The organism is Bacteroides sp. AF39-16AC, from assembly GCF_003602735.1.
GTDB lineage: Bacteria > Bacteroidota > Bacteroidia > Bacteroidales > Bacteroidaceae > Bacteroides > Bacteroides uniformis.
Genome location: NZ_QTLN01000019.1, coordinates 1 through 57,671 on the forward strand (window position 1 = coordinate 1; position 57,671 = coordinate 57,671).

General features: G+C 46.9%; 45 protein-coding genes (1 of these 45 running past the window's edge). 22 read left to right on the plus strand and 23 right to left on the minus strand.

Features of this window, described 5'->3' with window-relative positions:
- Positions 1 to 42: 42 nt before the first annotated feature.
- From DW039_RS14755 to DW039_RS14825, 15 genes are all read left to right on the plus strand, one after another.
- Positions 43 to 921: a decaprenyl-phosphate phosphoribosyltransferase gene (locus DW039_RS14755; RefSeq protein WP_120382078.1), complete on the plus strand. Its 879-nt coding sequence runs from the start codon at positions 43 to 45 to the stop codon at positions 919 to 921.
- A gap of 1 nt (position 922) precedes the next feature.
- Positions 923 to 1,522, plus strand: a complete 600-nt coding sequence (locus DW039_RS14760) for an HAD-IB family hydrolase (RefSeq protein ID WP_035448372.1) — start codon at positions 923 to 925, stop codon at positions 1,520 to 1,522.
- A 23-nt stretch (positions 1,523 to 1,545) separates the two neighbouring features.
- The gene (locus DW039_RS14765) at positions 1,546 to 1,875 is read left to right on the plus strand and encodes a multidrug efflux SMR transporter (protein WP_230628266.1); all 330 of its coding nucleotides are present in this window, start codon (positions 1,546 to 1,548) and stop codon (positions 1,873 to 1,875) included.
- A gap of 4 nt (positions 1,876 to 1,879) precedes the next feature.
- On the plus strand, positions 1,880 to 2,845 hold the full coding sequence (locus tag DW039_RS14770; protein ID WP_120129080.1) for an NAD(P)-dependent oxidoreductase: 966 nt from the start codon (positions 1,880 to 1,882) through the stop codon (positions 2,843 to 2,845).
- Positions 2,846 to 2,855: 10 nt separating this feature from the next.
- Positions 2,856 to 4,553 carry a DUF6044 family protein gene (locus DW039_RS14775; RefSeq protein WP_120382079.1) on the plus strand — a complete coding sequence of 566 codons (1,698 nt, stop codon included), beginning with the start codon at positions 2,856 to 2,858 and terminating at the stop codon, positions 4,551 to 4,553.
- Between the two features lie 389 nt (positions 4,554 to 4,942).
- A complete protein-coding gene (locus DW039_RS14780; RefSeq protein ID WP_120382080.1) occupies positions 4,943 to 6,211 on the plus strand; it encodes a lipopolysaccharide biosynthesis protein in 1,269 nt (422 codons plus the stop codon).
- A 223-nt stretch (positions 6,212 to 6,434) separates the two neighbouring features.
- A complete protein-coding gene (locus DW039_RS14785; protein ID WP_133302541.1) occupies positions 6,435 to 7,550 on the plus strand; it encodes a polysialyltransferase family glycosyltransferase in 1,116 nt (371 codons plus the stop codon).
- An 80-nt stretch (positions 7,551 to 7,630) separates the two neighbouring features.
- Complete coding sequence (locus DW039_RS21510; protein ID WP_371682771.1) at positions 7,631 to 8,605, plus strand: EpsG family protein; 975 nt, start codon at positions 7,631 to 7,633, stop codon at positions 8,603 to 8,605.
- Between the two features lie 10 nt (positions 8,606 to 8,615).
- Positions 8,616 to 9,809, plus strand: a complete 1,194-nt coding sequence (locus DW039_RS14795; RefSeq protein WP_243635040.1) for a glycosyltransferase — start codon at positions 8,616 to 8,618, stop codon at positions 9,807 to 9,809.
- Positions 9,806 to 10,600, plus strand: a complete 795-nt coding sequence (locus tag DW039_RS14800; protein WP_120382084.1) for a glycosyltransferase family A protein — start codon at positions 9,806 to 9,808, stop codon at positions 10,598 to 10,600. The genes DW039_RS14795 and DW039_RS14800 overlap by 4 nt, the downstream gene beginning before the upstream one ends.
- Positions 10,601 to 10,604: 4 nt before the next feature.
- Positions 10,605 to 11,687, plus strand: coding sequence for a glycosyltransferase (locus DW039_RS14805; protein WP_159461927.1), 1,083 nt, complete (start codon positions 10,605 to 10,607; stop codon positions 11,685 to 11,687).
- 621 nt (positions 11,688 to 12,308) lie between these two features.
- Entirely contained in the window at positions 12,309 to 13,424 is a 1,116-nt protein-coding gene (locus DW039_RS14810) for a glycosyltransferase family 4 protein (RefSeq protein WP_120382085.1), read from the plus strand.
- A 20-nt stretch (positions 13,425 to 13,444) separates the two neighbouring features.
- Entirely contained in the window at positions 13,445 to 14,422 is a 978-nt protein-coding gene (locus DW039_RS14815; protein WP_120382086.1) for an NAD-dependent epimerase/dehydratase family protein, read from the plus strand.
- 107 nt (positions 14,423 to 14,529) lie between these two features.
- A complete protein-coding gene (locus DW039_RS14820) occupies positions 14,530 to 15,480 on the plus strand; it encodes a glycosyltransferase family 4 protein (RefSeq protein WP_120382087.1) in 951 nt (316 codons plus the stop codon).
- A 125-nt stretch (positions 15,481 to 15,605) separates the two neighbouring features.
- Positions 15,606 to 17,171 (plus strand): ATP-binding protein, encoded by a 1,566-nt coding sequence (locus DW039_RS14825; protein WP_044468338.1) that lies wholly within the window; start codon positions 15,606 to 15,608, stop codon positions 17,169 to 17,171.
- A gap of 78 nt (positions 17,172 to 17,249) precedes the next feature.
- Here the strand turns inward: DW039_RS14825 and DW039_RS14830 are convergent, their stop codons facing one another.
- From DW039_RS14830 to DW039_RS14855, 6 genes are all read right to left on the minus strand, one after another.
- Positions 17,250 to 18,038 (minus strand): N-acetylmuramoyl-L-alanine amidase-like domain-containing protein, encoded by a 789-nt coding sequence (locus tag DW039_RS14830; protein ID WP_005829430.1) that lies wholly within the window; start codon positions 18,036 to 18,038, stop codon positions 17,250 to 17,252.
- A 97-nt stretch (positions 18,039 to 18,135) separates the two neighbouring features.
- A complete protein-coding gene (locus tag DW039_RS14835; RefSeq protein WP_044468334.1) occupies positions 18,136 to 21,357 on the minus strand; it encodes a glycoside hydrolase family 2 TIM barrel-domain containing protein in 3,222 nt (1,073 codons plus the stop codon).
- Positions 21,358 to 21,365: 8 nt separating this feature from the next.
- Positions 21,366 to 22,253 (minus strand): alpha/beta hydrolase, encoded by an 888-nt coding sequence (locus DW039_RS14840; RefSeq protein ID WP_016273621.1) that lies wholly within the window; start codon positions 22,251 to 22,253, stop codon positions 21,366 to 21,368.
- An 18-nt stretch (positions 22,254 to 22,271) separates the two neighbouring features.
- On the minus strand, positions 22,272 to 24,263 hold the full coding sequence (locus DW039_RS14845) for an OPT family oligopeptide transporter (RefSeq protein WP_120382088.1): 1,992 nt from the start codon (positions 24,261 to 24,263) through the stop codon (positions 22,272 to 22,274).
- A gap of 182 nt (positions 24,264 to 24,445) precedes the next feature.
- Positions 24,446 to 24,841 (minus strand): DUF1573 domain-containing protein, encoded by a 396-nt coding sequence (locus tag DW039_RS14850; protein WP_005836647.1) that lies wholly within the window; start codon positions 24,839 to 24,841, stop codon positions 24,446 to 24,448.
- A gap of 91 nt (positions 24,842 to 24,932) precedes the next feature.
- Positions 24,933 to 25,640: a precorrin-2 C(20)-methyltransferase gene (locus DW039_RS14855; RefSeq protein ID WP_016273623.1), complete on the minus strand. Its 708-nt coding sequence runs from the start codon at positions 25,638 to 25,640 to the stop codon at positions 24,933 to 24,935.
- Between the two features lie 123 nt (positions 25,641 to 25,763).
- Between DW039_RS14855 and DW039_RS14860 the strand changes: the two genes are divergently transcribed.
- From DW039_RS14860 to DW039_RS14890, 7 genes are all read left to right on the plus strand, one after another.
- Positions 25,764 to 26,621: a helix-turn-helix domain-containing protein gene (locus tag DW039_RS14860; protein ID WP_005836651.1), complete on the plus strand. Its 858-nt coding sequence runs from the start codon at positions 25,764 to 25,766 to the stop codon at positions 26,619 to 26,621.
- Between the two features lie 90 nt (positions 26,622 to 26,711).
- A complete protein-coding gene (locus tag DW039_RS14865; protein WP_044468336.1) occupies positions 26,712 to 27,302 on the plus strand; it encodes a DUF417 family protein in 591 nt (196 codons plus the stop codon).
- Between the two features lie 4 nt (positions 27,303 to 27,306).
- On the plus strand, positions 27,307 to 28,662 hold the full coding sequence (locus DW039_RS14870; protein WP_120382089.1) for an FAD-dependent oxidoreductase: 1,356 nt from the start codon (positions 27,307 to 27,309) through the stop codon (positions 28,660 to 28,662).
- Between the two features lie 102 nt (positions 28,663 to 28,764).
- Positions 28,765 to 29,934 (plus strand): ABC transporter substrate-binding protein, encoded by a 1,170-nt coding sequence (locus DW039_RS14875; RefSeq protein WP_117588803.1) that lies wholly within the window; start codon positions 28,765 to 28,767, stop codon positions 29,932 to 29,934.
- Positions 29,934 to 30,971 carry an iron ABC transporter permease gene (locus tag DW039_RS14880; RefSeq protein WP_034529853.1) on the plus strand — a complete coding sequence of 346 codons (1,038 nt, stop codon included), beginning with the start codon at positions 29,934 to 29,936 and terminating at the stop codon, positions 30,969 to 30,971. Before DW039_RS14875 ends, DW039_RS14880 begins: the two co-directional genes overlap by 1 nt.
- On the plus strand, positions 30,964 to 31,983 hold the full coding sequence (locus tag DW039_RS14885) for an ABC transporter ATP-binding protein (protein ID WP_057281168.1): 1,020 nt from the start codon (positions 30,964 to 30,966) through the stop codon (positions 31,981 to 31,983). The genes DW039_RS14880 and DW039_RS14885 overlap by 8 nt, the downstream gene beginning before the upstream one ends.
- Positions 31,980 to 33,359 carry an MATE family efflux transporter gene (locus DW039_RS14890; RefSeq protein WP_005829402.1) on the plus strand — a complete coding sequence of 460 codons (1,380 nt, stop codon included), beginning with the start codon at positions 31,980 to 31,982 and terminating at the stop codon, positions 33,357 to 33,359. Before DW039_RS14885 ends, DW039_RS14890 begins: the two co-directional genes overlap by 4 nt.
- Positions 33,360 to 33,372: 13 nt before the next feature.
- Here the strand turns inward: DW039_RS14890 and DW039_RS14895 are convergent, their stop codons facing one another.
- The 17 genes from DW039_RS14895 to DW039_RS14975 form a co-directional block, all read right to left on the minus strand.
- On the minus strand, positions 33,373 to 34,458 hold the full coding sequence (locus DW039_RS14895) for a linear amide C-N hydrolase (RefSeq protein WP_044467239.1): 1,086 nt from the start codon (positions 34,456 to 34,458) through the stop codon (positions 33,373 to 33,375).
- A gap of 67 nt (positions 34,459 to 34,525) precedes the next feature.
- Positions 34,526 to 35,200: an outer membrane beta-barrel protein gene (locus tag DW039_RS14900; RefSeq protein ID WP_044467238.1), complete on the minus strand. Its 675-nt coding sequence runs from the start codon at positions 35,198 to 35,200 to the stop codon at positions 34,526 to 34,528.
- A complete protein-coding gene (cbiD, locus tag DW039_RS14905) occupies positions 35,197 to 37,092 on the minus strand; it encodes a cobalt-precorrin-5B (C(1))-methyltransferase CbiD (protein ID WP_120382090.1) in 1,896 nt (631 codons plus the stop codon). The genes DW039_RS14900 and cbiD overlap by 4 nt, the downstream gene beginning before the upstream one ends.
- 32 nt (positions 37,093 to 37,124) lie before the next feature.
- Positions 37,125 to 38,978 carry a precorrin-4 C(11)-methyltransferase gene (gene cobM, locus DW039_RS14910; RefSeq protein WP_055288415.1) on the minus strand — a complete coding sequence of 618 codons (1,854 nt, stop codon included), beginning with the start codon at positions 38,976 to 38,978 and terminating at the stop codon, positions 37,125 to 37,127.
- A gap of 11 nt (positions 38,979 to 38,989) precedes the next feature.
- Complete coding sequence (gene cbiE / locus DW039_RS14915) at positions 38,990 to 40,255, minus strand: precorrin-6y C5,15-methyltransferase (decarboxylating) subunit CbiE (protein ID WP_120129048.1); 1,266 nt, start codon at positions 40,253 to 40,255, stop codon at positions 38,990 to 38,992.
- 99 nt (positions 40,256 to 40,354) lie between these two features.
- Positions 40,355 to 41,764 (minus strand): precorrin-3B C(17)-methyltransferase, encoded by a 1,410-nt coding sequence (gene cobJ / locus DW039_RS14920; protein ID WP_120382097.1) that lies wholly within the window; start codon positions 41,762 to 41,764, stop codon positions 40,355 to 40,357.
- Between the two features lie 99 nt (positions 41,765 to 41,863).
- On the minus strand, positions 41,864 to 42,763 hold the full coding sequence (locus DW039_RS14925; protein WP_005829381.1) for an AraC family transcriptional regulator: 900 nt from the start codon (positions 42,761 to 42,763) through the stop codon (positions 41,864 to 41,866).
- A gap of 209 nt (positions 42,764 to 42,972) precedes the next feature.
- A complete protein-coding gene (locus tag DW039_RS14930) occupies positions 42,973 to 43,797 on the minus strand; it encodes a sirohydrochlorin cobaltochelatase (RefSeq protein ID WP_057087706.1) in 825 nt (274 codons plus the stop codon).
- 34 nt (positions 43,798 to 43,831) lie between these two features.
- Positions 43,832 to 45,901: a TonB-dependent siderophore receptor gene (locus tag DW039_RS14935; RefSeq protein WP_207810803.1), complete on the minus strand. Its 2,070-nt coding sequence runs from the start codon at positions 45,899 to 45,901 to the stop codon at positions 43,832 to 43,834.
- 115 nt (positions 45,902 to 46,016) lie between these two features.
- Positions 46,017 to 46,349, minus strand: a complete 333-nt coding sequence (locus DW039_RS14940; RefSeq protein ID WP_005836672.1) for a DUF2149 domain-containing protein — start codon at positions 46,347 to 46,349, stop codon at positions 46,017 to 46,019.
- 21 nt (positions 46,350 to 46,370) lie between these two features.
- The gene (locus DW039_RS14945) at positions 46,371 to 46,976 is read right to left on the minus strand and encodes a MotA/TolQ/ExbB proton channel family protein (protein ID WP_117959028.1); all 606 of its coding nucleotides are present in this window, start codon (positions 46,974 to 46,976) and stop codon (positions 46,371 to 46,373) included.
- A gap of 33 nt (positions 46,977 to 47,009) precedes the next feature.
- On the minus strand, positions 47,010 to 47,567 hold the full coding sequence (locus tag DW039_RS14950; protein WP_117990912.1) for a hypothetical protein: 558 nt from the start codon (positions 47,565 to 47,567) through the stop codon (positions 47,010 to 47,012).
- 16 nt (positions 47,568 to 47,583) lie between these two features.
- On the minus strand, positions 47,584 to 51,495 hold the full coding sequence (locus DW039_RS14955) for a cobaltochelatase subunit CobN (protein WP_120382092.1): 3,912 nt from the start codon (positions 51,493 to 51,495) through the stop codon (positions 47,584 to 47,586).
- 15 nt (positions 51,496 to 51,510) lie between these two features.
- Positions 51,511 to 53,025 (minus strand): PepSY domain-containing protein, encoded by a 1,515-nt coding sequence (locus DW039_RS14960; RefSeq protein WP_005836677.1) that lies wholly within the window; start codon positions 53,023 to 53,025, stop codon positions 51,511 to 51,513.
- A 69-nt stretch (positions 53,026 to 53,094) separates the two neighbouring features.
- Positions 53,095 to 54,042, minus strand: a complete 948-nt coding sequence (locus DW039_RS14965) for a sirohydrochlorin cobaltochelatase (protein WP_117681281.1) — start codon at positions 54,040 to 54,042, stop codon at positions 53,095 to 53,097.
- 17 nt (positions 54,043 to 54,059) lie between these two features.
- Positions 54,060 to 55,364: a hypothetical protein gene (locus DW039_RS14970; RefSeq protein ID WP_117599539.1), complete on the minus strand. Its 1,305-nt coding sequence runs from the start codon at positions 55,362 to 55,364 to the stop codon at positions 54,060 to 54,062.
- 21 nt (positions 55,365 to 55,385) lie between these two features.
- Positions 55,386 to 57,671: the 3' portion of a TonB-dependent receptor gene (locus DW039_RS14975; protein ID WP_120382093.1), read on the minus strand. It continues 75 nt past the right edge of the window; the window shows 2,286 of its 2,361 coding nt (coding positions 76-2,361); the start codon falls outside the window, past its right edge; the stop codon is at positions 55,386 to 55,388.

Below are 57,671 nucleotides of genomic sequence, written 5' to 3' on the forward strand. Positions count from 1 at the left end.
GCACTGAAAAGTGCCCTTTCGAAGGGGGATGCCCTAAATTGAGTGCTTACAATTATTCAACTTCTTCGCCCACATCAATGGCTGAAGAATCTATTCATTTTTTTGCCGCTCTTTTTCGACCGTCAATTGACGGATCTGGATAAACTATTGGCAGTGGTGGGAGCATTTGTAGCGTACAGTCTTGCCGCCAGTGCGATTTACTGTTTCAATGACATTTGGGACGTAGAGGCTGATAGGCAACATCCCAAGAAGTGTAAACGCCCTATTGCTTCAGGAAAAATATCAAAAGGGATGGGATATGGTATTAGTGCGATACTTGTCACAATGTCACTGCTTTTACTTGTTACTTATACAGGAAGGGAAAAATGGTATTTATTTGGCATAATATGTTTCTATCTACTTCTTAATATTGCCTACTGTGTGAAGTTGAAACAGATTACGATTATTGATGTATTTATCATTGCATTCGGATTTGTACTTCGCATTTTTGTGGGTGGTGTAGCTGTGGGTATTCACCTCTCTCATTGGATTATTTTGATGACGTTCTTATTGGCTCTCTTCTTGGCTTTTGCCAAACGTCGGGATGACGTGGTCATCTACCAAGAAACTGGAGTGTCGGCTCGAAAAAACGTCAACCGCTATAACCTTGAGTTTATGAATCAAACCATTGGTATTATTGCTAGCATTACGATGGTTTGTTACATCATGTACACGGTGAGTGAGGAGGTTGTGGAGCGCATGCATACGCAATACCTTTATGCCACTTCCGTCTTTGTATTGGCAGGCATCGTCCGCTATTTGCAAATCACTATTGTCGATGTAAAGAGTGGAAGTCCCACTAAGGTGCTGATGAAAGACCGCTTTGTACAACTCTGTATCATAGGTTGGATATTGACGTTTATTCTCATACTCTATTGCTAAGATGAAACAGATTGTTGCATTCGACTTCGATGGTACCATTACCAATCGAGATACACTGCTTGAGTTCATCAAGTTCGCAAAAGGCAAGACAGCTTTTTATCTTGGCTTTTTGCTTCATCTGCCTTGGTTGTTGGCTATGAAGTGTCACCTCTATCCCAATTGGAAGACCAAGCAGATGATTTTCTCCTATTTTTTTAAAGGAGTGAATTTGGATGAGTTCGATGCAGTCTGTTATAGATTCTTTATGGAGAGAGGTGAAAATTTGCTCTATCAGGATGCGGTTAAACAGATAAAACAGCACCTATATAGAGGCGATGAAATAGTCGTTATCAGTGCCAGCATTGATAATTGGGTAAAGCCATTTGCTGAGAGCTTAGGCATTAATCAAGTTTTGGGGACTCAGCTGGAGTTATCAGGAACCGGACACCTTACGGGTCGTTTCGCTACTGCCAATTGCTATGGCGAAGAGAAGGTGAAACGCTTGCTGCAGCTCTATCCTGACAGAACTCAATACCGACTGGTAGTTTATGGAGACAGTCGAGGAGATAAGGAACTCCTTGCTTTTTCGGATGAATCATATTACAAACAATTCAATAGATGAATATTCTTTTAATTCTTATTAGTGTGCTGCTAAATTGCGCTGCTCAGCTTTGTATCCGCAAGGGTATGCTGATTGTAGGTGAAGTCGGTATGAGTGGCATGGTGCAAAATTTTGGTGCCATGATATCCAACCTCTGGTTGTGGGGAGCCATGGTTTGTTATGCTGTGAGCATTTTGATGTGGATGGCTGTATTGAGCAAAGTAGAAGTAAGTTTTGCCTATCCGTTCCTAAGTATCGGTTATGTGGTGGCAGCTTTGGTGGGTTACTATTTCTTTGATGAATCACTGACGTTCACACGCATTGCTGGCATAATGGTGATTTGTGTTGGTGTTTATTTAATCTCTAGAAGTTGACAAGATGAAATATTTTATATTTGGAGGTAATGGCTTTGTGGGCCGTTACTTGGCGAATGCCTTGCTGGAGAGAAATGAAAAGGTGGTTGTATGTGACTTACACCCAACCCTTGATGAACGAGTTACAAAGGGTTGCGAGTATCGACAGACTGATATTCGTGATAAGCAACAATTGTCTACTATACCCATTTCTGTGGATGACATAATTATCAATCTTGCTGCTAATCAATACCATACCAAGGTGCCCCGTGATAGAAGAAACTACTTCTTTAGCGTAAATACTGTTGGCACAGAGAATATCCTTGAAGCGATTTACAACAAGGGATGTCGAAATTACCTGATGTTCACGACAGATATGACCTACGGAAAACCTCAATACTTGCCTGTTGACATTGAACATCCGCAAAATCCTTTCGGCCCATACGGTCAGAGCAAGAAAGCATGTGAAGAAATCTGCTTTGAATATCGGAAGAAGGGTATGAATATCACCATCTTCCGTCCCCGTATGATTAACGGCCCCGGCCGTTTGGGTATATTGGTGAAACTCTTCAAACTGATTGATATGAACTTGCCTGTTCCCACCATTGGTAACGGAAAGAATCACTATCAGATGATTTCTGTATTCGATTGTGTGAGTGCAATTCTCTGCGCCATTGATAAGGGTTTGCCTAATAAGGAGTACAATCTCGGTTCCAAAAACTCACCCGATATACGTACACTTTTAAAAGGTGTAATTGCATCAGCCCATTCACACTCAGTTGTGATTCCTACCCCGGGGAAATTAGTTAAGTTTATACTCAATATTTTTGATAGCATCGGCCTGACCATCATGTACAAAGAACAATTCATGATAGCAGATGAAGAGTATATTCTTGATATTAAGCAGACAGAAGACGATTTGGATTGGCATCCTCAATATAATGACGAGGATATGCTGAAGGAGGCCTATCAAATGTATAAAAAGCAATAAAATTTGGACCATGGAACTAAAGAATAAGAATGTGTTGTTTTTTACAAAGCTGATTGTGTTTGGTGCTTTATTTATGATGATACTTCCCTTTATTTTGTTTGGGGAGAACAATTACATCACTGTTCATGATAACTTAGACCAATTTCCACCCTTTTGGTCAATTGCTAAAAAGGTTGGACTTTTCTCTTTTGATGTATCTACCGGAGTCATGGATAACACACCGGCTGTCTATTTTGGCTGGGGAGGTTTTACCATCCAGAACTTTGCCTATTACCTCTTACCGGCTTATGTCGCCTACGTATTGATTTATTTAATTTCATTGCTCGTTGGCTTCTTTTCGATGTACAAGTTGCAGTGTATATTATTTGGAAAGGAACATCGTGAAATCCTATTATTCACTTCTCTGCTTTTTGCCATTTTACCGGTAATCCCTGCTTGGTCTATCTCAGTGGCATCCATACCGTTGGCTTGTATCGTGTTTTATAATATTTATAAGGGAGGAAGTAAATGGTGGTTGTTGGCGGCACTTTTCCTCCCCTTCTTGATGGAGCTTAATTGCAGTGCCTTGTTTGTCTGTGGCTTTTGGTTAGCGGGTGTAGTTATTGCTTCAATAAAAAGCAAGCGTTTTCACTCCACGCTATTTGTGGCATTCTTACTGTTATGCATTGGTGTGGTGATATTCAACTTCAAGCTGTTCTACATGCAGTTTGCCGTTGGTGAAGACCTGAATCGGAATCACTTTATTATAGAACCAATCAGCATTGCTATTGGTTTGTACCATTATTTTGTGGAGGGTTTTTATCATGCTTCTACCATTCAGAAATACGTGGTATTTCCAGTCTGTTTTGTTACGTGCTGTTATGTGGCTTGGCAGTGGATAAGAAACAAAAACGTTACTAAAGAACAATCAGTCTTTTTTATTTGTGGAACCATGGCGTTTATTTGTTCATTCGTAGCGGCAGCAGATGAAGCCTTTTGGTTTGATGACCTTAAAAATGTGATTTCCGCCCTAAATGGTTTTTCCTTTGTACGCTTATACGTCTTCAACCGCCTCTTTTGGTACGTAGCTCTCAGCGCGAGCCTTATGATGTGCTTGCGTAATCGGTATCTCAAACGGATTGTGCCTTTTATTCTGATTGTCCAGTTAGGTTATATAATGCTGTCGCGTACTACTTATAACGACTCCATTTATTCATTAGCAGCGAACACGATTCCTTCACTAAAGAAAGATCATCTCACTTGGAAGGAGTTTTATGACGAAGCTCTTTTTACGAAGATAAAGAAGGATATTAATTATAAAGGTGAACCGGTAGCTGCTGTAGGCTATCATGAAATGATATTGATGTACAATGGTTTTAATTGTATCGGTGGATATCTTTCCTGCTATCCCTATAAAGATATGTTGAAATACCGTCGTTTGATTGAGCCACAACTCAACGTGAACGAAGAAATCCGCCATTACTATGATATTTGGGGTGGTCGCCGCTACCTTTATTGTGAAGGTGTGGACTATCAGCCCACTCGGAAAAAGTGTGAACAATCGGTTGAGTTACTTATTAATGCCGATGTATTTCGCAATGAATTTGGCGGCAAGTATATACTTAGTCGTGCGAAACTTTCCAATGCGGCAGATTTGGGGTTTGACTTTGTAGGGAAGTGGGATAGTGTCGAAGGGGTTTATACAATGTATGTTTATGAAATGAAGTAATTTTGTGGATAGAAAATCAAGATGGGATATGGAAAATGAAATGATAGCAAGTAAACTGTCGAATTTTTGATTTAATGGCAATAATATCCCAACTTCGTAATAATAAGATCCTTCTTAAGGGTGGGCTGTTTTCTCTCTTCTCTTTCTTTAATCAGGGTGTGGGCTTCCTGCTTCTGATCATTTTGGCTAAATACATTGTTCCTGTTTCGACAAGACTCTTTTGGTAGAAAAGAACCGCTTTAGCGCGAACTAAAATTTCACCTACCTTATAGGCCACTAAAAGTAACTATTCGTGCATTCATCAAGATAATTCACATCACTATTTGGAATGTTTCGTAAATGCAAAGCTTGAAAGCATAGGAGAATAAGATAGATAAAGATTACTTTTGATGATTATTCAACGTATTCTAAATAATAAGAACTTCCGAAATGGTGCCTTATTTGCACTGTTTTCCTTCTTTAATACCGGTATCAACTTTGTCATTATGATGGTGATGGCACGGTTTATTAAACCGGATTCTTATGGACAGTTGAGTCTATTCACTACTATGGTTTCTTTGCTTTCCATTTTTATCTGCTTGAATACAAATGGTTTTATAGGAGTGAATTTCTTCTCTTCATCTAAGGAGAAGATTCAACGATTGTTGAATGTAGTAGTGTTGACAACATTACTTGCCTATATGGTAATGCTGACGGCGATGTGCTGTTTTACGTCGGCTTTAGAGGAGGTGTCGGGGCTAACGATTGTCTATCAGTTTTATGCCATTTCCTTCTGTGCATTGAATGTAATGAATGCATTGTTGCTTGATGTTTGGCGTCTGGAGGAAAAGGTGTGGAGATATGGCACGTTTTCGGTCTTGCTGGTAATATGTAATCTAATTTTGACGGTTTTGTTCGTGGGGTTCTTAAGGTGGGACTGGCAGGGCAGAATGTATGCGCAGGTGATTACTTGTGCTGGCTTTGCAGTGCTGGCTTTCTATATTTTGACCAAGAAGAATTATCTCCGGATGGTTTTTCCGAAAAAGGAGGATTTTGTAGGTGCATACCGTTTTGGTATTCCTCTGATTCCTCACACTACTTCCTTTTGGTTGCGGCAAGGGTTGGATAGGTATGTCATTAATGCCTTTACTACGCAGGCGATGGTGGGATTGTTTAGTTTTGCTGCTAATTTTGCCAATATCATACAGATTATAGGTAGTGCTTTCAATGCATCTTATTCGGTGAATATTTATAAAACGTTGGCTACAGCAAATATAGATAGTGTAAAACTGCTACGACGCAATTGCTGGTACTTGGTAGGTGTTTATTTTGTAATTACATTGCTGATTTTTTTGTTCGCGTCTCTATTGATACCCTTTGCCTTTCCCCAATATAATGATTGCATAATTTATTTGTTTCCGTTATGTGGCGGGGCTATGTTTCAATGCTTTTATTTGGTGTATGTCAATATATTATTCTTTTATAAAAAGACAAAAATATTGATGTATATCACATTTACATGTTCGCTGTTGCATTGTATTATGTCGCTTTTACTGACGAAATATGGAGTGATTTATACGGCATATATTTCATTGTTTAGTAATATGCTGATATTTATGGGGGTATATGGATATTCAAAGAGAATACTGAGGATTTGTTTTAAAGCCGATGGTGATTGATTTGTAATGTGAAGTTCCAGCCAAGATTGACTATAGTCGTTTGCTCAAAGCCCATTGAATGGGCATCAACGCCATAAGGCACTTCTTGGTTAAAAAGGAAAAAATGCCGAATTCTCTATAAGACCTATATTTCAAGCTTAGCAATATGCTACTTTGGGGTATATATATTTACAAAATATTTGTGCTTATGTATTATTGGTGTAATTGAAAGTTGATTATAAATATGAATATATTATTCTTTGTTCATACTCCATTTCAATTATTTGTGTCTCAGCAAATAATATATCAGGAAAAGTATGAAAATGTGACTTTTTTGTTAGGGACAATAGGTGAAAATCATGCTTTTTATGATGCCTTTCATTTAATGTTAAAGGGTACACACATCAAGCATGTAGTATACAAGATGAATGGGTTGGCACAATGGGCGTCTCTTTCTCGTAAAAGATTATTATTTGATATGTATGGAACTTATGTACGGGAAAGGAAAATACGCAATATTTTGAATAAAGAGAAAATTGACATGATTTATATGGGAGACATGAACAATCTTTCATGTAAATTTGGCGCTCTTTTATATGCTCGTTTAGGGTTTAAGATAGGTTTTTATGAAGAAGGAATATCTCATTATTATTGGGCACAATATTCTGATAAATATCCTTTTGTTAATTTACTATTGGCCAAACTGACAGATTATTTTTTCTATAAACCTATTTGGCATTTCTCTTTTGGAAAATATATGTTCAATAAGGCACAGTTGCCTTTTTGCGATTTACCCATGAATAAACGATATAGTATTCTTCCCAAATATAATGATTCTTTTGATATTCAGTTACATCTCCGTGCGGTTGAAAATAAAGAGTTGGAAGGATATATAATGGCTGATATATCGGGGTATGACAAAAGTTGTAATGTTACTCTTTTCTTGTCTGAGCCTCTTTTCAAAAATGGCATAGGTGATGAGGAAATTTGTTTGGATGTTATTGAAAACTATTTGAAGTTAGATGTTGAAACAGATTTGTTTTTATTGAAATATCATCCAAGAGAAAAAGAAGTCATGAAAAAGAAAATAGAGGAGCTATTCATTCGGTATGGAAAAGAATATAGGATTTTATCTTCTTCTGTAACATTACCGATTGAACTTTATCTTTTGTACCTATCACCTAAAAATATGGTTTTGTTTTTGACGAGTACTTTTTTGTATATAAAATATCTTTCTCCGCAAACACGTGTAAAGATGCTTGTTCATGACTATGTTTTGCAATGCTCTAAAAGGGGCTATGATGTATCTCCACTGAAACGGACAATGGAAGAACTTGGACTTCAAATCCTTGAAGCATGATAGCTTATTATTTGTATATTTTCCTTGTTTTATTGTTCTCAATATTTGATTTTGTAAAAAATGTGACTTTGAGAAAACAGATGTTTGTACTACTTCTGTTTTCCAGCTTTTTGTTTTTCGGAGGGAGATACGAATGTGATTTTGACTATGAGAATTATGTTCAGATGTATAATGATACTCCGAATTTGGGAACAGAAACATGGGAGCGTTTCTTCAAATATTATCTTGTGATGCAGGTGGAATTTGGCTTTCTACTTTCTTGTTCTGTTCTGAAGGCGTTGGGATGTCCTCCTCAGTCCATTTTTTTATTATGTTCATTTTTGACATTCTTCTTTGTTGGCAAATCCTTTTGGGAGTTGTCTAAATATCCATTTCTTTCTTTTTTTCTTTTTGCAACACAATTTTTTGGACAACCCTTTATGCAAATGCGCTTTGGGGTTGCAATTGCTTTTGTATTGTGGGCATGCTGTAATTGGTTTACTGGGAAAAAGACTTGTTTTTGGCTATATTGGTTATTAGGAGTTTCATTCCATTTTGTGGCATTGGCAGGGCTGATACCATGTGTTTTGTCATACATCAATTGGTCATATAAACGAATATATCTCTTGTTTTTGTTTGCTGTCATTTTACTCTTTTTACCATTACAAGGGATTTTAGGCTGGTGTGTCTCTTTTATAGGATTTGATAGGTATATTGGAATGTACTTTGATGTAGCTTCCGATAGGTATGTTACTATATTTTTATTAATCATCGTTTTATTGCCTTATATCATATATGCTAATAGGCTAAAAAAAGAAAATGCCTATAATATGTGTTTATGCATGGCTTTAGGAAGTATTTTGTTTGCTCCTTTAGCCAATGCTGTGTCGCTGTTTTCCAGATTATATATGCTGCTTTCTGTTTCATATTGTCTGATAATGCCATTATACTTTCGCATAATCAAAAGAGATTTGCCGAATTATTCTTTCTTGTATGTTTTTATCGCTTTATATGGTCTGCAGAAATTTATAATAAATCTCTCTTCGATGTATCCATATCAATTTAGAATTTGGTAAAATGAGTAGAATGAAAAAAAAGATTTTGTTTATTGTGGGAACACTTGACAGTGGTGGAGTCTCAAAAAGCATGATTAGTTTACTTAATACGATTGACAAAGAAGCTTATGACGTTTCTTTATTGATTACTAATCCTACAGGTTTATTTATGGAGTTACTATCTCATGTAGAATGCGTTAAGATCATTGAAGATGCGGAAATGAGTTACTTGTTCCAACATTTTAAAGGGATAGAGATACTGCTGAAAAAGGGACATTTCCTTTTGGCAATTGGAAATTTGATGCGCATGGCATTGACAAAAGTTGATAGAGGATTGGCTGGATGGCTATTGTCACGTCTGATGCCTGCCATTCAGAAGGAGTTTGATATAATTGTGGATTATGGTGGTCAGCACCAGTTATATTATATGGTAGACAAACTTCGTGGAAAGAAAAAAATCTCTTTTTTTCATAATGATTATGCCCAATGGCCTTATTATTATAGAGTAGATAGGCTATATTATAAAAAAGTAGATAATGTTTTTACGATATCAGATGTCTGTCTGAAATCTTTATTAGATTATTTCCCTTATTTGGAGGGGAAGGCCAGAGTGATGGAGAATATATCGCCATGTCATTTGATAGAAAGTATGGCTGATGAAAATATTTCAGATATGAATTTTTCTGGAAAATATATTTTTCTTACGTTAGGGCATATCTGTCCTGATAAGGGAACCGATTTCGCGATAAAAGCGATGGATATATTGAAAAGGAAAGGAATGGGTTTTAGATGGTATTTTATGGGTGATATTCGTCAAGATTCTGTTGTTTTTTATAGAAATATTCTTTCAGAAATAAAGAAATGTGAGTTAGAGGAAAATGTATGTTTTTTGGGAACCAGAATTAATCCATATCCATACTTAAAGAAAGCAGATTTATATATTCATCCGTCTCGCTTTGAAGGAAAATCCATAGCACTTGACGAAGCGAAAATTCTTTGTAAACCTATTGTCGTTACTTGTTTTTCTACTGTGTCGGATCAGTTTGAAGATAATTGGAATGCTTCTGTTTGTGAGATGGATGCAGAAAGCTTGGCTGCTGCCATTGAGGATTTGGCGATAAATGTGGAGAAGCGGCAAAAGTATATCTCTAACTTGAAAAAAGAGAAACGGGATAATTCAAATGCTATAAATGTTTTGTATGAAGCAATAAATTCTTCTTTATGATGATAACAATATTCACTCCAGTTTATAATAGGGCATATATCATAAGTGCTTTATATCAAAGTTTATGTAAACAAACATCTATGGCATTTGAATGGTTGGTTATCGATGATGGTAGTACTGATAATATAAAGACAGTTATCCAACAGTTTATCGATGAAGCTAAAATTGATATACGTTTCTTTTCACAACCTAATGGGGGAAAGCATCGGGCTATAAACAGAGGGGTGTCGTTGGCTCGTGGTAGTTTATTCTTTATTGTTGATAGTGATGATTATCTGGAGAATTTTGCAGTGGAGCGTATCATACTTTATGCTGCTTCCATAAATGAAGACTATATCGGTGGATTATGTTTTAGGAAGAAGTACTATAATACCGGCAAAATAGTAGGAACCCCATTTCCTAAGCAGACTATTTTGTCTGATTCACTAATGATGTCGTATAAGTATACTGCAACAGGAGATAAGGCTGAGGTTTTTAAGACAGAAGTATTGAGTAAATATCCTTTCCCCGAAATCGATGGTGAAAATTTTGTTCCGGAAGCATTGATTTGGAACAGATTGTCATTGAAGTACAAGTTGCTCTTTATTGATGAAGGTATATATTTATTTGAATACTTAGATGATGGGCTGACACATAATTTTAAAAAAAACCTTAAACGTAATCCTATTGGCTTTCAATTATACTATCGTGAATTATTAGGATATGATGTCGTGCCAATATTAGGCAAACTAAAAGCATTGCTAAGATTATTGCAATGCTATGTATATTCCATACAGAAATCAAAGTTGTAGTGTTATGAATGTATTATATGTAATTACAGGACTTGGTGTCGGAGGTGCGGAAGTTGTCACAATTAATTTGGCCAATACGTTTCATTCTTTGGGCAATAAAGTAGGTATAGTGTATTTGTCTGGGAGCAATCAACATAAAGAAAAAATCAATAGTGGCATAAAAGTCTGGGGGCTTGATATGACCAAAAGCTTTTGGGGATTTGTGAAAGCACAAATTCTCATGAGGAGGATTTTGAAAGAGTTCAGTCCTGATGTGGTTCATGCGCACATGTTTCATGCCAATGTCTTTATGAGGTGCTGTCGTATTCATTATGCTATAGCATATCTGATTACTACTGAGCATAATAAAAATATTGAAAGCCGGTTTCGGATGTGGTTGTATAGAGTTACTGATAGATTAACCAATCTGAATACAAATGTTTCGTTAGAAGCTACTGATTATTTTGTTAGACAAGGGGCGTTTAAACGAAAAAACAGTATTGTGATGTATAATGGAATTGATTTGAAAAAATACACATCTTTTGTAACGACAAAGGATTTAAGGAAACAAATGGATATGGAATCCGATTTTATATTCTTGAATGTGGGACGGCTTACCCATGCAAAAGATCAAAGTAATCTGATTCAGGCTTTTAAACGATTGGAGTCGGAACAGCCGAATGTAAAATTATTGATAGCTGGAGATGGTCCGTTGCGTGAACAACTAGAAACGGAAATAGAGAAATTGGGGCTTTTGGGTAAAGTGTTGCTGCTTGGTGTGAAAGAAAATATTGTAGAATATTATAATATCGCTGATTGTTTTGTACTATCTTCTGCGTGGGAGGGTTTTCCTATGGTTGTAATAGAGGCTATGGCCATGAGATTACCAATTGTCACAACCGAGTGTGGAAAAGAAGCTTTGAATGACGATCGTTATGTAGTACCTATACATAATTCGGAAATGTTGTTTTGCAAAATGAAAGAGATATATAAGCTCTCTGCTGAAGAACGTGAAATGTTAAGCCAGAAGAATTATCATGCGGTACTAAAGTATGATCTAAACAAGATTTGTTCTTCATGGAATAAAATTTATTTGAATAATAGTTAGTCCCTTATAGTAAATTGAGAGACGTTTCTGTAGATGAAGAATATACTTCACATTGTGAATACTTCCTTTGTTATCCCTTATCTTTTAGGTAAGTAGTTATCGTTTTTACTCATAGTGGATAAGGAATATATTATTTATAGTCCTTCAGAAGAACTGAAGACTCCTTCAAAAGGATATAATTTTGAGTATCAGATAGTAGATGTCTTAAGGAAAATTTCCATTTGGAAAGATTTGAAAGCTGTATGGGTAACGATAAAGTATATATAGAGCTATCCATACACCTGCGACTAAACAATTAATTAAGTTATAGGCTCATTAGTGTCCCGTTAAAATCGGGTGAAGTTAAAACTCTTCATAATAAAAAATCACTCTTGAAAATGAGAGAATTCGGATTTCTACAGAATACTCATAATGAATCTGTAATTTCAAATCCATTTTCTCGAAATTACATTGTTAACTTCTGTATATCTGCATAATATAGGATGTTCTAAAAAAATAACGGAACACTGTGCTGTAGGATATTGAAAACTATTCTTCAAAGGGATATTCTTATTTTATACTGTTGCTTTTGCATTTGTATTTTAAAATGTAAAAAGAATTCTGTGCTAAAAACAATCTTATATGTCAAAAAAAATATTATTTGTAGACAACTCAACACGTTGCTTCTGCATTTTTCGTCTATCGGTAGCAAAGGCATTTGTTACTCAAGGATATGAGGCCTATGTGATGTCTCCTGCACCATATGAAGAATATGTAGAAAGAATACAAGAAGTAGGAATTACTCATATTCCTTATGAGATGGGTGTTAAGTTTTCAGCATTAGGAGATTTGAAACTTTTGTTTTTATACTGGAACGTTTATAAACAATTGCGACCAGATTATGTAGTTCACTACACAATCAAGCCTAATATTTATGGGTCTTTGGCGGCAAAAGTAAATAAGATTCCTTCTTTGGCGGTGGTCCCGGGAACTGGTTCTGTGTTTCAGAATAGTGGCATAATATCTCGTATTGTATGGCTGTTGTATAAGTGTGCTTTTAAATACCCCCAGAAAGTGTGGGTACTGAATGAAGATGATTATCGGGCATTTCTTTTGAAAAAGATAGTTAGTAAGGAAAGGTTGGTGATTCTTCCAGGTGAAGGAGTCGATATAAATATCTTTAGCTATAAAGAGTATAGGCGCAATAACCCTTTTATCTTTTTGTATATGGGACGGATGCTTCGTGAGAAAGGGGTGGAACTTATAGCTAAAGCGGTAAAACTACTTCACCAGAAAGGAATATCTAATTTTGAAGTACGATTGCTAGGGTTGGTTGACGGATTAAGTAAAGATGTGATTTCAGAAGAAGAGATTAGAAAATGGGAGAAGGAAGGTCTTGTGCATTTTTTAGGTTCTGTATCTGATGTGCGTCCGAATATTGAGGAAGCTGACTGTATACTTTTGCCTACATTCTATGGAGAAGGGGTACCTCGTTCTTTAATGGAAGCTTGTGCCATGGGACGTATGGTACTTGCTACGGATAATGTTGGTTGCAGGGATGTTATACAAGATGGCTATAATGGGGTATTGTGCAAGCCGAAGGATATTGAACATTTAGCCTTTAAAATGGAAATGATTTTAAATATGCCGGAATGGAAAATAAAGGATATGGGATTGAATGGGCGTAAAAAGATGATAGCTGAATTTGCTGAAAGTAAAATAGTGAAACGTTATTTGGAGGAGATATCTGAAGTTTAATTAATTAGTTTATTCTCAATATGAATATTTTGATTACTGGTATCCACGGTTTTGTGGGCTCCAATCTTGTTATTGCCCTAAAGGAATGTCATAACCTTTATGGATTAGATATCGTTACTCCCGAAAAAGAGGGAGTAATAAAGACTTTCTCTTGGAAGGATATTGAGACTATTTCTTTCCCGATGCAGAATCTTCCCCATTTTGATGCCATTATCCATCTGGCAGGCAAGGCGCATGATACGAAGAATCAGTCTGCCGCTCAGGTATATTTTGATATCAATACCGGATTGACACAGAAGATATTTGATTTCTTTCTGGAATCGTCTGCAAAGAAATTTGTATTCTTCAGTTCGGTGAAAGCTGCTGCTGACAGTGTATTTGGAGATATACTGACTGAGGACGTGATACCGGCTCCGGTAGGGCCTTATGGAGAAAGCAAGATAAGGGCGGAAGAATACATTCTCTCGAAACTAAAAAGGAGGGAAGAATTGAAGGTGGCTGATGGCAAGCAGGTGTACATCTTGCGTCCTTGTATGATTCATGGTCCCGGCAACAAAGGTAATCTGAATCTTCTTTATAATGTGGTGAGGAAAGGCATTCCATGGCCGTTGGGAAGTTTTGAGAACAGACGCTCATTTACTTCGATTGACAATCTTTGCTATGTGGTGGAAGGATTGCTGGTGAAAAACGTGGCGAGTGGCATTTATCATATGGGAGATGATGAAGCCTTGTCCACAAATGAGCTGATATCTTTGATGTGTGTAGCTTTGGGACGCAAGCCCCATATCTGGAGGATGAATAAGCGGATGATGGAGTGTTGTGCCCGCCTTGGAACTTTGCTTCATCTGCCTTTGAATACGGAACGCTTGCAGAAGTTGACGGAGAATTATGTGGTGAGTAATGCGAAGATAAAGGCTGCCCTTGGAATTGATAGGATGCCGGTGAAGGCGGAAGAGGGAATCGTGAAAACGATAAAGTCGTTTGTTACTCATGTTTAATTATTATATACTGTGTTTGTTGCATGTCCATAAAGAGAGTAGATGCTTCGCTACGCTCTGCATGACGGATGCTAATAATATGAATAGGTTCTAATTTCTTACTTAAGATGTATTATTTGATAGTCTTGGTTCTGCTATTTCTGGCAGAACTTTTTTATTTTAAGATAGCAGATAAGTGCAATATCATTGACAAGCCTAATGAGCGGAGTTCTCATACGAAAGTCACTTTAAGGGGTGGGGGAATTATCTTCTACTTCGGTGCATTGGCTTATTTTCTGGCGAGTGGTTTTGACTACTCTTGGTTTGTGCTGGCATTGACTTTGGTGACGTTCATCAGTTTTGCGGATGATATAAAACCCACCAAACAAATAACAAGGCTGCTTTTTCATTTCTCGGCTATGGCGTTGATGTTTTATCAGTGGGGATTATTCTCCTTGTCGTGGTGGTGGATACTCATTGCATTGATCGTTTGTACGGGCATCATCAATGCCTACAACTTTATGGATGGCATTAACGGCATAACCGGCGGTTATTCTCTGGTTATTCTTGCTGCGTTGGCCTATATCAATAAGGAGGTGGTTACTTTTGTGGAAGCGGATTTCATTTATACCGTTATCTGTTCCGTTCTTGTCTTCTACTTCTTCAATTTCCGCAAGCGTGCCAAATGCTTTGCCGGTGATGTGGGTTCCGTGAGTATTGCTTTTATCCTTCTTTTCCTGATAGGCAGGCTTATCATTGAAACAGAAGATTTCAGCTGGATAGTTCTTTTATCCGTTTATGGTGTTGACAGTGTACTGACTATCATTCACCGCCTGATGCTTCATGAGAATATCGGTTTGCCGCATCGCAAGCATCTGTATCAGATTATGGCGAATGAGCTGAAGATTCCCCATATAATGGTTTCTTCTATTTACATGGCAGTGCAGGCAATCATCATCGTAGGATATATAATGTGTTTAGGTTACGGTTATTGGTATTTGGCAGGTATAATTCTTTTGCTTTGTTTTCTTTATATCTATTTTATGAAGAAATATTTCGGATTGCACCAGTCTACGTGAGTAATACTGAAATGATGATTAGTAGAATAATGAAAGGCGATGGAGATTTTAGTCTCCATCGCCTTTCGTCTTATTTTTGAAATATAAATCGTACCTTTGTCATACACCAATTAGGTTATAATAACATGGAACAGATGCGTAAACTGCCGATAGGCATACAGACTTTTGATAAACTTCGTGAAGGGAATTTTCTTTATGTAGATAAGACGGCTATGATTTATCAAATAGCATCTACTTCTACTCCTTATTTCCTAAGCCGTCCCCGTCGTTTTGGCAAGAGTCTGCTTCTTTCTACCTTTGAAGCCTACTTTCAAGGACGCAAAGACTTGTTTCAGGGCTTGGCCATCGAACAGTTGGAAACGAAGTGGGAACAGTATCCTGTTCTACATCTTGACTTGAATGCCCGGAAATATGAAACTGCTGCTGACCTGACGGCTATGCTTAATCAGTATCTGGAGAAATGGGAGCTGCTCTATGGTCAGGAGAAGAAAGACCGTAGTCCGGAAGAGCGTTTTGCTTACGTGATAGAGCAGGCATGCATGCAGACAGGAAAGCAGGTTGTTGTGCTGATTGATGAGTATGACAAGCCATTGCTTCAAGCGGTCTTGGATGAGAACTTGCTGGATGAGTATCGGAAAATATTGAAAGCGTTCTACGGTGTCTTGAAGAGCGCTGACCGTTATCTTCGTTTTGTTTTCCTGACCGGAGTGATCAAGTTTGCGCAAGTAAGTGTGTTCAGTGACTTGAACCAGCTGAATGATATAAGCATGGATAGAGCATACAAAGCTTTGTGCGGCATTACACAAGATGAACTTATAAAAACATTTGGCCCGGAAATACAACGGTTAAGTGAGAATGAAGAACTGACTTTGGAGGAAACGATTTTTCGTTTGGCAAAGAAATATGACGGCTATCATTTTTGTGAAGATACTTCGGTGGGGCTTTTTAACCCTTTCAGCCTTCTGAATGTATTCCAGAAATTGAAGTTCGGCAACTTCTGGTTTCAGACGGGTACACCTACTTATTTGGTGGATTTATTAAAAAAGAGTGACTATGATCTTCGCCTTTTGCTGAATGGCGTAGAGGTTACTGCCTCTGCCTTCTCTGAATATCGTGCAGAAGCTAATAATCCTCTGCCTATGATTTATCAGAGCGGTTACTTGACTATAAAAGCTTATGATAAGGAGGTTTGCCTTTATACGCTTCAATTTCCGAATGATGAAGTTTGTTATGGTTTCCTCAATTTTCTGGTTCCTTTTTATACTAAAGTTACTGATGATGAGACTGGTTTCCACATCGCTAAATTCATGCGTGAATTGAAGAGTGGGGATGTGGAGGCGTTTATGGAGCGTCTTAAGATATTCTTCTCCGGTATTCCGTACGAGTTGAGTGATGATACGGAACGTCATTATCAGGTTATTTTTCATGTAGTGTTTACTTTGCTGGGACAGTTCATCCGGTCCGAGGTTCGCAGCAGCCGCGGCCGTGCGGATGCAGTAGTTCATACCCCTACCGCTATTTATGTTTTTGAGTTTAAACTGGACGGTACGGCCGACGCAGCTCTGAAACAAATAGATGAGAAGGGGTATCTGATTCCTTATACCTTGGATGGCAGGAAATTAGTGAAAGTAGGTGTGAACTTCAGTAAAGAAACACGGAATATTGATGAATATATTGTCGTAAAGGAATAGGAACGAACAATCATATATATGGAAAAGGCGATGGAGAATCAAATCTTCATCGCCTTTTCCATATTATAGTATTTCATTTTATTTCTTCATCCTCAGCACCCGTATTCCCGTCCACTTATTATTGTCTTTCAGCATTTGGGACAAGGGGACTTTGGAGACGACCACTTTCTTGTCGGTAGAGGAAGCGTGTACCAGCAGGAGTTTGTTATCCGCATAGAAAGCGATTCCCATGTGGGCTACATCCAGCCCCGGAGTGTTGGTGGTGATGGCTATGATATCGCCGTCTTTAATCCACGGGAGACCATCGGCGGGAAGTTTGGCTTTGGGAAGATAGTGAACTTCCTTCCCGGACAAGGATTGTTCAATCTTCTTCATTTTGGCTACGTTCTCCGGCGAATTGGCCAGCTGCTTGTAGAGTTGGGGGTGGGAAGACATGTAGGAGATGGACAACCGTTCGGTGTCGGGACTCATGGCGCCCGTTACATCTTGAAGGAAGCCGTTGCGTACGCCATTGTTTATCCAGTCGGCAATATAATGCAGGCGGGAAGTGTACCCGTCGATTTTACCGTCACGGTAACGGATTTTTTGCAGGTTATCGGCGAAAGCGCTTTCCGAGATGTCTCCGTCGGCCAATTTGGGGGTGAGTGTCTCTGCCAGTACATATTCCACCAGCGTGGTACAGTCTACTTCATCGCAGTTGATGACGAGTTCTTCGGGACCATCTGCCTCCAGCGTATGGGCTACGTATGGCACATCCAGATACTTTATTCCATTGCTCAACATATCTTTCCCTCCCTGGGCAGAAACGGAAGTTACCATGGCTGCGGCGCAGAGGGCGCTGAACATAAATTTAGTCATTGTTTTCATTTTTCTTTCTTTTGATTATTATTGTTCTTGAACGTAAAAAGGATGCAGCAAATTTACTACATCCTTTTTATAAAAGCTTAATCCGGAGGGATTAAATTCAATATTGCCGGATTAAATATTTATAATCCTCCTTTTTATCGAACGGAACAAGGGAGAAACCGTATTCAATGGCATTCTCTTTGCCCGGACGGATCAGATAGGGTTCATGGGCGGTTGCGCCCCAACTGTCGTCTCCACCGACACCCATCATGCGGTAGTCAATGAATAAATCGACCATCTTTTCCGGCAGAGGGTCGGTGAGGTGGCGGTGATTGGTCTTTTCGGTACGCGGGGCACCGTTGTCAATCGTATCGCCGCTATCCATGCTTTCCAGGGGATAGTTGGAGGCGTTCAGCTCAAAGGTGCGGTCGGCGATGAGCAGCAAACCACGTTGCGTCTTATCGGTAAGAGCGCACCAATAGATATCCGTGCGATGGTTGTTCTCCTGTGGGCGGACATACGGCTCGTACATATCCTTGACCGGGATGGCGTACTCTCCGATGAACTGGGAGGTACGGCGGTCTCGGTAATTCTCTTTCGGACCGCGACCGTAGTAGGTCAAGTCTGTAAAGCTTTCCGGCAGCTGCATCCGCAGGCCTACACGCGGTATCATCGGGGCTTGGTCTCCTTCGGCCATGAACCGGTTGTCTACCTTGATGACTCCGCTGGCATATATCTTATAGGTGATGTCCCAACGGGCGTCTGTCTGCGGAAAACGGTAGGTCACCTTTATTGTCGTGGCATTGCTGCCCGGAGTCACTTGGAAACTTTCGGCTTTTGGTTCTTGATAGCTTGCCTCTTTCCAGGCTTTGAGGCGGACGGGGAGGTTGGCTCCATAATCATTGTCCGTCGGTGCACGCCAGAAGAATGGGCGGGGACCTTGACCGTTCAGTATGTACTCGTGCTTCTTGTACAAATAGGAGGTGAGTAGGCCGCTTTGCTTGTCGAAGGTGGCTTTGAAGTCGGGACCGAAGAACGCCACCAAATTTCCTTCTTCCTTAGAAGTAGCGGGCTTCTGTGCCGTAGCCTCTTTCTTGTAGAAGGTATGGACGTAGGTCTGTTCGCGTGCAATGACCGTGCCGGCCGGGAGGAAAGGTTCTGCCGTCTTGATGGCTGCATAGAACTCGATGCGTACATCTCCCGTTGTCTGTTTCTCTTTGGGGATGCCGTTCAGAAAGCCGGTGGTTACCGTCTTGCCCGGTGCAGCATGGATATTTTCAATCTTGCCACGGTAGACTTCCTTTCCGTGGTCGCGGATGATGTAGTAGAAGTCGTACTTGTCGAGATTGGTGAAGGAGAAATCATTGCGGATTTTCACGGTGGAAGTCTGCTTGTCGAAGTCGAGGAACTTGATGTTCTGGTAGACCTTCCCCATCTCTTCCGTCTGCGGTTTGACACTGCGGTCGGGATATACCACGCCGTTGATGCAGAAATTGCCATCGGAGGGGGTACCGTTCTCGCCATAGTCGCCGCCATAGGCCCAGTATTTGCGCCCGTCGTCTGTCTTGGCGGCAAAGCCCTGGTCTACCCAATCCCAGACACAGCCACCCTGGAGGATGGGATATTTTTCGATGATGTCCCAATACTCCTGGAAGTTGCCGAGGCTGTTGCCCATGGCATGGGCATACTCGCAAAGAATGAGGGGACGCGTCATCTCCTTGTTCCGGGCATACTTCTCCAGATAGGAAGGGGGAGCGTACATCGGGCAGTAGATGTCCGTATTCCATTCCAACAGTGCGCGTTCATACTGGATGGGACGACTGTCGAGCGTCTTCAAGGTGTTGTAGGTAACGTAGAAATTCAATCCGTTTCCGGCTTCGTTGCCCAGCGACCAGATGATGACTGACGGATGGTTCTTGTCCCGTTCGTACATATTCATGGTGCGGTCGAGATGGGCATTCATGAAGAGCGGATTGTTTCCCAGCGTACCGCCTACCCGCAAGTCGTAACCCATGCCGTGACTTTCGATATTGGCTTCGTCGATGACGTAGATACCATATTCATCGCAGAGTTCGTAGAAACGTTCCTGCTGGGGATAGTGGCAAGTGCGTACGGTATTGACATTGTATCTCTTCCAAAGCTCGAAGTCTTTCTTCATCAGTTCTTCGGAGACATAGTGACCGGTGTTCTCGTTGTGTTCGTGATAGTTCACGCCTTTCACGAGGATGGGTTGCCCGTTCACCAGCAATTGCTTGTCCTTGATTTCCACTGTGCGGAATCCTACTTTGCAGCTTGTCGCTTCAATCACATCCCCGTTAGGTCGCTTTAGGCTGATGACGAGGGTATAGAGGTTGGGCGTTTCGGCTGTCCATTGCAAAGGTTCCTGGATGGTTTTCTTAGTGAACTCCACTTCTGTCTGGTCACCGCTGACCTGGGTAGAGGACTGGGCTATCTGCTGGTCGTTCTTGTCCAGCAGGCGGTAGCCAACGAGAAATGGGGAATTTTGTCCGCTTTCATTGGTAAACTGCACCTTTACCTTGAGGATACCGTTCCGGTAGTTCTCATCCAAAGGAGACTCCACCTTGAAGTCCGTGAGATGGATTTGAGGCTGGGCATATAAGTAAATGTCCCGTTCGATACCACTGATGCGCCAGAAGTCCTGGCATTCCAGATAGTTGGCATCGGAAAAGCGGTGTATCTGAATGGCAATGACATTCTTCCCTTTCTTGGCAATGGCGCTGACGTTGAAACGCGCCGGAGTCTTTGCATCTTTACTCATGCCTACAAACTTGCCGTTGAGGTAGTAGAAGGCTGCCCCGCGTACGCCGTCGGCACTCAGGAAAATTTCCTTATCGTCCCAGTCTCCCGGAAGAGTGAACTCGCGGCGGTAGGTGCCGGTGGGATTCCATTCTTGGGGAACGTATGGAGGATTGGGCTTGTCCCAATAAGGAGGATAGCCCGAAGAACAGAATTCATAAGGCTGGTTCACATAGATGGGCGTACCGAATCCCTGCAACTCCCAGTTTCCGGGTACATTGATGTCCGGCCAGCGGCTGGCGTCCACACGGTCCATCATGAAGTCCGTGGGGCGGTCGGCGAAGGTTTCCACATAATGGAATTTCCATTTCCCGTTAAGGGACAAGCGGAAGGTTCCGTTCTTGCGGTCATTGATGACGGCATCAGCCTCCGTGACGTAGGAGGTGAACGTGCTGCGGGCAGGCTCCCGGTTGATGCTTGTCAGCTTGGGGTTGGTAATCTCTTCGTAGCGATTGTTCTCCTGAGCAGTCAGGGCAAAGGGAAACGCTGCGAGGCAAGTGAGTAAAAAATACTTTTTATTCATAATTGCTTTTATTTCTTTGTGGTAGGTTCAGAGACCGGGAATACGAGCCCTTCACGCAACCACTTCTCCAGTTCTTCCGTCCATTGACGCTTGTAGGTGAAGTTGTCCCGGAATCCCCAGCCATGTCCGCCGGTAGGGTAGGCATGCAGGCTGGCAGGCACTTTGTGGTCGCGCAAGGCGAGGAAATAGCCAATGCCGTTGATGGGTGGCACTGCGTCGTCGTCCGAAGAAAGCATGATAAAAGCCTGCGGAGTGCGTGGGGACACTTGTCTTTCGAGGGAGTATTTTTGTTCCAGCTCCTGAGATGGATTTTCTCCGATAAGGTTCTTACGGGAACCTCCATGGGTAACGCCTTTCTGCATGGAAATCACCGGATAGAACAAGATCTGGAAGTCGGGACGGGTCTTGTCACCGCTGTATAGTGTGGCAAGCGAAGCTGCCAGATGGCCGCCGGCAGAAGCGCCCATGATGCCTACACGCTGAGGATTGACACCCCATTCGGCGGCATGTTCGCGTACCATGCGGATGGCTTGTTCGGCATCGGAAAGGGGCACTTCATGGTGCCCGTTGGGCATACGGTATTTCAGTACTGCATAGGTGATGCCTTGTGTGTTGAACCAGGGAGCCATGTCGTGTCCCTCGTGCTTCATGGCCAGCCCTCCGTAGCCACCTCCCGGACACATGATGATGGCCATGCCGTTGGGGTGGGAGGCAGGATACACCGTAAGGGTAGGGGTGGTGACATCGGACACCCATTCGTTGTTATGGTTCTGTCCGGAATTGGTCAGTTCGTTGTTATTGGGGGCACCGTTGGGCCATAGGGGCAGCTCAACGGGCTTTTGTGCAGATAACATGGTCGCTGCAAATAGAAAAGATAAAAGTAGAATCTTTTTCATGTTCTTGGTATTTAAAAGTTATTTGGTTTTCATGGAAGCTTTGATGAGGTAGAATATCAGAATGGCATAAGCACCCAGCGCCAGCACTTCGGACCAGGTGTTCTGCAACCATGCATCGTTTACGAGGTTGATTCCTCCGAAACGCATGGCAGCACTTGCCACACCCATCAATGCACCGCCGGCAATGAAACCGGAGGCAAGCAGGGTACCTTTCTCCCCGCGTTCGGCATTGAGAGCGGCATCCTTGCTGCGGCTGGTCACGTACCAGTTGATGGCACCGCCCACTACCAACGGAACATTCAGTTCCAATGGGATGAACATACCCAATGCAAATGCCAGTGCGGGAATCTTGCAGAAATTGAGGATGATGGCCAGCACTGCACCGATACCGTAGAGCGGCCAGGGCGCACCCACACCGTTCATCAACGGTTCGATAACGGCCGCCATGGCATTGGCTTGCGGAGCGGCCAGCTGTCCGCTGGTGAAACCGTATGTCTTGTTTAGGATAATCATTACACCACCTACGGTAGCGGCAGAAACGATGGTTCCGAGGAACTTCCAGGTCTCCTGCTTGGCAGGCGTGCTACCCAGCCAGTAACCGATTTTCAAGTCTGTGATGAAGCCTCCCGCCATGGACAGTGCCGTACATACAACACCGCCCATCACCAGTGCCGCAACCATCCCTTCGGGACCTTTCAGCCCTACGGCTACCATGACTACGGATGCCAGGATTAATGTCATCAGCGTCATTCCGGATACGGGGTTTGTGCCCACAATCGCAATGGCATTGGCTGCCACGGTGGTGAACAGGAAAGCGATACCTGCAACAAGCAGGATAGCTACAATGGTATGTGTCAAGTTGCCCTGCATCACATCGAAGTAGAAGAAGAGAACAACCAGCAGCAGCGTGATGATGGAACCGATGGCGATAATCTTCATAGAGATGTCCCGCTGTGTGCGTTTCACACTGGCTTCCACGTTGGACTTACCTCCCATTTCCTTGGCAGCCAGTCCTACGGCACTCTTGATGATGCCCCAAGACTTGATAATGCCGATGATACCTGCCATGGCAATGCCACCGATACCGATGCTCTTGGCATAGTATTTGAAGATTTCTTCCGGAGCCATAGCGCCTATGGTTGCCGTGATTTCGGGGTTCCATTGGTTCAGTACGGAATCTCCCCAAATCATGGACATACCGGGGATGATAATCCACCATACGGCCAGCGAACCGGCACAGATGATGGACGCGTATTTCAGTCCCACGATATAGCCCAGACCGAGCACAGCAGCACCCGTATTAACCTTGAATACCAGCTTGGCTTTCTCGGCCAGCATTTCGCCGAGGCCGCATACGCGGGTAGTGAAATTCTCGTTCCACCAGCCGAAGGTTGCCACGATGAAGTCGTATAGACCACCGATGATACCTGCCATGAGTAATGGTTTTGCCTGGCTGCCGCCCTTTTCACCGGAGACGAGCACTTGTGTGGTGGCTGTTGCTTCGGGGAAGGGATACTTGCCGTGCATGTCGCTCACGAAATATTTACGGAAGGGGATAAGGAAGAGAATACCCAGCACACCTCCCAGCAGAGAGCTGATAAAGACTTGTGCAAAGGTAACAGTGATTTCTTTCGGATAGGTTTCCTGAAGGATATAAAGCGCCGGAAGGGTGAAGATGGCACCTGCCACGATGACGCCAGAACTGGCACCGATAGACTGGATAATGACGTTTTCGCCCAATGCGTTCTTGCGTTTGGCGGCACCTGATACGCCGACGGCAATGATGGCGATGGGGATGGCGGCTTCGAATACTTGCCCCACCTTTAGCCCCAGATAGGCGGCTGCGGCCGAAAAGAGAATGGCCATCAGAATACCCCATGTCACCGACCAGGCATTTACTTCTGAATACTTCTTGTCCGGGCTCATCAGAGGGTTGTACACTTCTCCCGGTTTCAATTCACGGAACGCATTTTCCGGTAGTCCGGTAATAGGTTCTTCTTCTTGTTTCATAGGTTTTGTAGTTTTATGTTTTTCTTTAATAGACTTCAAAGATAGTGCAAACCGAATGCAGGATAAAATGAGCAAGCTCATTATTATTCTGCTGAGGTGCAGCCTATCTTCGCATTTTAGGCAAAGAAAGCAAAAAAAAAGGAGATTTAAAAAAATCTCCTTAATTCTGTATGGTAAAATGCTTATTTGGCATCTTTAGCGGTCATGTCCCCTTCGATAAATAATCGCATGATTTCCGTTTTGGCATTGGTGCGCAGGGTAATGGATTTCTTGAAGTGTCCGGGGTATCTTCCGGTTCCATTATAAGTTACTTTCACTGTTCCAGTCTTTCCCGGTGCTATCGGTTCTTGTGAATATTCGGGAACGGTACATCCGCAGGAAGCTACAGCCTGATGGATGACAAGCGGAGCATCGCCTACGTTCGTAAACTTAAAGGTGTAGCTGACCACAGGACTGTTTTCGGAGAATGTGCCGAAGTTGTGGGTGGTCTGTTCGAATTTGATGTCTGCCTTTCCTTGTGCATAGGCATAACCGATGCTCATAACCAGCAGCATCATATAAAAAACGACTTTCTTCATGTTCTTATCTTTTTTATATTTCAACGGCGCAAAGGTAACCCATTTTCATTAAAATAATGCCTATGGCGTGCGAAATTGTATTAAATCGGGCTCAAAAGGTCTCTGTACGAATGATAAGCAGGGAAAAATAGGGGAAGCGGATGGTCGCTATCCGCTTGCTGTCATTGATATACTTCTCTTCCGGAGTGCCTACATTCTCAAAATAGTGATACCGGTATTCGGGATGCAGGCGGATGCAGCGGTGAATCTCATCGGTGCATCTGGACAGCTTCATGATGACAACCGCACTGTTTTCGCTTGTCAGTTTCTCTATCTCTTCTGTCGTAGTAATGCCGGGTATCACCGTCAGCCGCTCTTCCTGGCTGGCCACATGGAGCCCGCCCAGTGCGCCGGCGGCAATGAAGGCGGGGATACCGGGGATGTGCTTCACGGGGATGCCGTCTGCCTGCAGTTTGTCATATACATAATGTATGGAAGAGTAGAATCCGGCATCTCCTTCGGCAACGATACAGACCTTCTTTCCTTGTTGCCGGAGGGTGGAGCTCTCCATATAGACCTCGTCGTAGGCGCTCAGGGCTTTTTCGCGCTGTTTGCTCATGGGGAGTGGAAAGCGGTGCACCGTGTTTTCCGGAATGTCGAGTTGCAATAGGATGTCGGCTGCGCGTGAAACTCTGTTTCCATCTTTGGCCAGTGTCTCGGGACAGAATATACAGTCGGCTGTCTGCAGGGCTTTCAAGCCTTTTACGGTAATCAGTTCCGGTTCGCCGGGACCGAGAGATACAAATATGACGGGGAACATTTGCATGAAGACATTAAAGGTTAAAAATTAAAGAACAGCAAAACGGCTACAAAAGTGGGGAAATAATCAGTAGCAAACAAGATATTCGCTATCTTTGTTATTTACTAAAACAATCTGTTTTTTATGGATTATCAACTGAACACCCGCTTGAATGGCAACATAGCCATGACTTCCAGCTACCATGAGCGTGCGTCGCTGCAACGTGACAAGACTCTGTATAAATTCATTTGGGTACAGAGCGGTACGCTGACTCTGGAAATAGACCATATCCCCATGCGCCTGGAAAAGGATGAAATCGTGACCTTGACCCCGTTGCATCACCTGGAGGTAAAAGAGGTGGACGGTGAATACCTGACGTTTGTATTCAACAGCAATTTTTATTGCATCTATGGACATGACAACGAGGTCTCTTGCAATGGATTCCTTTTTTATGGCTCTTCCAAGGTGATGAAACTGGCACTTTCTGCCGGGCAGTCTTCCAACTTGCATGACATAGTCCGCATTTTCCGGCAGGAATCGGTCATCCATGACAACCTGCAGGAGGAGATGCTGCGGATTGTCTTGAAACGTTTCATCATTACCTGCACACGCATTGCGCGTCAGCGTTTTGGGGTGGGGCAGGAGAAGGAAAAGACGTTTGACATCATCCGGCAGTATTACGTATTAGTGGACCGGCATTTCAAGGAGAAGAAGCAAGTGCAGGATTATGCCGATATTCTTTGCCGTTCTCCCAAGACACTTTCCAATCTGTTCTCGACCTGCGGGTTGCCTTCCCCTTTACGGGTGATTCATGACCGCATTGAGGCAGAAGCCATGAGATTGCTGCTGTATACCCACAAAAGCGCTAAGGAAATCAGCTCCATTCTGGGCTTCGAAGACTTGTCCGCGTTCAGCCGTTTTTTCAAGAAAATGACCGGCGAGAGTGTCTCGGACTACCGGAAAAGAGTGAAACGGGAAGAATTGCCAACTGTTGCGGAATAATTGCCATTTCGTACGTGGTGGAAAACAAGGAACTTTGCAAAAACAAAAATCAAGTCATATTACTGAAACCATTTAAAAAGTAGAACAAAGATGAAAACGAAATTGCAAAACTTGTTTATGGCTGCGTTGACGCTGGCCGCTTCCACTCAAAAGTTGGGTGTTAATTTGATTCGTGTAGCCATCCTGGTTATTTTCGTATGGATTGGTGGGTTGAAATTCTGGAATTATGAGGCTGAAGGGATTGTCCCTTTTGTGGCGAACAGCCCGTTCATGAGCTTCTTTTATACAAAGAGTGCCCCGGAGTACAAGGAGTATAAGCTGAAAGAGGGCGAGTTCAATGAGGCGAAACATCAGTGGCACGTGGAGAACAATACGTATGGTTTCTCCCACGGTCTGGGCATTCTGATTATGGCCATCGGCATCCTGACATTTCTGGGGATATTCTCTCCGAAAATCGGACTGGCGGGAGCCGCACTTGCCATTGTCATGACGATGGGTACCCTCTCTTTCCTGGTGACAACCCCTGAGGTGTGGGTGCCCGACTTGGGAAGCGGGGAGCACGGCTTTCCGTTGCTGACGGGGGCAGGGCGCTTGGTCATCAAGGATACGGCCATTCTTGCCGGTGCCATTGTCGTACTGTCTGACAGTGCAAAAAGAGTATTGAACCAATTAAGGAAATAGACGTATGAAACAGTATGATGCCATTATCATCGGATTCGGCAAAGGCGGAAAGACGCTGGCTGCCGAGTTGGCAAAACGGAAGCTGGACGTTGCCGTAGTGGAGCGTTCGGAAAAGATGTACGGAGGGACATGTATCAATATCGGTTGCATTCCCACAAAAACATTGGTGCATGCGGCAAAGCATGCGGACAAAGACGCTTCTTGGGAGGTCAAGAAGGCATACTATCGTCAGTCCATTGCAAGGAAGGAAGAGGTCGTCTCTTTCCTGCGTCAGAAGAACTATCACAATCTGGCCGACAATCCTCATATAACGGTCTATACGGGTATCGGCTCCTTTGCAGGTCCGGATGTGGTGGAAGTTGGGATGGTGGAAGGGACATTACAATTGCAAGCTCCCCAGATATTCATCAATACGGGTGCCGAAACCGTCATTCCACCGATAGAGGGGATACAAGGTAACCCACGGGTATATACCAGCACCTCCATTATGGAACTGACTGAGCTGCCGGCACAGCTCGTCATTGTAGGTGGGGGATACATCGGACTAGAATTTGCTTCCATGTATGTTTCGTTCGGTTCGCAAGTCACGGTGCTCGAGGGCTCTTCCGAACTGATATCCCGGGAGGACCGGGACATTGCGGACAGTGTCCGGGAGGTATTGGAACAGAAAGGAATCGTTTTCAGGCTGAATGCACGCGTGCAGTCCGTGAAAGACTCTGACGTCATTTACCGGGATGCGGTCACGGGAGAGGAACATCAGTTACACGCAGATGCCATCCTGCTGGCTACCGGCCGGCGTCCGAATACGGCTGGCTTGAATCTGGCGGCGGCAGGTGTAGAGGTGAATGAGCGCGGTGCCATTGTGGTGGACGACTATTTGCAGACTACCAACCCCAAGATACATGCTATCGGTGATGTAAAGGGCGGTTTGCAGTTTACCTACATTTCTTTGGATGATTACCGCATTCTGCGCGAAGACCTTTTCGGGGCGGGAGAACGCAAGGTGTCCGACCGTGACCCGGTGAGCTATTCGGTATTCATCGACCCGCCGCTTTCACGCATCGGGCTGAGCGAAGCGGAAGCACGCAAGAAGGGATTGAATATAAAGGTCAACAAGCTGCCGGTAGCCGCCATTCCGCGTGCCAGGACTTTGGGCGATACGAACGGACTCTTCAAGGTGGTGGTGGACGCCGATACGGACAAGATAGTGGGATGTACGCTGTTTGGTCCGGAATCGAGCGAGGTCATCAACCTGGTGGCAATGGCTATGAAGACCGGGCAGGAATATACCTTCCTCCGTGATTTTGTCTTTACACATCCCAGCATGAGTGAAGCACTGAATGACTTGATGGGCTTTTAAAGATTATTTAGGCACAATATCCGTCAATTTGCAGGAAGAGCATTTGCGTATCTCCCCAAAAATGACGAATATTGTGCCCGAATTCTATAAACCCCAATAGTCATGACCCGGATATCTGCCATAGGCATTGCACTGCTGTGCATTTTATGCGTAACCTCTTGCGGCTTAAAATCAAGACAGACTACTACCGAATCTTCTTCCGAAACGGGCTATTCTCCGGTTACGACAGACACGGCAGCTACCATTGTACTGTGCTATGCCAAAGGCTATACGGTGAAATATCTTCCGCACCATGTCCGTCTGGTGGATATACACGACCCTCAAAAAGAAAGCAGTAGCACTTTCCACTATGCGCTGGTACCGAAAGGCATAAAGCCTGTCGGCATACCGAGCGACTATACGGTGATTGAAACGCCGGTAGAGCACGTTATGTGTATGACATCCCTGCAACTTTCCAACTTCATCCGTCTGGATGCCTGCAATTATGTGGTGGGCATCACCAGTACGCGCCATCTCTTCAACAAGGAGATGAACGACCGTTTGAAGTCCGGCGAGACCGTGAAGATTGGTATCGAAGGGAACTTTGATAATGAAGTGATAATGAGCATGAATCCGGATGTTATCTTTATCTCTCCTTTCAAGCGGGGTGGATATGATGCCATGCGGGAAATCGGTATTCCACTGGTTCCCCATTTGGGATATAAGGAGATGACCCCGTTGGGGCAGGCTGAATGGATAAAATTCATCGGCATGTTTATAGGCCAGGAAGTGGAGGCGAATGAAAAGTTTGCTGCGATAGAGAAGCGCTATAACGAATTGAAGGAGCTGGCTGCCAACGTGAAGAAGCGTCCGATGGTATTCAGCGGCGAGATACGGGGTGGCAACTGGTATGCAGTGGGAGGAAAGAGCTTTCTTGCCGAACTGTTCCGTGATGCCGGTGCGGATTATTTCTTGAAAGACGATCCCCGTTCGGGAGGTGTCACGCTGGATTTTGAAACCGTATATAGCCAGGCGGAGAGTGCCGACTATTGGCGCATTGTCAACAGCTATGACGGGACATTCACGTATGATGCCTTGAAGTCCCTCGACCCGCGTTATGCCGACTTCCGTGCGTTTCGTGAGAAGGGAGTGGTATACTGCAACATGCGTGAGAAACCCTTCTACGAAAGTATGCCCATGCAGCCCGAAATTGTATTGGAAGACTTGATACATGCTTTCCATCCCGATTTGTTGCCTGACTATAAACCGACTTACTACGAACTGCTGAAATGATAAAAAGACCCGTACTTCCGTTGATGTTGCTGACACTGGCATCTATCTTTCTTTTTTTCCTGCTGAACCTGCTTTTGGGGTCGGTTCACATTCCTCTGCGCTCCGTGTGGAACATATTGTGGGGAAATACGGATGAATCCGTTATTTGGCAGAATATTATCTGGAAGTCCCGCGTGCCCCAAGCGTTGACGGCATTGGTGGCGGGAGCAGGGCTGTCAGTCAGCGGTCTGCAGATGCAGACGGTGTTCCGCAATCCGCTGGCAGGGCCTTCGGTATTGGGCATCAGTTCAGGTGCCAGCCTGGGTGTGGCTTGTGTGGTATTGCTGTCCGGGGCGATGGGCGGTGTGGCATTGAGCCGTTTGGGGTATATGGGCGAGGTTGCCTTGTCGGTTGCCGCCATTATCGGTGCGCTGGCTGTGATGGCGCTCATTGTCTATGTCTCCCAGAAGGTGAAGGGCAACGTGACGCTGCTGATAATCGGTGTGATGATAGGCTATGTGGCAAGTGCCGTCATCGGCGTATTGAAATATTTCAGTGTGGAGGAAGATATACGTGCATATGTCATTTGGGGATTGGGTAGCTTTGCCCGTGTTTCGGGCGACCAGATGGTGCTGTTTGTCTGCATCATGGCTGTGCTGCTTCCGTTGTCCTTCCTGCTGATAAAGACGATGAATCTGTTGCTGCTGGGCGATGGCTATGCACGCAATCTGGGACTGAACATCAAGCGGGCACGCCTGCTGGTTATCTCATGCTCCGGTGTGCTGGTGGCTATTGTAACGGCCTATTGCGGTCCGATTATGTTTATCGGGTTGGCGGTTCCCCATCTGTGCCGTGCCATCTTCCACTCTTCGGACCATCGGGTGCTGATGCCTGCCACATTGCTGGTAGGCGCTTCCCTGGCATTGGTCTGCAATCTGATAGCCCGTATGCCCGGCTTCGAGGGAGCTTTGCCGGTCAACTCGGTGACGGCACTGGTAGGTGCGCCGGTAGTGGCTTCTGTACTTTTTAGAAAACGGAAAGGAGAATTGAATGAATAAGGAAACCATACATATAGAGAATCTTTCCATCGGTTACCCCGGTAAGGGGGATGTGAAAGTGGTGGCAGACGGCATTTGCGCCGGAATTAACAGTGGTGAGCTGACTTGCTTGTTGGGAGCTAATGGAGTGGGGAAGTCCACGTTGCTCCGTACGTTGTCCGCCTTCCAGCCTAAACTTGGAGGAAACATATTTATTGAAGGAAAAGAGATAGGGGACTATACCGACAAGCAGCTTTCGCGCGTCATCAGTGTGGTGCTGACAGAGAAGTGCGATATACGCAATATGTCCGTCGTAGAACTGATAGGTCTGGGACGCAGCCCCTACACCGGTTTCTGGGGAACCCTTTCGAAAGAGGACAAGACTGTGGTGGACAAATCTATCGCCCTGGTAGGCATTCCACATCTGGCACACCGCATGGTGCATACGCTGAGTGACGGTGAACGGCAGAAGGTGATGATAGCCAAGGCGCTCGCCCAGGAAACTCCCGTCATCTATCTGGATGAACCGACAGCTTTCCTCGATTTTCCCAGTAAAGTAGAGATGATGCAACTGCTTCACCAACTCAGCCGGCAAACGGACAAGACGATTTTCCTTTCTACCCACGACCTGGAACTGGCCCTGCAGATAGCGGACAAAATATGGCTGATGGATAAGGTGAACGGAGTGACCATCGGTACACCCGAGGACCTTTCGCTGAACGGCAGTCTGAGCAACTTCTTTGCCCGTAAGGGTATTGCCTTCGATTTGGAAACGGGACTATTCAGGGTAGCCAATGAATATACCTCCCGGATACGTTTGGCGGGTCACGGGCAGAAGTATGCCATGGTGCGCAAGGCGTTCCAAAGAAACGGGATTCTGGCAAACCGGAATGTTGAATCGGAGATCTATATCGAAACCGGAGATTTGAAGGGAGACGGCAGCTTCGTATTCCATCGACCGGGCAAGGAGCCGGTAACGGTGTACTCCATTGAGGAATTGCTGCAAATAGTCTTGTCATTCCATTCCCTATGATGCACCATTCTGCAAAGGATAATTATGTCCACTTAACGACGACTCCGGTCCCCCGGCTGATTACGTCATTGGCTGTGCCGACCATCATCAGCATGCTGGTGACGTCTTTCTATAACATGGCAGATACCTATTTTGTGGGTAAAATAAATACCCAGTCTACGGCTGCCGTAGGTATCGTGTTTTCTGTGATGTCCATTATCCAGGCTGTGGGATTCTTCTTCGGTCATGGTTCGGGGAACTACATCTCCCGTAAGTTGGGGGCGCAGGAAACGGAGAGTGCCGAGAAGATGGCATCCACCGGCTTCTTTTTTGCCTTGTTTATCGGAGCGGCTCTGGCTGTGTTGGGATTGTTGTTCCTTACACCGCTTTCCCTTGCTTTGGGGTCGACGCCTACCATTCTTCCGTATACGGAGCGCTATTTGGGAATCATTCTGCTGGGTACTCCTTTTATGACCGCCTCATTGGTGCTGAATAACCAAATACGTTTTCAAGGTAATGCGGCGTATGCCATGGTGGGGATTGTGAGTGGGGCGGTCATCAACGTGGTGCTCGACCCTATCCTGATTTTTGTATGCGATATGGGCATATCCGGTGCCGCACTTGCCACAGTAGTCAGCCAGATATGTAGTTTCATCCTTTTGCTATATATGGGGCGCAGAGGAGGAAATATACGTATACGTTACAGAAACTTTACGCCTACACTGGCTTTCATCAAGGAAATTATTGGGGGTGGAACTCCGTCACTCACCCGGCAGGGACTGGCAAGCGTGGCAACCATTTTGCTGAACGTGGCGGCCGGTGCATATGGTGACGCAGCTATTGCAGGGATGTCCATTGTGACGCGTATCTCTATGTTTATCAATGCTTTCCTAATTGGTTTCGGGCAAGGCTTCCAACCGGTATGCGGATTCAATTATGGTGCCGGGCTGTATGCCAGAGTGCGCCAAGGATTCTGGTTCTGTGTGAAGGTAGGCTTTTTCTTTTTGCTGGTTTGTGCGGTGGCAGGTATGGGATATGCCGAGGAGATTGTCTCCATCTTCCGCAAGGGAGACCCTGCTGTTGTAGCTACCGGTGCGGCAGCATTGCGCTGGCAGTTCATCACCTATCCGTTGGGTGCATGGATTGTGGTCAGCAACATGATGCTGCAGACTATCCGCAAGCCCGTACGCGCTACGATACTTTCCTCTGCCCGTCAAGGGCTGTTCTTCATCCCCCTCATCTTCATTCTTCCTTATTTCTTAGGACTGAAAGGGGTGGAAATGTGCCAGGCGGCGTCGGACATGCTGACCTTCTTCCTCGCCATTCCATTGACCTGCGGGGTGCTGGCGGAGATGAAGAGGAAGGAGGCGGAACAACTGCAACAGCGGCAATCTTGAAGTTTCTGCGTCCCTATTCAATTTTCACGGGAACTATCGGTTGCCGCTTCACTTTATCGAGGGGAGCTGCATGGTACTCGATGCGCCCGAAGTCTATCTGTCTCAAATCAATGCTTCTGATTGTACTGTTGTACATGGTGCGATAGTAGATGATACCGTTTGTCATATCTGTGGCCGATGTCCATTGGGTGGCACTTGGAATATTGGCAGGAACCTGGCCGAGGGGAAACTCGATGCCTACGGGTATATCAAAGTTATTCAGTATCTGAAAACATTGGAGAACGGTTTCCAGTGCGGTATTCTGTGGCGGTGTAGAAGTCTGGTAGAAAGCGGCACGGATAAAGCGGGAAGGGGGAGTCACATCTCCCGGAATTCCCAAAAAGCCGCTTCCCGAACCGAAAGGGGCTATAGTCACATTGCCCAGCGATTTGCTTTCGGCACTGCCCGGGTAGAGGTTCACATAATTGTTTAAGTTGGTCATCTGCCAGTCAAAGCCGGGGGAGTTTGTCAATACTCCCAGTTTGTTTTCATAGAAACGGGGCTGTCCGTCGATGAACTCCAATACCAGTTGGCGGCCGGTCTTGTCTGCAATCCGCCAATGTACGGTGGAGGCGCGCGGGTCAATGGCTATGACCGTCACATTTTCAATAGCCTCCTTTACCTCGTCCACAGTAGAAAAGCTTCCCAACAGCCATGATACCAATTGTAAATCGGCTATGCTCGACGCTTTTCGTGTGGGGTCATACTCCTCGTATTTGCCATATCCGGGAAAGTAGAACAGCCCGGCGGAGAGCCCGGCTTCATTCAGACCTTCGGCCACGAACTCCTTTTGCTCCACTGCCAGGCCTACGTAGCCATAGCGTGAGGTGAACTCCATGCCGGACAGACTGCCTCCGGGTGTCAGTGATTGTTGCGAATAACCGCGCGGTACGATGACGTACTGGCTGTTCAGCTCACTGCCTCCCCATTCGATGGTGCGAGCTACGACGTGCGCATTGTCTTTGGCCGTCAGGGTGATACCGGTACATGCCTCTGCTGTTTGAGGGGCGAAGGTGAGGGCTGTCATTGCTGCCAGCAGGATAGGAATTCTTTTTGCCATATTATTCAGTTTATATTGTTGAGTATCTGTTTGTATACTAAACAACTCTGTATGGCAAAATGTTCCCTTACCAGAACCGGTACCCCAGCGTAAAGAATGCGGCGAAGTTCTTGGGAAAATATCCTCCTTCTTCCGAATGACCTATCATCTGGTTTATCTGCTCATTGACTTTTACCAGTCCCACTTGTGTCTCTGCACCGATGATGAATCTTCTGTATTCAAAAGTAAGTCCCAGGGCAATACCTGCATCGAAACGGTTGTTACCCATTTTCCCGTCTACCATACTGCCGAAAGTGTCTATCTTGAACTGGTATCCTCCCTGCATACTGCTGCTGCTATAATCGTAGGTCTCACCGGAAGTCTTGCCTGCCACGCCTATGGCCGCATAAGGGCCGACGCTCAGCAAGGCATGATAATCCTTGCCCAGATGGAGGCGGGCCGCTATCATGAGGGGGATTTGCAGATACAGTTCATGCATTTTGGCCTTGCCGATGTGGCTTATCTCGTCTTTACCGCCGATGGACACGAATTCCAATGCGGATTGCAGCACCCAGGTCTTGTTGAGGACATATTCTGTACCGACACCAGCTTTGTAAGCTATTTGGGTGTCACTACTGGAGTGTTTTCCATGAAAATGGGAGGTACCGATTCCTGCTTTTGCATGAAAGGACAGCGGGCTTTGTGCCAGACCGGTCAGTACGGTCATTGCCATACAGACGGTAATGATTATCTTCTTCTTCATGAGTAAATTTTTCCGTTTTCGGTTATGAGTAATATTGTTAGTTCGCCATTGGGCAGTAAGGGGGCACAGTGCCGGTGACAGAGCTCAATCAGTGCCTTGCCAAACTTTTCCAGCAGCTCTTCGGGAATGATGTCCCAGAGTTTGCGCGCCAGGTTCATCTGTCCGATGGCGGCAAGTGTTTCTTCGCTGCATCCCGTCTGGCGTGCCAGGTCTTGAATGAATTCCTTATTCATGGTCACTTTCTTGCTGTGGGTATCCAGATTGCCTTCGGCCAGTTTCACGGCCTTTCCCATCATCACGCCGAGGGTGACGTGCGGTACTTGCTCTTCGGCTGCTATTTTCAAGGTTTCGCCGATAAAGTTGCCGTAATGCACGAAAGCCTGGGTGGGGAGGTCGGGATAATACGCCTTGATGAAACGTTCGCTCTTTGCGCCGGAGCTGATGACGATACGAGGGCTCTGGGTTGCCTTTGCCACTTCCATGGACTTCCGGATGGAATTGACGAAGGCTTCCGAGGAGAATGGCTTCACGATGCCGGAGGTCCCGATAATGGAAATGCCTCCTTCGATACCGAGGCGGGGATTGAAGGTGCGTTTGGCTATTTCTTCTCCACCGGGGATGGAGATGGTAATGAGAATAGGATTGGGCTGTTTGGCAATATGGAGGCGTTCAAGCCATAGCTTGACGTTCTTCTTTATCATTTCGCGTGGGGTGTCGTTGATGGCAGAGCTACCGAGCTCAAGTCCCAGACCGGGCATGGTGATGACACCTACGCCTTCGCCGCCGCAGACGATGATGTTGTAGTCGTCCTGGGGAGTGTCTTCCGGCAGCGGGTCGTCTATGCGGAAAGGTATGGCTATATTGGCCACAACTTTCATCCCGTTGGTGATGTCCGGGTCGTCGCCGGCATCCTTGATGACGGTAGCGCTTGTCTCGAACATGCCGTCACCGTTTTCCAGAAGGTCGGAGTGGGGAATATGGTGCTGCGGCTCTACGGGAACCTGTATGGTTTCTCCGTTGGGAAGAACTACCGGAAATTCTGTAGGACGCTTTTTGAAGTAGATATTGAATACATCCCAGGTGGCGGCTACGGCGGCAGCGGCGGCACATGTTCCGGTAGTCAGCCCGCTGCGCAGGGGGAAGAAGTCGGGTAAATGTTTCTCGACTATGCGGTGCAGGCCATGCTCGCCGTTTACACAGATAAACTTGCCGGATGTCTCGGGACGGCGGATGGCAAAGATGCGTATACCCAGTTGCCGGGCAGCTTCCACCTTCTCGCAGAATCCGCCGGATATCCCGCTTTCCTTGAGGAGGATGGCTTCGGGATGAAGCTGTTTCATTAGGACTTGCTCGTCTTCTCCGGGCGTGTAGTAGTAGAGGTTCTTCTCGGAGAAGCCCTGTTCCCGGGCGAGCTTGCGCGAGCTGTCACGGTCGAGGATGCGGAAGTAACAGCAAGCATTCTGCCACAAAGGCTTCAGCTTACCTATGGTCTGTACGCCGGTCAGTGCAAGTAAGATGAAAATCTTTTCTTTCTGTATCTTCTCGATGGCATCGTCATAATCCCTGCACCAGGTGATGTGTTCTTCATCGCGTTCCGGGAAGATACGCTCGAAACGGATGACGGGGATATTCGATTCCACGGAGACTTGTTCCAGAGTCTCATGCAACTGTGTGGCAAAGGGGTGCGCGGCGTCTATCAGCAGCTTTATGTGATGCTGTGCACAGAATGTTTCTATTTCTATTGCATCCATCGCGCCTTGCAGGCGGATGCCATTATGCAGAAGTACGTCCTGCTCATCCCCTTTGGTAGAATAGTAGAAAGTTTTTCCGGCTTCTTCAAGGGTTTGGATGGCTATGCGTCCTTCGGTGGTTCCGCCAAATATTAATATCATGTTTGAATGTTTATGGGTGATTAATCGTTGATTTATTTCCGGTACAGATGCTTGAACTCGTGTGCATAGAGCCGTGACAGACCTTCACGGTTGCCGATGGCTTCGCCTACGACAATCATGGTTGTCAAGGTGAGGTTATTTTCCTTCACTATTCTGGCAAGGTCTTTGAGTTCCCCCCTGAATATTTGTTCGTCTTTCCATGTCAAGTGGTAGCAGACAGCTACGGGGGTAGTTTCCGGATATTCCTGCAACAGTTCTTCCTGCACCTGCTCCGCAATGCTTGCACTGAGGAAGATGCACATGGTACTTTGTGAGCGTGCCATGAGATGTAGCTTTTCGCGTTCGGGCATGGGCGTACGTCCTTCGCCGCGTGTTAGGATGATGCTTTGCACTTTTTCCGGAATGGTGAACTGCGACTTCAAGGCAGCTGCCGCCGCCTGGAAGGAGGATATGCCGGGGGTGATGTGGTAGCTCATGCCGTGCTGGTCAAAGTAGTTCATCTGTTCCTGAATGGCACCATAGATACATGGGTCACCCGTATGCAGGCGTACGATGAATTTTCCCTTGTCATAGAACTTCTTCATCACTTCAAATTGTTCTTCCAAATCCATGGAAGCGGAGCTGAGTACGGTAGCACCGGCCTTGGCACAGAGAGTCAGCTCCTTGGGAACGAGGCTGCCGGCATACAGAATGAGGTCGGCGCGTTCCAGCATTTGGCGTCCGCGTACGGAAACCAGGTCCGGGTCGCCCGGGCCGGCACCCACTATTTCGATGTGGCCCTGGCGCACAGTTCTTATGTCGAGGGCGGCGGCCACGGTATAGTTCTCTCCTTTCTTCTTGGGCACCAGCAGCCGGGAGTTGTTTGCACTCAGCAAGGCGGCGGCTTCGCTGACGCTGGGGGTGCCCATGTGCTTCATGACGGTTTTGCTGGGATGGGGCACCTCTATCTCTGCCAGTTCCTCGGCTGTATAGAAGTAGACCGGGAACTTCTTTTGGAGCGCTTTCACTACCGGTTCGTCACTTTTGGCTTTAATCGTGGAGATGGAGGCGATGCTTTGGGGCATGATGCCGTATTCCTTCAGTGTGTTCATAATCTCTTTCTCCACTTTCCGCACGGGACCTGCCAGCCGGGCAAGGCCGATGCCGAGGTGTACGACACAGGGCACGTAGCATATCATAGGCATTTCCGGGAAGTTGGGGACTTGGGGAGATACGCACAGAATCAGTTTGAAGCGTGAAGGTTTAATGTCCTGCACCCGGTAGAATACTTCTACATGAGGCGGCAGGTGCGCCTCCATCCAGTCCGTGCCTTCATTGCGCACCGTGAGCAGCAGGGCGGTGGGCTTGCCGGAAACGAAGAGGCTGATATGCTCGTTCATGCATACTCTTTTTTTCTCTTCGGGCGTCTTGGCAAGTTCTGCCAACAGGAGGGTGGAGGGCTCGGCGTTGATGACCGGAAACCACCCGAAACGTTGGGGCAGGGTATCGAGTCCCCATAGACCGGTGCAGTCGCTTTGCGTGGTGACTACCGGTTCGGCCCCGAGGATATTCGCTACCTGGTGGGTCAGTTCGTTGGCTCCTCCGATGTGTCCGGAAAGTACGGAGATGGCAAATTTACCGGTACTGTCCACGCAAACCACGGCAGGGTCGGTATATTTGTTCTTCACGCAAGGAGCGATGGTGCGGACACAGATTCCCATGGCGCCAATGAAGACAAAGGCATCATAGCGGTTGAAGTTTTCCGCTGTGAATTTGCCGGCGGATTCTATATGTGTGCATCCCTCTTCGTGCCTGAGGGTGAAGATTTCGGAGTCGGGAAGTTCGTTGAGCAGTGATTGGGCTATGCTCAAACCGGCTTCGGAGATTAGAATAATAGCTGTTTTCATAATGGGTATGTTTAAGAAAGCGTGGCTTTCATAATTTCAATGGGGTTATATTCGTTCAAGGCGATATGGGTGGAAGGGTGGAGCACCATTCCGTTCCGCTCGATTCCTCGGCAGAACGCCTCCTTGCTTTCTGCCGATACGGAGTTGAAGACGATGCAGCCTTCGGGGTGCAGCACTTGTTTCACTTTCTCTATCATTTCCTCCAGATGTCCGCCGTGTCCACCGATGAAGACGGCATCGGGGCGGGCAAAGGGAGTGAGGTCGGTGTGCAGGAAATCTCCGGTTACCGCCGTAATGCCCGGTGCGCCGAAGCGGCGGGAGTTGGTGTCCATCAGCTCTTTTCCTTCGGGGCGTATCTCGAAGGAGATGACGGCGAGATGAGGAAATTGCAGGCGGGCTTCGATGGAGACGGAACCGGTACAGAAACCGATGTCCCAGAAGACGCGGCGGCGGTTCAGTTCCAATGCCTGCAGGGTGAGCAGGCGGATGGGAGCCTTGGTTATCATGCGGGCGCGTCCGTCAAGATGTGCAAACTCTTCATCGGGGATGCCGAAGGGACGGACTGGAAAGTCTGGGGCTTCGCTACCGTGCAGGGAGTTTGTGCGGCATTGTCCGAGATGGCTGTCCAGCAGCAGGCAGTTGGGATGTTCGAAGTCACCGGAAACCGCTTCCTGGGGTGTCATCCGGCGTATGCGTTCCTTTTCGGGATTGCCGAGATGTTCGCCGATGTATAGCGTGTAATGGGAGTACCCGTATTTCAGCATGCGGGCGGCAATGGTGACCGGGGTATGTTCGCGGTCGGTGAGGATGCCTATTTTGGGTGCACGCTCTATGAGGGCACGGTCGAACTCCTGCCACGGGCGTCCTGTCAGGGAGACGGTGCGCATGTCGTCATACGGCATGACGAGGCGGTGTGCCAATGTCTGCAAGGAATTGAAAGCGGGATAGAGCAGAATGTCTGCCTCGGGAAGCTTACGCTTTATGGTATTGGCAAAACCGAAGAATAACGGGTCGCCGGAAGCGAATACAATGATGGAGTCGTCCGTCGCCGTCTCTTCGAAGCGGGCAAATATTTCTTCATAACGGGAAAAGACGCGGTCCAGCGGTACGGTGATGGAAATCCATTCGGCTCCGGCAGGCAGCAGAGGACCGACAATCTCCTTATGCCGTATGCCACCGGAGAAGACCTTCCCCTTCCGTATCTGTGCCAGTGCTTCCGGTGGAAAGAAGGGGGAACGGTTGTCATCCATTCCTATGATTATAAATCTGTGTTTCATTCAATGAGTAATCTTATGAAAATATCAAGTAATGTAAGGGGGCATAACAAGTAATGTTATCGGTCGTAACAAGTAATGTTATGGAATGTCTCTTTTCACTTACACATCCCTGCCCGGGCGCAACTGCTCCGCATCGTTGTAGCACAACACGGAGTTCACCAGCGTGGCAGCCAGGTTGCTGCCTCCCTTACGTCCTTCTACGATAATCTTGGGTATTTCCGTAAAGGGTTTCACCATGTGTTTGGACTCCTGCACATGCACAAAGCCTACCGGTGCGACAACAATGCCCGCCGGATGTGCCTTGCCCTTACGTATCAGGTCGCAGAGTTCCATAAGTGCCGTAGGTGCATTGCCGAATACAAAGAATGCATCGGGATGCTCCTCCACAGCCAGGCGGATGCCTGCCTGGGTACGGGTAATGCCTTTCTCTGCAGCCATCGTCGCCGTACGCGGGTCGCCAAGGTAACATTTCACCTCTACGCCCAGCCGCTGCAAAGCTCCTTTGCGGATACCGCTGGCTGCCATCGTGACGTCTGTGACAATGGTCTTGATTCCGCCTTTCTCGATGGCTTGATACAAGGAAGCTACGGCACCTTCGTCCGTATGCAGCAGATACTCCATTTCAAAATCGGCGGTGGTATGTATGGCATGGAGTAAAGCCCATTTATGGTCGAGGGGAATATGTTTGTTCTTCAGTTCCTTTTCGATGGTACGGAAACTGCGAATCATGATGTCTTGCCCGATGCCCGTGGCTTCGGTATTCGTGTCCCGGTAATAGCCGCGCGGAGTGATGAAGGCTCCGTTCCATTCGTAGGACTGTGAGTTGCCTATCAATACGACTGTAAACATATCCACCTCTTCGGGATTGAAATCTCCCAGTGTGGTGATGTGTACCGCTTGTTCCGGGCGTCCTGCCTGGCGCACATATCCCACGGGCGTTTCCGGTGAGCGTCCTTCCTGCAGAAAGAGTTCTTTCAAGCGGTAAAGCTGCCAGTAGCGTCCTTCACTTTTGGGGTTGTAGACTGCCGTCACGAAGTCGGCGGCAGCGGCTGCGATGATACGCCTTTCAATACGCTCCCAGGGAGTCATCAGGTCTGAAAGGGAGATGACACAGAAGTCATGTCCTACGGGAGCTCCCAGCAGTGAGGCTGCCTTTTGGAAAGCGCTGATGCCTGGCAGCGAAACGATTTCCACGTCGCTGTTCCTTTCCCGCTTCATCTCGTAGATAAGCGGCGTCATACCATAGATGCCCGCATCCCCGGAGCTGATGACGCAGACCGTCTTTCCCTGCTCCGCCAGCTCGAAAGCCTGCTCGGCACGGGCGCGTTCACGCTTCATGCCGGTATCTATGCATGCTGTTGAGGGGTGGAGATAAGGGATTACAAATTGGAAATAATACTTATATCCCACCACTACATCTGATTCTTGCAAAGCGGAAATTACGGCGGGAGTCATATCCGATTCATTGCCCGGTCCGATGCCGGCAACAATTATTTTGGGGTGTTTCATATCCATATGTTCTATTGGCATACAAAGATAGAACTTATATTTGATGAAACCGAAAAAACTCTGTGCTAATCCGCGTAATCTGTGGTGAAACTTTATTGTCTAAACCTGCAAGTGCCGGTATTCGCTCGGAGTATAGCCTACGTTTTTCTTGAATACTCGGTTGAAGTGCTGCGAATACTGGTATCCCAGCTCATAGGCAATCTGGCTGACTGTCTTCCCGCTTCCTATAATCATTTCTTTGGCCAGGTCGATGATTTTGTTCTGGATATATTCCTGCGCCGTCTTTCCGGTTTCCTTCTTCACCAAATCTCCGAAATAGTTGGAGGAGAGGAACACTTTGTCTGCGAAGTATTTCACGGAAGGCAGTCCTTCGGTCTGCGGTTTGTCGCTTTGGAAATAGTCGTCTATCAGTGCTTCAAATTTCATCAGGATGTCTTTGTTGGCTGCCGAGCGGGTGATGAACTGGCGTTCGTAGAAACGCATGCAGTAGTCCAGCAGCAGTTCGATGTTGCGTGCAATCAGACCCTTGCTGTGCTTGTCGATGGGGCGTTGGATTTCCATCTTAATCTTCTTCAGACAGTCGAGGAAGATTTCTTTCTCGTCTTCGGACAAATGCAGTGCCTCGGTAGAGGAATAGGAAAAGAAGGAATACTGCTTTATTCCCTGTCCCAGCGAGGTGCCTTTTATCAAGTCGGGGTGGAACAGCAGGCCGGAGGCGCTGGGCTGCATACCTTCCAGCATGTTGACCTCGGTCACCTGGCCCGGGGCGAAGCTGGTTACCGTGCCTTCCTGGTAATCGTAAAACTGTTTTCCATAGCGTATATCTCCGCATTTGGTGTTTTTGAGGAAAAGGGCGTATACGCCATAGTTCAACGTGAAATGTCTGGGGTATCCGGTGGCTTCGGACAAGTCGACTACGCTGACCAGCGGGTGCAGGGTTTCGAGACCGAACATCTTGTTGTATTGGTCTACTGCATTGAGCTTGATTACTTCTTCCATAAACGTTCCTGTTAGTTTTGTACAAATGTAGAGAATAATCCGGAAAGTTCCATATCGCAGGAGGAGGAATCCGTAATATGGTTACAAATGTCCGTAATCTGTGTACATTGAAAAGAGTTACACCCTTTGTCCGAAATGGTGTAGCCATCCGGAGCAAAGGGTGTAGCCTTGGTATGTAAAAGGTGTAGCCCTTTTACGCTTGCTGGTTATCAATCTTTTAGCATAGCTTTGATGTGTTCCATATAGAGCTGGCGGATGGCTTTGTTTTCGCCCAGTCCCTGCATGCGTACATTCACTTGATAGCCTTGCTTTTCAAGTTCCGTCTTCCACACGCCGGCAATGTCTTCCTTGGTATGGTTGCCGCATACCAACAGCAACGGAACCAATGTCACGCTCTTGGGGCGTGTCTCTTTCAGTTGCAGCAGGGTTGCGTCCAGGGTAGGATATCCTTCAATGGTGCTGACGTGGAAGTTCTTCAGTCCATGGGCTTTCATCATGAAGTCGAGCATGGCGTAAGTAGCCGTGCTGGGTAGCTGGTTGCCGTGCCCCACATAGACAATGTCTTCTTTCTTTTCCGGCTGTTCGGCGGTCAGTATACCGATTACCTTCTCGCAGTCTTCGACGGAGTAGAGCAGGGGATTTCCCACTTTTATCTCCTTGAAGAAGGGACGGAGCTTGTCTGCATCCCTGCGGACGGAGGTCATCTCACTGCCTTCTATCAAGGTGGTGCTCTGGACGTAGATGGTCCGGTAGCCTTCGGCGCGAAGTTTCAGCAGTGCATCCGTAGGGCTGTCTTTGTACACACCCTCCTTGGCAAGTCTTTTTCGTACAATCGGCGAGATGTATGCTTCGCGCACTGTAAACTGCGGAAAGGCTTCTTGTGCCTCACGGGTCACGACGTCGAGCGTCAAGGCACGTGTCTGAGGGTCCGAACTGCCATAATGGGTGATGAGCAGAGCCGCCTTCTCCTCTTGTTGTGCGGAGGAGAAGAGGCTGATGCCGAGTAAATAGAGAGTGATGAAAAAATGTTTCATAATTGTTGTTGTTTCTAAATGCGTTATGGAGAGATTATTTTAGTCTGAGTGCCAGGCTGATTACTACCGAACGTCCCGGAGAATACAAGGCGAAGTTCTTGTTCAGCGGGCGGTTGTCTTTCTTGTTGAAGATATTGTCTATGCCGATGCCCGGTTCGATGACAAAGTTGCGGAAGCCGTCGAAGGTATGGCGGGTATTGAGGTTCCAGATGCCGTAACCCGGAGCATTGCCGTCTGCGTCACCCGGATAATAGACTTTGCTTTGCAGACGACCGTTCAGGTTGAGGTTCAAGGTATAGTCGCTCCAGCTGTGTGTATAGTTTCCGGTGATGGTGGCTGTATGGCGTATGCTGCGCTCGATGTTTTGCCATTCGCCTCCTTCGTTCAGACCGCGTCCATAGGCGTAGGTATAGTTTCCGGCCAGGGTGAAGCCCGGGAACAGATTGCCGTTCAAGTTCACTTCAAAGCCTTTGACGGTAGCTTTCTCGAAGTTGAAGTAGTTCTTGACACTTAGGTTTTTTGTGGATGAAAGGTCACCGATTTCGGGGAACTCTTCACGCAACTGGTTCTGCTCTGCTTCCGGTAGGTCATCGAATTTAGTGGATTTGGAAGTTACCATGTTCTTTACATAGTTCAGGTAACCGGTGACAGAAGCACTGAAACGGTTGGTACGGTATTCCATGTTGATGGAGTAATAGTTGCTGTGTTCGGGGTCGAGGTTCTCGTCACCCAATGAGATGGTGGCTCGTGTACCCATTGTCTTCTTGAACATGTGGTAGTAGAGCTCGTCAATTCCCGGAGCGCGGAATCCGGCAGCATAGGTGGCACGTACATTGAAGTTGCCTATGTTGTACATGGCTGCCACTTTGGGGGTGAAGCGTCCGCCCGTCTGTTCGTGATGGTCGTAGCGTACACCCACAACACCGGTCAGATGGTTCCATAGCTTCACTTCATGCTGGCCGTAGGCTGATGTCGTATAGACACTTTTGTCCAAATCGGAGTCGGGACGGCGGAGCACTTCACGGCGATAGTCCACACCGAACACCGTAGTGCTGTTGGTTGTAAAACCGAAGATACCTTTCAACTCGGCATCATGGAATTTCTGAAGCTTGGTAAGCGCATACTGTCCGGGCAGGTATCCGCTGTTTTCTATCAGGTATTTGTAGCGTGATGCGTAATTGTTTCCTGAATAGTCGAACTGGATAACGTTGCGTTTACTCAGTTTGTATTTGGCGCCTGCCCCCCAGTTGTAACCTTCGTAGGCAGTGTTGTACTTGCTTCCGCCGGTGATGTCTTCGCGTTCTACCGGACGTTCGAGTCCGCGGTTATAGTATCCGCCGTTGGCATAGAAGGAAAGCTGGTCCGTAGCATCATAGGTAAACTTCTGCGAAAAGTTATTCGAGCTGTAGCCCAGGGAGAGCGGGGCAATCGTTTCAATGATGTCTTCTCCATCTTCTGTCAGACGGCTGTTTTGCCAACCGTCGGAGTGGTCGTATTTATAGGAAGTATAGGACCCTATTTTTCCTTGGGCGATGTCCAGATTCAAGCCTTGGGAGAATTGATTCTTTCTCGTATAGCTGCTATTGCTGCTGAAGGCTACCACATCTTTAGGCTCGTTGGTAATGATATTGATTACACCGCCGATGGCATCCGAACCATAAAGGGAAGAAGCGGCTCCGTTCAGTACCTCGATGCGTTTGACGCGGGTCATGTCTATTTGGTTGAGGTCGATGTTACCGGTGATGTCTCCCGTGACCTTGCGTCCGTTTACCAATATCAGCACGTGCTTGTTGGAGAGTCCGTTCATCATCAGATAGGACCCCATTGCGTTCGGACGGAAGGAGAGCGAGGGTACCATCATGGTCAAGGCCTGCTGGAAGTCGGTGATACCGGCACGCTTTATCTCGTTGGCAGTGATAACCGATACCGGAGACGGAGTGTTCTTCAGTCGCTGATGTGTACCCGTACCCGTTACTACGACCGGGTTCAACTCGTGAGTTTTCTTGGTCATATCGTCGCTGTCACCTTTTTCTGCTTGTGCATAGGCACCGGTGGCGATGATTCCTCCCATAAGGAGAGCTGTGAGAAGTCTTTGCTTTATCATATATTGTTTTATTTTATATAACGCTGCAAATGTACATACCATTATCGGAGGGTGAAATACTTAATAGTTGTTATACTGCGATGGCCAAATAGCTATTAATAGGTACTGTATTCCCTTATTCCGGCACATAGATAATCTCTCCATTTTCAAGCTGATAGGCAACTCCCACTTTCTTTCCTCTTTTACCGGAGGTCTTTGGGTCTTCGCTGGGAGTGTATTTCTTGATTTCCTGCCCTTCTTTGGTAATGATTTCCATATTTTCCTTTCCGGGATTCTTCACCATGGTGAAGTCTTCTTTAGAAAACATCTCCGTCATATTGAAGCGGGAGACGAGAGCCACCATCAAGGCTACGGCAAAGACCATCGCTACGTCAAAAAGATTGGCTACCGTACCCATGGGGTCGGAGTCCGAATCGCTGTGCAGTAATCTGTTTCTCTTACTCTTCATAGTTTTCGTATCGTTAGTCCGTTATTCCTTTTCGGCCGTTTGGCGGCTTATCACTTTGTACAGATATTCCAAGTCGTTCATTTCGCGGGCATACCAGCGTTGTTTCACTTGCAGGGTAATGACGCCGACAGCAGCAATGACCAGCCCTACCACTGTAGTGGCAAAAGCCACCTGCATATTGTAGGCCATGGAGGAGATGTCTCCTTGTGCCAGCCCCACCAGCGCGGGACCCATCGGGATGAGGGTACCCATCAGTCCCAACATAGGACCCAGCTTGATGAAAGTACGCGAACGTCCCAACTCCTTCTCGGCTTCCACTTCATAATTGGCAAGCAGGTGTTCGCAGTAGGCGTCGTCATCCCGGTGTGCGGACAATTTGGACATGCTGCGGAGGAGAGGGGAGTTGCCTGCCGATGGGAGTTGCTGCAGCAGTCCGTCTATATTCTCTGGGGTAATGTTCTCCAGTGTTTCAGTGAATTGCTTCTGTAATTTCATCCGCTGGTAGAACTCGCCGAAGAAACCTCCCGCAAGGATAATGGCACGTAGAAAGAATAGCAGCAGCAGGACTACGACGGGAACCAGCAGCCCGTTTGAAATCCAGAACAGTGTGTTTGAGATTGTTTCCATATATCTTTTTAGTTTTTAATTCTTTAATTTATTTCAATAGCCCGTGGCAATGATGCTCAATATAACAATGAAAATATTAACAATGAACAGTACTTCCAAGCGCAGTGGTTTATCACCGATAGCATGCCGCAGCAGAAGGCTCCCAGCACAAACTGCAAGGAAAGTAACGCCGGCTGCTATCCATGAGAGACTGCCGAAATCTATTCCGGGAAAAGTGAAAAGCAGCAGTGCCAGGACATAGCATATTACTCCGCCTATCAGTATGCCGGGGTATAACTTCAGGAAGAGGGTGACCGCTTGTTTGAAGGCCGTGTTGCGGGTACGCATTTCTGCGAAACAGTCGAAACAGAAAGTTATCATTACGGCGGCTTCCAGAGTGACACATACCGACAAGTTCAACATCTGTGGACGGGAGGCAAAGAAAGCTGCCACCACGGTCTTGGACTGTTCCGTCATCCATGGAGTCACCAGCCACGCAAAAAAGGCACAGCCTGCGGCAACCGTCCACATTCCCCAGCGTGGATAGAACCCCACCTTTAATAGAAAATTGAGGGCGATGAATAGGGCTAACAGATGAATGGCGTATTCCATAATACTCTGTTTCTATTTATTCTTTTTTTCTTTTCTTCAACAGTACGACCAGTCCGATGAAGGTGATGACGACAAGACTGCCTGCAATCACTCCGTTCACCCTGTTCTTACGTACCGTTTGTTCGGAAGTCAGTTTGTGTTCTTTCAGTACGACATCCTTGCCATCGGTTGCGGATGCTTCGTGTACCTCCTTCATGTTCTGGGTATAGGTCTGCTTCTCGCTATTATCCAACTGGTCGGCAACGAACGACTGTAGCTTGTCATTGTCGCAAACGAATTCGGTACAAGCGGCACCTTTTTCGCGTGTGATTTGTGCATGCAGGGAAGCAGTGGTTTTCAGTTGCTCATCAGATGCTTTCCAGTAACCTTTGCGGGCGCTTTCCAGCATGACGGCTGTCATAGCCTGGAATGCGGCGGGATTGACGCGGAGGAAGTACTCGTGAATGCCCAGCTTATTCTCATCCTTTATATACATTCTATACAAGTCATTGAACAGTTCTTTGTCCATGGCCGACGGACGCATGACGTGCCAGCCGAAGATGTTGCGGAAGATTTCGCCGAACATCTGCGCCGAACCTTCCCCGCCTTTCATCCGCTCTTGTATAAAGGTAGGGTTCAAGATGGTGGAACGTGTCTCTACGGCAATGGCCTCTTTGGCATCCTGCATGCGGCGGTTGGTCCGGTTGCGGTAGTCTGCCATATAGGCATCCGGTTCCTTGCCGGTCACGGTTTTGACGGTGAGCGAGAGTCCACCCGTAAATTCATATACATGATCCAGGGAGATGGGCCCCCATGTGTTACTTTGACGGGGCTGGATGACAACATCCGTTTCGGACAGTGCCGAGGCAAACAAACCTTCCTGGACGTCTCCCCAATTTCCGTCGTCCCCATAAGAGGCACCCATATTGTTGAGGTATCCTTCGGCTATCTCCTTTTCGCTTTCCCACGAGCCGCTGTGCTCGGTATAGGCCATCATACCGGTACTGTATCCGCTGTTGATCGGTCCGAATACACGCATCACAGACATTTCACGGGCACGTTTGGGGGAAGCCCCTTTTTCTACCAGTAATTTTTCCTGCAACAGTGTACCCGATGCCACATAGTTGGGATAGGTCTCATCTCCGGCTTCCGATGCCAGACGTATAGCATCGGTCAGTAACTTCAAGCGGGAACCGGCTATGTCGCGTAGCTGTCCGGACACTTGTACCAGCACATTGATGCGCGGACGCCCCAGTTCTTCACTGGGCACCAGTTTCAGGTCAACCACTCTGCCTTGGGCGTCGCGTACGGGTTCTACTCCCAGCATCCAGAATACCTGGGCCAGCGTAGCTCCTTCCGTATTGATGAATTCGCCTGCCCAGAAGGTATAGCTTACTTTCCGGGGATATTCGCCGTGCTTGCTGATGTACTGTTTTAAAGTCGCTTCTGCCAATCGCTTTCCATCTTCCCAAGCCCTTGGGTTGGGAGTATTCTCGGCGTTGATGCTGTACATGTTGCGTCCGGTGGGCAGAACGTTCGGGTTCAGTACGGGGTCACCTCCCGGCGCAGGGAATACGGTTCCTCCGCTGAGTGCACGCACCATGGCATTCTGTTCGTTGACGGGGGAGGCAAGCAACTGTTCGCGATAGAGTAGGGCGGGGCGAAGCTCCGGTGCTACAGATGCAGTATCCTTGGGTGGATTCTGGAGTAAGGCGGTCAGTCTTTTCCTGGCGGCAGGCAAGTAGTGGTGGGCTATATAGGTGAAGTCTTGCAACTGCTCTGTGGTGATTTTGCCTTTATCGCGGTCCTTGCGGGCCGTTTCGTATGCCAGCGGGTCGGCAGCGACGGCGAGAGTGGTGGTCAGCAGGTCGCGGTCAGAATAAGGCTCGTTCATGGTGTAGTACGCACCCAGTATCTTTTCGTTGGCTATCTCTTCGGTGAAGGCATCCAGACGTTCCAACTCCTCGGCTGTATAGGGTTCGCCGGATATGGAATCCAGATTGAGGTCGCGGTGCAGCCCCAGGCGCATGGCCTCTTTTTTGATGTTCATTCCCAGAGCCCGGTGTTTGGCAGTCCCTTCGTCCAGCACTTTGTGAATATCTTCCAGCAAGGCCGAATAGCGTTGGCGCATACCGCTCTCCACGTAGGGCGGAGTGAGATGGGTGACCAGTACGGCATGTGTCCGGCGTTTGGCAATGATACCCTCGCCTACGTTTCCGGTGGTATAGAAATAGAAGTGGGGGAGGTTACCAATCAGTACATCCGACCAGTCGGCCTGCGACTGTGCCACATTCTTTCCGGGCGTGTATTCCAAGTTGCCGTGGGTGCCGAAGTGAATCACTGCATCTGCCTTGAATCCTTTTTGCATATACAGATAAGGAGCCAGGTAGCTGTGGGGCGGCGCTACCGGCATTCCATGCACCAGTTTGAACTCATCATCTCCCAATGCCGGGCGGGGCTGGGGGAAGAGTAGGATATTGCCGAATTGCAAGCAGGCAATGGCAATACTGTCCTCTGTTACCAGCAGATTGCCGGGCGCATCTCCATATCTGTCTGTTACTTCCTGATATTTCTCGGGAAGGAGTACTTCGTGTGCCCATTGTTCGTATTGCTCGGTAGAAAGCCATATCGGGTGTGCCGTTTTCAAAAACTGTTCTTGTGCTCCTTTGGCATACGAACCCATGACGGCACCGTCACGATGTATCCGCTTGCCGAACTCCTCTACAGTAGCAGGCAGTCCACTGACGTCGTACCCTTCCGAACGCAGGCGTTTCAAGAAGTTATAGAGTGAAGGAATCACTTCCATACCGCTTGCCAGCAGGGCGTCTTTTCCCGGAGTCTTGAAGTAACAGATAGCAACGCGCTTTTCTTTGTTGGACATGTCTCTCAAGGACATGTACTTGGTAATATGGTCCACTACGGCATCTATCCGTTCATTTTCAGCGGTGTACAGATAGTATCCGTGTTTGTTTTCGTTTTGGGTAGCGATGCAGAGGGGTAGCATGCCTCCATCTATCTCAGGCACCACTACACGGGCGGTCAGTGTGCCACCGCTGACGGGGGTATCCGGGTCCAGCCATTCCTCGTGGGGCTGAATCAGCGGGAAGGGCATGAATAAAGGAATGTTTTCCTGGTGCAGCCAGTTGATGAGTGAGTCATTGCCCAGCCGTCCCATAGGCAGGTAGACTACTGCATCGGGATGGAGGGTACGTATCATATCGGCACGCGGTTGACCTCCGGCTGTGAAAGGATAGACATTGAAGCCTGCTTGTGTCAAGCACGTGATGAGGGAATCTACGTGGGCACGGTTTCCTTCCATCGGAAAGTTGAGTCCGGAAATCAGGGCAAGGTTGCGTCCGTCCTCATGGTAGAGATTTTTTTCTTTCAGATAGGCGGTCACCTCTTGCGGAGTACTGAAGTAGCGGCCGTATTCGCGGTGGTAGAACATGTTCTCCAGCAATGGGATGGGAGGCTCGTAATCCTGGTGTCCCCACCGGTGGGGAGTGGCGATGTGGCGCAGGTAGAGTAAGGCATTCCGGTAGTTGTGCTTGTTGCCGTTCTTGAGATACTCCCGTAGCGTATGCTGTTGTTCATTGGTAACATTGTGATTGAGGGAGAGGGTGAAATTTCGTAACGTATTCGTAAAGACTGGTACTCCGCTGGCACCCACCCGTTCCACTTCGGCAATCTGGCCGTCGTCAAGGTATAGCCCTCTGCTGTACATCACGATGGCATCATAGCCGGAAAGGTCCTTCACCTCTTCTTTTTTTATGCAGGTGACTTCTATCCGGGCGCAGTCATTGTTCAGGGCAATGTCGGCAGCTTGTGCCAGGGTTGCGTTGATAATAAGTATATGTGTAGGAGCAAGCCAGTACTGATAGGCCGCAAAGCTGCAGACAATCAATAGGGCTATGCTGCCGAGGAATATTCCAAGTCTTTTCTTATTCATACAAGTTTATTCTCGTTAATAGCGTTTTTGTCTTTTACAACATTTTCTTCTTATATAATTCACACTTAACGCCACACCCGTGATGCAAACGGCTGTACCTCCAAGCAGCAATACCCAAAGCACAGTCTTGCGCAGGGTGGCATTGGAGTTCAGACCGGGCAGACGCATGCGGTGCAGGGCTGTATAGCTCCAGTATTTCCAGCGGGAGGAGGTGTCTACATGGCGGATGATTCCCGTTTCCGGGTGAATGTAATAGACGCTCCGGTCCGGGTCGTCCACCGTTATCTTCCAGACGGGAAGCTGGGGTCGTCCGCGATACATATTGCTCATGTCGCGATAGTAGGTCTCGAAATGTTCGAGCCGGGAGATACGTATGCCGGGGATATGTTGTGAAGAATCACGCTGGGAGGTATAAATGCTTTCCACGCCTTTCAGGATTTCTTCTTCGGAGAGTTGTAACGGACGCGGCAGGCTGTCGGCGGCATCGATGTAATACTCGTTTTTTCTATCTTTTACGATGTAGTAGGGATGTTCGCGGAAGTTGCGCCACTCTATCTGCAAAGCTTGGGGATAGGCAGCTATGACACGGCGGTAGTCCAAGGGGTAATCCTCCGGTTGTGGGGCACGGGCATGGAGCGTGCGTGTGGCGCTGCCTTTCTTCAGTGCCGGTTTATGAATCCATTCGGGAATGTCTGCCAGAGACATCATGCCGCTGAAGGTGAAGGTCAGTACGAAGATGCCGAAAAAGATTCCGCTGACGTAGTGCCAGTGATACCATCTTTTTCGGTAGGGGGAGAACTTGGGATGGCGGCTTCGGTGCGTCTTACGCCATACATCCACAGTTACCCAAATGCCGGCAATGACCATGAGACAACCCAGAGCTGTGAGCCAGATGACGGTCTTAGTCCAAAGGACGGTGTCCTGCCGCAGCCAGGTGAAGTATACCCAGTGGGGAATGGCACCCAGCCATGCCCAGAAGCGTTCGCTTCTGTTGGAGAACTGCAAGGCCTCACCGTTTTGTGAACTCAGATAGAGCTGTGTCCCGGCATCGTCGGCAAAGTATATTTTATAAATGGGCATTTCCTTTTTCAGTTCAGCGAAGGGAATCCATTGGTCCAGAGAGTGGAGGGTGTCGATACGGGTAATGGGAGAAGAACACCACAAAGCTGCTGTCCGGTGCAGGTGTTCACTGTCCAGAGAGGGTCGTGAGATGGTGGAATCGGCAAGGAAATGAAGCGTGCCTTTTGTGGTACTAAAGCTGAACTCGGGGTGTCCGGCATTGAGGTTCAGTATCGTAGACCTGACCTTTACGCCACGGGGCAGGCGGGCTGTGACGGAGGAGATGTCCGGAAGTGAGTCTCCGGTTTGGGAGAGCATATCCAGCTTTTGCATTTTCTCTTTGGCGCTGACACGGGGAAAGCGGTGGTACATCATCACGAAGGCGGAGAGGAACCACATGAGAAATAGGATACAGAGCAAAGTGCCCAGTATCCTATGAATAGAGTACATCAGTTTGGTGATAACATTCATTGTCGTTCGCGTTTTTCCTGCAAAAGTACAAGATGATTCAAGAACACTAAATACCCACTAATGGGTATATTATTCTGTGTCTTTTCCGGCAGCATAGGCCGCCTTCTTCGTCATGATGTCCAGCATGCGGTGCTTCAGTCCGAAACGGATATGGTCAATGAATATTTCTTGAATTTCCGGAATTTGTCCCAGTCCTTCCAGTTGTGCACTGACGGTGAAGCCTTCTTTCTCGAGCATCTCCTTCCACTCTCCGGCAATGTCGTTTTTGGCATGGTCTCCGGCAACAAACATGAAGGGTATGAGGGTCACACGTTTGGCTTTCCCGGCTTTCAGTTGTGCCAGCATGGTGTCAAAGGTTGGATAACCTTCGATGGTGCCCACATGGAAATTGGTCAGTCCGCCTGCTTTCAGCATATAGTCCATCTGACTGTAGATGGCGGTACTGGGGGTATAGGTGCCGTGGCCCACAAGGACGAAGTGTTCTTTGGTAGCTTTCTTGCTTTGTGCCGGGGCGTTGTAGCGGTTCCCCAGAATACTTGCCACTTTCTCTGCATCTTCGATAGAGTAGAGCAGGGGAGTACCTACACGTATTTCCTTGAAGAAGGGTAGTGCGCTTTCCACATCCCGGCGGAGGGATTCCATTTCTACTCCGTCAATGATGTTGGTACTCTGTACGATGAGGTGTGTGTAACCTTCGCTGCGCAGTTTCAGCATGGCATCCAGTGGAGTCAGCTTCGTGATGCCGCGCTCTTTCAAGCGGCGGATGATGATGCGCGACGTATAGGCTTCTTGGAACTTCAACTCCGGGAAGGCGGCTTGTGCCTTGGCGTTGATGGCATCAATGGTAAGGGCACGGGTATCGTCATGCGTAGTGCCGAAGTGCACCATGAGCAGGGCGGCCTTGTCACCGGGTTTCATACTTGCAAGCATATCGCTGTGCTCGTAATTGCCTCCCCCGTGCGCATGGCAGAGGAGGAGGAAATTACAAAGGAATAAAAAGACAAACAAATTCTTCATAAATACTGATGCTTGTTTTAATCGTTCTCTATGACACGTATCATATCGAAGTAGAAGCGTCCGTCCACTTCGGCTCCTTTCTCTACATTACCGGTCTTGATGTCATAGATGTAGATAACGGCGTTGGCATCTTCTTCAGTGTTTACACCAATGTATGCTTTGTTGTTGAAGATGACAGAACGCTGTGAGAAGCGACCGCCGCTGTAACCGATTTCCTTGCCATCATAGCTTAAGCGTGTCTTGGTTCCGGTGGTAAGATCGAGGATGGCGTAGTAGTGAGAGTAAGCGTCGATGCCGGGTTGCTTATCTGCAGCGGGTCTATCGGCATTGTCATTACGTGCATACACTAAGGCTTTGTTCCCTTCCAGATATTGAACGGTCAGCAATTTGCCGTCGGCATTGGGATAGCCGTTGTAGGAAGCGTCGAATTCTGTTTCGCCTTTGTTGATACGTAGCAGGATGCCTTTGAAAAAAGCGTTATCTTCTTCGTGGAAACAAGCTAGGTAGAGATTGTCTGCTTCGTCGTACATTACGCAGTTTTGCATCAGTTCTCCGTAAGCGCTTCCTGCCATTTCGCATTCGATGGGAGAGAGCACATCTTTTTCTACTTCCATGGTAGAGGGGTTGATAATGGCTGTATGGAAGTTAGGCTCTTGCTGGTCTATATTCGTCAAACCGTCTGTCTCTTTCCAATAGTAGAAGTAGTACAATCTGTTGTCTGATTTGCGGTAGGTGAGGATACCGGAGCTTGTCAGTTTGAGCCAGTTGGTGGGGGCTGGTATGTTGAGTTCACCTTCAGCAAGGATAGTCAAGTCCTCTGCGTTCAGTTTCGTATAAAGAATCTTGTCCTTCTTACCATTGGTAGACATGATGACGAGTGTGTTGTCATCAATCCAGGCATGTGTGTAGGAACGTACCTTATAGCTGTTGGCCTTGAAAGGACGTTCTGCAATAACCTGAACTGCATTGTTCTTGATTTGATATTTTACGAAACGGTCGTTGGTTGCGGGTATTTGGTAGTAATATTTTCCTTTTGAGATAGTCTCCATGGAATAATCTCCCAGTTCCGAACCTTCTCTTTTCACAGTGATGACACCCTGCTCTGCGGCCAATGAGTTGACGCTATGGACAATAGTGGTATTCTTGCTACTCATCCCACCGTGTTTGTCTACGGTGACAAATAGGTCGAAGTGATAGTTATCCTCATTGACTTCCGGGTCCGGATTAGGATTAGGTTCCGGGTCATCATCGGAACACGCTGTGAATGACAGTGCCATCATGGCAGCCATAAAGGCAATCAGTGTAAATTTGAATTTTCTCATTTTGAATGAATTATTAAATGATTAGTTAATGAATAGTCTGAATTTAGCAAAAAAAGCACGTCCGGGCTTCTGCAGCTTGTAGTTGTCATAGGCTGTCTTGTCGAGGAAGTTGGTACACTCCAAAGCCAGATTATAGCGTCCGCGTCTCCATGAGTAAGTGATGTCGGCATTACAGATGTGCTGGGCGGGAATGCGTGCCTTGTTGTCATACGAGCCGTAAGCTTCCCAGGTCAAAAAGTACCAGTGCACCCACTGATAGGTACAACCCAGGCGCAGTCTGCTTTCGGGCAGGGCGATGTTGCGGAAGGTATAGTATGCTTCTACACTGCCAAAGAGCCAGGGACGGTTGGGCACACGGTTGTTGTAGGTGGCGGAGGGTTTTCCGTCGCCCTTGTACTTCTGCTGGTCGCGGGTGTCTTGGTAACTGACGTTGGTGGAGAGCTGCAGTCTGCCTTGCCAGTCGTAGCGTATTTCCCCTTCCACACCTTTCACGTGGACGGCAGGGACGTTGGTATATTGCATCGTGCCTTCTTTCTCGGCAATGCTGGTCTGAATGTAGTTGTTTACCTTGCGGAAAAATCCGCTCATCTCGTAATAGAATGTATGTCCATTGCCCGGGTGCCATGTGCCGAATAGAGAAGCATTGAAGTTGTTACTGTTTTCCGGTTTCAGTGCCACGTTGGCATAGATGGTGGTACCGTTTCCCAACAGCTCGCGGGCAATGGGTAGTCTCACACTATGTTCGTAGGATACTTTGATGGATAAAGGTTCTACGATGGTGTATCGAAGTCCAGCACCGTAGCCCAAGTAGTTCTTGGTGGTGGAACCTTGCACATCCTTCGAGCCGGTCACGCTGGATTGGTCGGTCTGCCGGATATTGGGATGGTTGATGTAGTCTTTTATGAAGAATACGTTTTCCATCTTGCCATCCAACAGAGACTGGTTGTAGGAGAGTCCCAGGATATGTTTGGTAACCACATCTTTTGACGGCTCGAAGCTGGTATCAAGGTCATCGAAGCGGTCGTTTCCGGTACGGCTCAAATGGTAGTTCAGATTAAAGCTGTGATGGGTATTCAGCTGATAGTCCAGGTTGGTGCGCATAATGGTGAGCGGACGCTTGTAGTGGCGCATGGATGGTTCTTTGCCCATAATCTCGTTGCGCTGGCTCACGATGTATCCTCCATCCCAATAGTACTTCCGATAGGCAGTGTCCACGGTCAAGGAATGGTCCCAGGTGTGGGAGAGGGAGGCATTCAGTTGCATGTTCTTCAGGATGAAGTTGTACTTCTGATAGCGGGCAGAGATGTTCCAGGAATCGGAATTCCTTTCTGCCATTCCGTATACTTTGTTTTGAACAGACCCCGTCTGCAGTTCCTTGTCTGTTTTTGAATAGGAGGCGGAAACAAAGAAAGCATCAGCCCAGGATTTGTTGACAAATCCGGCTTCCACCTGTGCCAGTAGAGAGAAGTAGCCGTCATGAAAACGCTTGGGATTGCCATATATGAAGTTGTCCCCGCTTTCGTCGCGCATCTGTACATTCTTCATTCTATAATCGTTTTTGGAGTAGTTGATGCCAACGGTGGGCCGGACTATTAGTCCGGTTTTCTTTTCTACGAACTGTGCATTCAAGTCTGCCTTGTGGGTATGGAAGGAGCCGATGCCGTAAGATACATCCAGATAATCCTTTTTTTCCTGCTTTGTAATGATATTGATGGCGCCGCCCAGTGCATCTGTTCCCAAGCTGGCAGGGACTACTCCTTTGTATATCTCAATCCGGTCTATGATGTTAATGGGTAAGTTGGCGAGGGAAACACCGCTTCCTTTGGTGTCCAGTGGCATTCCGTCCAAAAAGTAGCGGACTGAATTTCCAGACATTCCATTGATGGAGAGGTCGAAGTCCGAGCCAACTCCGCCTTCCTCTCTCACCTTAATGCCCGTTGTACGGTTCACCAGGTCGTTGAGGTTATTCAGTGAGTTTACTATCGGCTTGATGTCGAGTGCATTGACGGCAAAGGCTCCTTCCTTCACTTTCTGCGTTTGGGTCTTTCCGTAGACCTCGACAGAACTCAGTGTTACGGCACTTTCCTGCAATGTAAAGTTCTGTTTTTTATCCTGCCGGATGTCGAGGGATTGTTTCACGGTTTGGTAGCCCAGGAAGGAGACGACGAAGGTATGTTTACCCGGGGCGACTTGCAGTGAATACTTCCCCCGGTCATCCGTATAGGTGCCGGAGGTGGTGTTTTCCACAGCGATGGTGGCTTGGGCTATCGGTGTCCCGTGCTGGTCTATGACTTTTCCGGATAAGGT

Excerpts from the sequence above, each read along its gene's own strand:
- DW039_RS14760 (WP_035448372.1), top strand. The coding sequence starts at position 923 with ATGAAACAGATTGTTGCATTCGACTTCGATGGTACCATTACCAATCGA.
- DW039_RS14770 (WP_120129080.1), top strand. The coding sequence starts at position 1,880 with ATGAAATATTTTATATTTGGAGGTAATGGCTTTGTGGGCCGTTACTTG.
- DW039_RS14775 (WP_120382079.1), top strand. The coding sequence starts at position 2,856 with ATGGAACTAAAGAATAAGAATGTGTTGTTTTTTACAAAGCTGATTGTG.
- DW039_RS14780 (WP_120382080.1), top strand. The coding sequence starts at position 4,943 with ATGATTATTCAACGTATTCTAAATAATAAGAACTTCCGAAATGGTGCC.
- DW039_RS14785 (WP_133302541.1), top strand. The coding sequence starts at position 6,435 with ATGAATATATTATTCTTTGTTCATACTCCATTTCAATTATTTGTGTCT.
- DW039_RS21510 (WP_371682771.1), top strand. The coding sequence starts at position 7,631 with ATGTTTGTACTACTTCTGTTTTCCAGCTTTTTGTTTTTCGGAGGGAGA.
- DW039_RS14795 (WP_243635040.1), top strand. The coding sequence starts at position 8,616 with ATGAAAAAAAAGATTTTGTTTATTGTGGGAACACTTGACAGTGGTGGA.
- DW039_RS14800 (WP_120382084.1), top strand. The coding sequence starts at position 9,806 with ATGATGATAACAATATTCACTCCAGTTTATAATAGGGCATATATCATA.
- DW039_RS14805 (WP_159461927.1), top strand. The coding sequence starts at position 10,605 with ATGAATGTATTATATGTAATTACAGGACTTGGTGTCGGAGGTGCGGAA.
- DW039_RS14810 (WP_120382085.1), top strand. The coding sequence starts at position 12,309 with ATGTCAAAAAAAATATTATTTGTAGACAACTCAACACGTTGCTTCTGC.
- DW039_RS14815 (WP_120382086.1), top strand. The coding sequence starts at position 13,445 with ATGAATATTTTGATTACTGGTATCCACGGTTTTGTGGGCTCCAATCTT.
- DW039_RS14820 (WP_120382087.1), top strand. The coding sequence starts at position 14,530 with ATGTATTATTTGATAGTCTTGGTTCTGCTATTTCTGGCAGAACTTTTT.
- DW039_RS14825 (WP_044468338.1), top strand. The coding sequence starts at position 15,606 with ATGGAACAGATGCGTAAACTGCCGATAGGCATACAGACTTTTGATAAA.
- DW039_RS14830 (WP_005829430.1), bottom strand. The coding sequence starts at position 18,038 with ATGAAAACAATGACTAAATTTATGTTCAGCGCCCTCTGCGCCGCAGCC.
- DW039_RS14835 (WP_044468334.1), bottom strand. The coding sequence starts at position 21,357 with ATGAATAAAAAGTATTTTTTACTCACTTGCCTCGCAGCGTTTCCCTTT.
- DW039_RS14840 (WP_016273621.1), bottom strand. The coding sequence starts at position 22,253 with ATGAAAAAGATTCTACTTTTATCTTTTCTATTTGCAGCGACCATGTTA.
- DW039_RS14845 (WP_120382088.1), bottom strand. The coding sequence starts at position 24,263 with ATGAAACAAGAAGAAGAACCTATTACCGGACTACCGGAAAATGCGTTC.
- DW039_RS14850 (WP_005836647.1), bottom strand. The coding sequence starts at position 24,841 with ATGAAGAAAGTCGTTTTTTATATGATGCTGCTGGTTATGAGCATCGGT.
- DW039_RS14855 (WP_016273623.1), bottom strand. The coding sequence starts at position 25,640 with ATGTTCCCCGTCATATTTGTATCTCTCGGTCCCGGCGAACCGGAACTG.
- DW039_RS14860 (WP_005836651.1), top strand. The coding sequence starts at position 25,764 with ATGGATTATCAACTGAACACCCGCTTGAATGGCAACATAGCCATGACT.
- DW039_RS14865 (WP_044468336.1), top strand. The coding sequence starts at position 26,712 with ATGAAAACGAAATTGCAAAACTTGTTTATGGCTGCGTTGACGCTGGCC.
- DW039_RS14870 (WP_120382089.1), top strand. The coding sequence starts at position 27,307 with ATGAAACAGTATGATGCCATTATCATCGGATTCGGCAAAGGCGGAAAG.
- DW039_RS14875 (WP_117588803.1), top strand. The coding sequence starts at position 28,765 with ATGACCCGGATATCTGCCATAGGCATTGCACTGCTGTGCATTTTATGC.
- DW039_RS14885 (WP_057281168.1), top strand. The coding sequence starts at position 30,964 with ATGAATAAGGAAACCATACATATAGAGAATCTTTCCATCGGTTACCCC.
- DW039_RS14890 (WP_005829402.1), top strand. The coding sequence starts at position 31,980 with ATGATGCACCATTCTGCAAAGGATAATTATGTCCACTTAACGACGACT.
- DW039_RS14895 (WP_044467239.1), bottom strand. The coding sequence starts at position 34,458 with ATGGCAAAAAGAATTCCTATCCTGCTGGCAGCAATGACAGCCCTCACC.
- DW039_RS14900 (WP_044467238.1), bottom strand. The coding sequence starts at position 35,200 with ATGAAGAAGAAGATAATCATTACCGTCTGTATGGCAATGACCGTACTG.
- cbiD (WP_120382090.1), bottom strand. The coding sequence starts at position 37,092 with ATGATATTAATATTTGGCGGAACCACCGAAGGACGCATAGCCATCCAA.
- cobM (WP_055288415.1), bottom strand. The coding sequence starts at position 38,978 with ATGAAAACAGCTATTATTCTAATCTCCGAAGCCGGTTTGAGCATAGCC.
- cbiE (WP_120129048.1), bottom strand. The coding sequence starts at position 40,255 with ATGAAACACAGATTTATAATCATAGGAATGGATGACAACCGTTCCCCC.
- cobJ (WP_120382097.1), bottom strand. The coding sequence starts at position 41,764 with ATGAAACACCCCAAAATAATTGTTGCCGGCATCGGACCGGGCAATGAA.
- DW039_RS14925 (WP_005829381.1), bottom strand. The coding sequence starts at position 42,763 with ATGGAAGAAGTAATCAAGCTCAATGCAGTAGACCAATACAACAAGATG.
- DW039_RS14930 (WP_057087706.1), bottom strand. The coding sequence starts at position 43,797 with ATGAAACATTTTTTCATCACTCTCTATTTACTCGGCATCAGCCTCTTC.
- DW039_RS14935 (WP_207810803.1), bottom strand. The coding sequence starts at position 45,901 with ATGATAAAGCAAAGACTTCTCACAGCTCTCCTTATGGGAGGAATCATC.
- DW039_RS14940 (WP_005836672.1), bottom strand. The coding sequence starts at position 46,349 with ATGAAGAGTAAGAGAAACAGATTACTGCACAGCGATTCGGACTCCGAC.
- DW039_RS14945 (WP_117959028.1), bottom strand. The coding sequence starts at position 46,976 with ATGGAAACAATCTCAAACACACTGTTCTGGATTTCAAACGGGCTGCTG.
- DW039_RS14950 (WP_117990912.1), bottom strand. The coding sequence starts at position 47,567 with ATGGAATACGCCATTCATCTGTTAGCCCTATTCATCGCCCTCAATTTT.
- DW039_RS14955 (WP_120382092.1), bottom strand. The coding sequence starts at position 51,495 with ATGAATAAGAAAAGACTTGGAATATTCCTCGGCAGCATAGCCCTATTG.
- DW039_RS14960 (WP_005836677.1), bottom strand. The coding sequence starts at position 53,025 with ATGAATGTTATCACCAAACTGATGTACTCTATTCATAGGATACTGGGC.
- DW039_RS14965 (WP_117681281.1), bottom strand. The coding sequence starts at position 54,042 with ATGAAGAATTTGTTTGTCTTTTTATTCCTTTGTAATTTCCTCCTCCTC.
- DW039_RS14970 (WP_117599539.1), bottom strand. The coding sequence starts at position 55,364 with ATGAGAAAATTCAAATTTACACTGATTGCCTTTATGGCTGCCATGATG.